A 57,147-nucleotide genomic window follows, 5' to 3' on the forward strand; every position below is an offset into this window, starting at 1 on the left:
ACCCACTACATCGGACGCTTCGCCCCCAGCCCCACCGGCCTGCTGCACATCGGCTCGCTGCTCACCGCTCTGGCCTCCTACGCCGATGCCAAAGCACACGGCGGGCGCTGGCTGGTGCGCATCGAAGATCTCGATCCGCCGCGCGAAATGGCCGGCGCGGCAAGCCATATTCTGCGCACGCTCGAAACCTTCGGTTTCGAGTGGGACGGCGAAGTGGTGTATCAGAGCCGCCGCCACGCGCTTTACCGCGAAGCCTTAGGCCGTCTGAAAGCGGCCGGCTTGGCCTACCCCTGCTATTGCAGCCGCAAAAGCTGGCAGAATAACGCGGCAGCAGGGGTGGACGGTTTCGTGTATAACGGCAGATGCGGCCGCGCAGGCTTCAGGCCGTCTGAAAACGATTCGGCAAAAAACCCGGCGTGGCGGCTGCGGGTGCCCGATGAAACCATTGTTTTTCATGATGCCGTGGTCGGCCGCTGCGCCCAAAACCCCGCCCGCGACATCGGCGATTTCGTGCTGCTGCGTGCAGACGGCTGCTGGGCCTACCAGCTGGCGGTGGTTGCCGATGATGCCGAACAGGGCATCACCCATATTGTGCGCGGGCAGGATTTGCTGGTTTCCACACCCCGCCAAATTTGGCTGCAACGCTGCTTGGGATACCCCGTCCCGCACTATGCCCACCTGCCGCTGCTGACCAACCGCCACGGCCAGAAATGGTCGAAACAAACCCTTGCCCCCGCGCTCGATCGGGCGCAACGCCTACCCCTGCTGCGGCAGGTGATGGGCTATCTGAACCTGCCCCCCGCGCCCGATACGCAAAGGCCGTCTGAATTATTGGCCTGGGCAGTGGAACATTGGAATCTGGCCGAAGTGGGCAAAACAGCGGTGTGTACGGAAAATGATAATCCCGCTTAATCTTCGTTGCGGCCTTGCCGCGTCCTGCCCGAAGAAGCCGTGGCTGAAACAGTCCGAGCCGGCCGTCTGAAAGGCAGCCGGACGGTTTTTCAGACGGCCGAATTCAAACGGTCGAATGTAGAACAGCAATATCCGTTGTAAAAAGACGGTGCAGCCCAACCCGGCCTCAGCCCGAAAGGGCGGTTTCGCAAACCGCTGGAGCCGCAGCAGAACCGGTTGTGCGCCGGCACGGCCTGCGGCGTGCTGCACGGCTCCGAAGATGTGTATGCACTGCCGCTATTCCCCAAAAAACCTGCGCCGGCAACGGCAGCCGCGCCCGCACAACGGCGGGGCGGCAACCGGTATGGTGCAACAGAATAAAAAGCCTGAAACCCGGCTCGAAAAAAGCCGTGGCTGAAACAGCCCGAGCCGGCCGTCTGAAAGGGCAGCTGTGGTTTTTCAGACGGCCGGTTGTGAAGCAGCAACGGCCGTGATTGAAAATCGGGAGTTGTGATGGTTGGAGATAGCCGGTATCTGCACGGTTATTTTTGCCGCATCCATGCAGAAGGCCGTCTGAAACAACCGTTCAGACGGCCTTTGTCGGCTTCGGGCAAAGGTCAAACCACGATATTCACCAGGCGTTTGGGTACGACAATGATTTTTTTCGCCGGCTTGCCTTCCATAAATTTTACTGCACCCTCGGCAGCCAGCGCGGCGGCTTCAATGTCGCTGCCTGGCGCATCGGCGGCAACGGTGATTTTGCCGCGCAGCTTGCCGTTTACCTGCACCATCATTTCAATTTCCTCCTTCTCCAGCGCGGCAGCATCTGCCTGCGGCCAGCCCGCCGCCCATAAGGTTTCAGACGGCCTCAGCCCGCTCCACAGGGCTTCGCAGATATGCGGCACAATCGGCCACAGCAGGCGCACAACGGCTTCGAGCACTTCCTGCGCCACGGCGCGGCCTTGTTCGCCCGAGGTATCGGTTTTATCGAATTGGTTGAGCAGTTCCATCACGGCGGCGATGGCGGTGTTGAACTGCAGGCGGCGCTCGTAATCATCGCTCACTTTGGCAATGGTGCTGTGCAGCTTATGGCGCAGGTCTTTCAATTCTTTGCTTAAAGCGTCTTGGCTGCCGCTGAATGCCGCCGCTGTGCCGCCGCTGTTTGTAAACTCATACACGGTGCGCCACAGGCGGCGCAGGAAGCGGTGTGCACCTTCCACGCCGGCATCGCTCCATTCGAGCGATTGTTCGGGCGGGCTGGCAAACATCATAAACAGGCGGGCGGTGTCGGCGCCGTAGGCTTCGATGATTTGCTGCGGATCCACGCCGTTGTTTTTCGATTTCGACATTTTTTCCACGCCGCCGATGGTAACGGGCAGGCCGTCTGCACGCAAAACGGCGGCAGTGGGGCGGCCTTTTTCATCGGTTTGCACATCGACTTCGGCGGGGTTGAACCATTGCTTTTTGCCGCCTTCCGGCTCGCGGTAATAAGTGGCCTGCAGCACCATGCCCTGCGTGAGCAGGCTTTGGAACGGCTCTTTCACGTTTACCATGCCTTCTTCGTGCATCAGCTTGGTGAAGAAGCGGGCGTAGAGCAGGTGCAGAATGGCGTGTTCGATGCCGCCGATGTATTGGTCGGCCTGCTGCCAGTAGGCCTGCGCTTGGGGCGCCACCATGCCGTCTGAAAATCGGGGCGACATATAGCGGAACTGATACCAGCTCGATTCCATAAAGGTGTCCATGGTGTCGGTTTCGCGGCGTGCCGGGCTGCCGCAGCAGGGGCAGACGGTTTGGTAAAATTCGGGCATCTTCGCCAGCGGCGAACCGGTGCCGTCCGGCACCACGTTTTCAGGCAGCACCACGGGCAAATCCTGCTCGGGCACGGGCACATCGCCGCAGTTTTCGCAGTGGATAATCGGAATCGGGCAGCCCCAGTAGCGTTGGCGCGATACGCCCCAATCGCGCAGGCGGTATTGTGTTTTCGGCTCGCCCGCGTTCAGGCTTTGCAGTTTTTCGCCGATGGTGTCGAAGGCCGTCTGAAAGTCCAGCCCGTCAAACCCGCCGCTGTTGATTAAACGGGTATTTTCTTTGCTGCCATACCATGGCTGCCACTGTTGCGGGTCGAATACGCTGCCTTCCTGCTCAATCACCTGTTTGACGGGCAGGCCGTATTTGCCGGCAAACTCGAAATCGCGCTCGTCGTGTGCAGGCACCGCCATCACCGCGCCGTCGCCGTAACCCCACAGCACATAGTTGGCCACCCACACTTCCAAACGCCCGCCGTTGAGCGGGTTTACCACATAGCGGCCGGTGGGCAGGCCTTTTTTCTCCATCACCGCCATATCGGCTTCGGCCACGCTGCCGGCCTTGCATTCGGCAATAAAGGCCTGCAATTCGGGGTTGCCGGCAGCCGCAACGGTTGCCAGCGGGTGCTCGGCGGCCACGGCCACATAGGTGGCGCCCATCAGCGTGTCGGGGCGGGTGGTGTACACCTGCAAAAACTCGGCATCGCTGCCGCTCAGGCCGGCTTTGCTGTCTTCTGCCACAGCAAAGCGCACCTGCATGCCGCGCGATTTGCCAATCCAGTTGCGCTGCATGGTTTTCACCTGCTCTGGCCAGTCCAAACCTTCCAAGTCGTTCAAGAGTTGCTCGGCGTAATCGGTGATTTTGAAGTAATACATCGGGATTTCGCGCTTTTCCACCAGCGCGCCGGAGCGCCAGCCGCGACCGTCAATCACTTGCTCGTTGGCCAATACCGTTTGATCGACCGGATCCCAGTTGACCGTGCCGTTTTTGCGGTAAACCACGCCTTTTTTAAACAGTTTGGTGAAGAATAATTGCTCCCAGCGGTAGTATTCGGGGGAGCAGGTGGCCAGCTCGCGCGCCCAGTCGATCGCGAAACCGAGGCTTTTGAGCTGGTTGCGCATATAGGCGATGTTTTCATACGTCCACTTGGCAGGCGCAACTTCGCGGTCGATGGCGGCGTTTTCGGCCGGCATACCGAATGCGTCCCAGCCCATCGGCTGCAATACGTTGAATCCGTTTAAGAATTTAAAACGGCTGCGCACATCGCCGATGGTGTAGTTGCGCACATGCCCCATATGCAGCTTGCCGCTGGGATAGGGAAACATAGAAAGGCAGTAGTATTTGGGTTTGGAGGTGTTTTCGGCCACGTTGAAAATATGGGCTTCATCCCACTTGGCTTGCGCCGCCGGCTCAACGGCAGACGGTTGGTAGTGTTCTTGCATGATGATGGCTTCGATATTACGTTTGAAGAGAGTTTTAAAGAGAATAAAGATAAGGAGAAATTATAACAGCTTGGCTGTGAAACTTTGCGGAAATGTATGGTACAGGCCGTCTGAAAGGCGGGCGCTGCTTTCTTCAGACGGCCCGGGTGTGCGAAAACGCCGGATTATTCCGAGCGCACATAATGTACAAATGCATAATTTATGCCGTTTGCCGCCGTATGTGTTTCACGGCTTTTTTCCTGCCACCGGCTGCTGCTGATTTTGGGGAAAAACGCATCACCCGCCACTTTCAAACCCACTTCGGTGATACGCAAATCGGTGGCCGCCGGCATAGCTTCGGTATAAATCTGTGCGCCGCCCATGATGATGATTTCGGCATCTGCGGCGCACGCCGACAATGCGGTTTGCAGGCCGGGCATGGTTTGCGCGCCCTCTGCCTGATAATCCGCACGGCGGGTAATCACGATATTGCGGCGGCCCGGCAGCGGTTTTTTCGGCAGCGACTCCCATGTTTTCCGCCCCATAACCACGGGTTTGCCTGTGGTATAACTGCGGAAAAAAGCAAAATCTTCAGGCAGATGCCACGGCATGGTGTTGTCGATACCGATGCAGCCGTTTTCCGCACAAGCGGCAATCAGGGTAATTTTCTGCATAAAATTCTTTCCAATCTTGACTTTATTTAAATTTATCAGCATTCATGGCTGCCTGCTTTCAAACCATAACGGCATCAGCCTGCCCGAGTCGGACTATCGTGAGTCCGCTTGATTTGCGGTGCCGGCCGGCCACAAACACTACAGATAATACGGGGCCTTTTCCATTGCCGCCTGGGCGGGGCGGGGCAAGCCTCTCTTCTTTGAACCGGGCGCAGCCACACTGCAGTGCAAATGAGGAACCCGGCAATATCTGCGGCCTGCCGCCTTAAACTGTTTTGAAACCGGATTCACTACCGCTCTGCCGGATTTTGTTTTTGATAAATTTTCAGACGGCCCGAATACGCATCAAGGCCGTCTGAAAATTGAGAGCGATACTGCAAAGCCTATCTTGTTATTAATCGAAAATATCGCGCACTTTGTCAAAAAACGATTTTTGTCTCGGGGTTTGCGAACGCTCCATACCGGTGGAAATTTTTTCAAATTCTTCCAACAACTCTTTCTGGCGTTCCGTTAAATTAACCGGCGTTTCCACCACAACATGACAATACAAATCCCCTACTGCGCTGGAACGCAACGACTTGATACCTTTGCCTTTTACACGCATACGGCGGCCGGTTTGGGTTTCTTTGGGGATATTCAGCTTCACTTTGCCCTCCAGTGTCGGCACTTCAACCTCGCCGCCCAATGCAGCAATGGCAAAACTGATCGGCATTTCGCAATGCAGATCCAAGCCGTTGCGCTCGAATGTTTTGTGTTCTTTAACGTGTACCACAACATACAAATCACCGCTCGGCGCGCCGTGCACACCCGGCTCGCCCTCGCCGCTCAAACGGATACGTTGGCCGTTGTCTATGCCTGCCGGAATATTGACTTCAACGGTTTTGCTGGCTTTCACCCTGCCTTCGCCGCGGCATTTCACGCACGGGTCTTTGATTTCTTTACCCGTTCCGTGGCAGGTCGGGCAGGTTTGCTGCATCTGGAAAATGGCCTGCCGCACATGAATAATGCCGCTGCCGCGGCAGGTGGAGCAGGTGCCGGCCGATGTGCCCGGCTTCGCGCCGCTACCGTGACACACATCGCATTCTTCGTAAGTGGGGATGGTAATACGCTTTTTAATACCTTTGGCGGCCTCTTCCAGCGTGATTTCTACTGCATATTGCAAATCGGCACCCTGATAGTTCTGCTGGCGGCTGCCTCCTGCCCCGCCGCCGAACATTTGGCTGAAAATATCGCCGAAATCAAAACCCTGTGCCCCGCCGAAGCCGCCAAAACCGCCGCCGCCCATATTGGGGTCTACCCCGGCATGGCCGAATTGGTCGTAAGAAGCCCGCTTTTGTTTGTCGGCCAAAATATCATAGGCTTTCTGCACTTCTTTAAACTTTTCTTCGGCCCCTGCATCGCCCGGGTTACGGTCGGGATGGTATTTCATGGCAAGTTTTCGATAGGCTTTTTTAATTTCATCGTCACTTGCACTGCGGGCTACGCCCAGTATTTCATAAAAATCTTTATTGCTCATGATGAATATTCGGTAATGGTATAAAAATCGGCTTTTAAAATAAGGGCAGAAAATCGAAACTCAAGAGAAAGCCGGCATTTCGGCTGCGGTATATAAAAAGCACAGCCTGAAGCTGTGCTTTTCGGATTTGCCGTAAACCTGTTATTTATTTTTTTGAGACCGAAGATAATCTAAGGTTTTGAGCTGTGCAATGGCAGCCGCCAAGGCTGCTTGCGCTTTAGCCAGAGATTCATCATCCTGAGCTTGGGAGATGCGCGCTTCAGCAGCTTTTTTAGCTTCTTCGGCCCGCGCCTGATCCATCTCTTCACTGCGCACGACCACATCGGCCAATACAGTCAGTTTGTCGGGCTGAACCTCCAGCAGGCCGCCTGAAACAGCCACCAAAAATTCCTCAGACTCACCCGGCACGGTCAAACGCAGAACTCCTGGGCGAACCAAACTCATAATCGGCTCGTGTCGCGGATAAATACCGAGTTCACCTGTCAGGGTCGGCACAACCACAAAGCTGGCCTCGCCTGAAAAAATATGCTCCTCGTTACTTACCACTTCAACTTGCATGATGTTCATGCCGACCTCCTTAGTTTAGGGCTTTCGCTTTCTCTACGGCCTCTTCTATGCCTCCCACCATATAGAAAGCCTGCTCGGGCAAGTGGTCGTATTCACCGCTCAGAATAGCCTTAAAGCCGGCAATGGTATCCCGCAGGGAAACATATTTACCGGGAGAACCCGTAAACACCTCTGCCACATGGAAAGGCTGCGACAGGAAGCGTTGGATTTTACGCGCACGCATCACGGTCAGTTTGTCTTCTTCAGACAATTCATCCATACCTAAAATGGCGATAATATCGCGTAATTCTTTGTATTTTTGCAGGGTCGACTGCACGCCGCGTGCCACATCATAGTGCTCCTGACCCAAAACCATCGGATCAAGCTGTCGCGAAGTGGAATCCAGCGGATCTACTGCAGGGTAAATACCCAAAGAAGCGATATCACGGCTCAATACCACGGTTGCATCCAAGTGGGCGAAAGTGGTTGCCGGAGACGGGTCGGTCAAGTCATCTGCAGGTACATATACGGCTTGGATGGAAGTAATCGAACCGGTTTGTGTGGAAGTGATGCGCTCTTGCAGACGACCCATTTCTTCTGCCAATGTCGGCTGGTAGCCTACTGCCGAAGGCATACGGCCTAACAATGCGGATACTTCCGTACCGGCCAAAGTGTAACGATAAATATTGTCTACGAAAAACAATACATCGCGGCCTTTACCGTTTTCGTCTTTTTCATCGCGGAAATATTCGGCCATGGTCAAACCGGTCAGGGCTACACGCAAGCGGTTGCCCGGGGGCTCGTTCATTTGACCGTAAACCATCGCCACTTTATCCAATACGTTGGAATCTTTCATTTCATGATAGAAGTCGTTGCCTTCGCGGGTACGCTCGCCCACACCGGCAAACACAGACAAACCGCTGTGTGCCTTGGCAATATTATTAATCAATTCCATCATGTTTACGGTTTTTCCTACGCCCGCGCCGCCAAACAAGCCCACTTTGCCGCCTTTTGCAAACGGACACAGCAAGTCGATTACTTTGATGCCGGTTTCAAGCAGTTCGGTCGCGCTTGACAGCTCGTCAAACTTCGGAGCCACTTGGTGAATGGAACGCTTTTCGGCGGCTTCTACCGGACCTGCTTCATCAACAGGATTGCCGAGTACATCCATAATGCGGCCCAATGTGGCTTTACCTACAGGTACTGCAATAGGCGAACCGGTATTGTTTACAGCCATACCGCGTTTGAGGCCGTCTGAACTGCCCATGGCGATGGTACGCACCACACCATCCCCCAGAAGCTGTTGAACTTCCAAAGTCAAATCGGTATCGACCAATTTGAGGGCATCGTAAACGCGCGGGATAGCTTCGCGGGGAAATTCCACATCAACTACCGCACCGATAATTTGTACGATTTTGCCTTGGCTCATTATCGTATCCTATTTTAAATGCACGGCACCGCAGCCTCAAACAGCCGCAGCACCTGCAACAATTTCTGACAACTCTGTGGTAATCGCGGCTTGGCGGGATTTGTTATACACCAAACGCAACTCTTTAATGGCGTTACCGGCATTATCGGTGGCAGCTTTCATCGCCACCATACGCGCTGCTTGTTCCGATGCCATATTGTCACTCAACGCTTGATAAACCACAGACTCCAAATAGCGGCGAACCAGATATTCCAAAACAGCAACCGGACTGGGTTCATAACGGTAATCCCAGTTAAAATCACTGTTTTCGCTGACACTTTCAATTGTGTTTTGACCGATGGGCAATAAAGTTTCAATACGCGGCTCTTGACGCATTGTATTCACAAAACCCGAATACACCAAATGAACGGCATCCAGCTGCTTTTTGCCGTAACGTTGGAAAATCTCGGTTAATGCACCCAGCAATTTTTCCATACGGGGTGTGTCCCCTAGATTGATGACACTGGCAATCACATTCAAACCGATGCGCTGGCAAGCCGCCAAACCTTTACTGCCTAAACAGACCACATCAACTTCAATACCCTGTTGTTGGTACTCTTGAACTTGCGCCAAAAACTTTTTCAACACGTTGGCATTTAACCCCCCACACAAGCCTTTATCGGTGGTGATCAAAATGAAACCTGCATGTTTTACTTCTTTATGCGGTTCCAAAAACCTGATACCGTGATCCGAATGGGTTTGTGCCAAATGGCTCATTACCAAACGCACTTTTTCAGCGTACGGACGCGCCAAGCGCATCCGTTCTTGAGTCTTCCGCATTTTAGAGGTTGACACCATCTGCATCGCCTTAGTGATCTTTTGGGTATTCTGAACACTGCGAATTTTGGTGAGAATCTCTTTTCCTACTGCCATTTCAGACTCCTTTCATCTTTCTTTGGGAATGCTTACGCGTAACTGTAAGAAGATTTAAAGGATTTCATCGCCTGAGTCAGCACCTGTTCATTTTCATCAGACATGGCACCCGAGTGGTTAATAGCATCTAAAACATCGGGATGCTGGGTTCTCACATAGCTCAAAAAGTCCACTTCGAAAGCCAATGCTTTAGAAACAGGGACATCTGAGTAGGAACCGTTGTTAATCGCCCACAGAGTCAAAGCCATTTCGGCAGTATTAAGGGTGCTGAATTGTTTCTGTTTCATCAATTCAGTTACCACCTCACCGTGTTGCAGTTGTTTGCGGGTTGCCTCATCCAAATCAGAAGCAAACTGTGAGAATGCCGCCAATTCACGGTACTGAGCCAACGCCAAACGAATACCGCCACCCAGTTTCTTAATGACTTTGGTTTGTGCAGCACCGCCTACCCGTGATACAGAAATACCTGCGTTAATTGCAGGACGGATACCTGAGTTGAACAAATCGGTTTCCAAGAAGATTTGGCCGTCTGTAATGGAAATAACATTGGTCGGAACAAATGCAGATACATCCCCTGCCTGAGTTTCAATAATCGGTAACGCAGTTAATGAACCGGTTTTACCTTTTACCTCTCCATCGGTCAGGCGTTCGACTTCATCGGCATTTATACGGGCTGCACGCTCCAGCAATCGGCTGTGCAGGTAGAATACATCGCCCGGATAAGCTTCACGGCCGGGAGGGCGGCGCAACAGCAGAGAGATCTGACGATAGGCAACTGCCTGTTTAGACAAATCGTCATATACAATCAGCGCATCTTCACCACGGTCGCGGAAAAACTCACCCATCGTGCAACCGGCATACGGCGCAATAAATTGCAATGCCGCCGCTTCTGATGCAGTGGCTGCAACAACAATCGTGTGTTCCAGCGCACCATATTCTTCCAATTTTCGTACTACATTGGCAATGGAAGACGCTTTTTGACCCACTGCAACATAAATACAGATAACGCCTGTGCCTTTTTGATTAACGATAGCATCTAACGCAACGGCTGTTTTACCGGTTTGACGGTCACCAATAATCAATTCGCGCTGACCCCTGCCAATAGGTACCATTGAGTCAATGGATTTCAAACCTGTTTGCATGGGCTGGTCTACCGATTGGCGTGCAATTACACCGGGCGCAATTTTTTCAATCGGAGCGGTTAACGCTGTATTAATCGGACCTTTGCCATCAATGGGTTGGCCCAACGCATTCACAACACGGCCTACCAACTCACGACCGATAGGCACCTCCAAAATACGACCGGTGCATTTAACTTCATCACCTTCTTTAATATGCCCATATTCACCCAACACCACAGCACCAACGGAGTCGCGCTCCAAGTTCATTGCCAAGCCGAAAGTGTTATCGGGAAACTCAAGCATTTCACCTTGCATAACGTCCGATAAGCCGTGAATGCGGACAATACCATCGGTTACGGAAATAACGGTTCCGCGGGTGCGGATCTCTGCGTTTACCGATAGATTTTCGATTTTGGCTTTAATCAAATCGCTAATTTCAGCAGGATTAAGCTGCATGAAAACTCTCCTAATTTGTCATAGCCGCATACAAGGCATTTAATTTACCTTGCAACGACAAATCCAGTACTTGGTCACCAATTTCCACTTTGACTCCGCCAATCAACTCAGGATCCACTTCGGTAATTGTTTTTAAATTAATACCGAAACGTTTTTGCAAGTCGGCTGTCAAATCTTCCAACTGGGCATTATTCAGCGGGTAAGCGCTATAAATAACAGCCTGTTTGGTGTGATTCAGTGCCAAGGTTAAGTCTTGAAATTGTGCATAAACTTCAGGGAGAATCTGTAAGCGCTTTTGTTCGGCAAGCACCGATACAAAATTTTTCAGATTGGGGTTGCTCAAACCTACCAAATCAACCAGCATTTCCACTTTCTCGGAAGCACTTTTGCCAGATTGTCCGATAAATGCCGCAACTTTTTCCTGTTGCACAACAGATGCCAATGCTTTCAGCCCGCCCAACCAAGACTCTATTTGGTTATTCTCTTTAGCCAAACCAAACAATGCTTTTGTATAAGGTCTAGCAATTGTTGCGAACTCAGCCATAAGATTACAGCTCCTGTTTCAGGGCACCGAGCATTTGTGCGTGCTTGTCTGCATTAACTTCGCTACGCAAAATGGATTCGGCACCTTTAACGGCCAATGCAGCAACCTGCTCGCGCAAAACTTCGCGTGCACGGTTGGCTTCCTGCTCCACATCAGCCTTTGCCTGAGCTGCAATACGGGCAGCTTCGTGAGCAGCCTGCTCCTTGGCTTCTTCTACGATTTTGGCTGCACGTTTTTCGGCGTTGGCCACTATTTCGGCAACCTGGCTACGCCCATCGGCCAAGAGTTCTGCAACTTTCTTTTCTGCCTGCTCAAAATCGCTTTTACCACGCTCGGCAGCCGCCAAGCCCTCGGCAATTTTGTCGGCGCGCTCGTCTAACGCTTTTGCGATTGGCGGCCACACAAATTTCATGGTAAACCATACCAAACCGAAAAAGACGATTAGCTGCGCGAATAAGGTTGCATTGATATTCACTTTACTTAACCTTCGTATTAGGGTTAATCAAACAAACGGGGGTCATCTGCATAAAAGCAGTTTGCCGTTAGGATTAGCCTGCAAACGGGTTAACGAAAGCAAACAGCAAGGCAATGGCCACACCGATCAAGAATGCAGCATCAATCAAACCGGCAATCAGGAACAACTTGGTTTGCAGCGGGCCGATCAACTCAGGCTGGCGTGCAGAAGATTCCAAATATTTAGAGCCCACCATGGCGATGCCGATGGATGCACCCAACGCACCCAAAGCAACAATCAGACCACATGCAATAGCAATCAAACCCATTTTAAAACTCCTTAATAAAAACAAAGGTTAAAAACCACGTTGAAAAACTACTTATTTACTTGCTTAAAAAGCAACAAGCTATTTCGAATCAGTGTGCGTCATGCGCCTGGCCGATATACACAAAAGCCAAAGCCATAAAGATAAACGCTTGAAGAGTAATAACCAAAATATGGAAAATAGCCCATACCATACCGGCGAGTATATGAAATACGAACATAACCGGATCCATCACGCCGATGCTGCCCGCCGACACAGCCCAAGCACCACCCAGCAGCGCAATCAGCAGAAACACCAGTTCGCCTGCATACATATTGCCGAACAACCGCATACCGTGCGATACAGTTTTAGACAAAAATTCCACGATATTCAAAATAAAGTTGGCAGGAGCCAGCCACGGGCCGAAAGGGGCAGTAAACATTTCGTGCATCCAACCGCCAAAACCCTTGATTTTGATATTGTAATAAAGGCAAATCAGCAACACGCCAACAGCCAACGCCAAAGTCGTGTTCAAATCCGCAGTAGGCACAACGCGCAACAGAGCATGATGTTCTCCAGTTGCCATCTGCCAGCCCAGGGGCAGTAAATCTACCGGCAACAAATCCATCGCATTCATCAGGAAAATCCACACAAACAGCGTCAACCCCAACGGGGCTACAAATTTGCGTGATTGCTCGTTGTGGACGATGCTTTTACACATATCGTCTACAAACTCGAAAAGTATTTCTACAGCCGCCTGAAAACGTCCGGGAACACCGGCGGTTGCCTTTCGGGCACCGCGCCACAGAAAAAAGCTGCCAACCGCCCCCAACACCACGGCAAAGAATATTGCATCCAAGTTGACAAATGAAAAATCGGCGATATTTTTCAGACCTTGCCCCTGGGTTACATCCTGCAGGCTTGTCAAGCTCTGTAAGTGGTGCTTGATGTAGTCTGCAGCAGTCATTGATTCACCTGCCATAATTTCCAACTCTCAATAATGCTAAAAAAACCAAATGGCTGACCACAAACAATCCCGCAATAAAAGGCAGGAATTGCAGCGTTTCATGCCAAATTGTAAAAACAATCAGCATCAACACCAAAGCCAGCATTACTTTTAAACCTTCTCCCAGCAGGAATATCTTACCCGCCCATTGCGGATACAGCCTGAAAATTTTTAGAAGTAATACCGCAACTGCCGAGGGCAGCAAATAACTCAACCCGCCAGCCAAAGCAGACCAAAAGCCGCCACTGCCGCCGATAAGGGCGCACAACACGGCAACCGCTGCCAACGCCGACAATTGCGCATACACAATCTGATTCATATTGAGGTTGAGCCAAAGGCAGATTAAGCCAAGCTACTATAATCAAGATGTGTTTAAGCGTCAAGACAATTGCCAACCTTGATGAATCAAATATCCGACTCGGTTTTGCTTTTATTGCCGCATCTCTCCGCGCACCACCGCAAAGCCACTACATAATACTACAGCACAGCAAAAATTAAACAGCGCAATCTCTGCTGATTTCTGCATAATCTGCTTCTTTTTCCTGTTTTCATAAGTGGTTTATACCCAAGCAAAGGCCGTCTGAAAAAATAAACCACCCTCCCCGATTGCAACGGTCTGTCGGCCGGCTTCAAATGACCGAACCCTTATAGCAAACGGGGTTCGGCTTTTCCACTCCAACATAATACCTATCTTGATACCTATCTTGGCTGCAACGGCCGATCCACGCTGAAATCAGCACAGCATTGCCCTTGGCTCAAAAACAACCATTTTGAAGCGGCACCATACATACTTTCAACCGTCTGCAGCCTTGCCGCACAACCAGGGCAACCCATCTCAGCCCTCCGCTCCGAACCTGCCTTGTAGGCACCATTGCCCCCCAACCCGTCTGTGTAACCATAAAAAACCATATCCCACATAAAAACTATCTCATAAGCAGGGTGAACTACCCGGCTTATTGGCTTATTTTTAGATGCCGTTCATTGTTTGAAACGGCTGCTCTGCTCGGGTTAAATTCAGCCTGTATTTTGTGGGCACCACACTGTTACGCCAAGGCCGTCTGAAATTTTCAGACGGCCTTAAACCTTAGCACCACACAAAAAACATCCCCCCGCATTGCCCTGCTGCTGCCCGGGTTAAATCCGGCGCAGGCAGACAAAACCGCCACGCCCATCAACATCAACTCTGCCGCCTTGCCGCGCGCCTGCCACCTGCACCGCTATGCCCGGTTCGGGCCGGGTTGAAACCGCCATAAAAAGTTTATAGCGTGGATAAAGATATCCGGTTGGGCAAAGGCCGTCTGAAAATTTCAGACGGCCTTTCGAATACTCAGATTGCTTTTTAAGCGTTATATTCCACACCCAGCTGTTGCAACAGGTTTTCCAGCGTTTCAGGGGTATCGAAATACAACACGATTTTGCCTTTTTTCTGGTTTCGGGTCTGCACTTCGGCATTCACGCCCAATTTATCGGTAATCGCATCATTCAAACGGCGGATATCGGGATTGATTTTTTTGACGGTTTCTGTTTTTTTACCCTGGTGCAGCAGTTGGCTGCGGCGTTCGACTTCGCGCACCGACCAGCCGTTTTTCACAGCCTTCTGCGCCAGCAACAGTTGCTCCACCACCGGCAAGGTCAGCAAAGCGCGGGCGTGGCCCATTTCCAAACGGCGCTGATAAAGCATATCCTGCACCGGCTCGGGCAATGCCAACAGACGCAGGCTGTTGGAAATGGCGCTGCGGCTTTTGCCCACGGCTTTGGCGATGGTTTCGTGCGTTAAACTGAATTCATCGGCCAGGCGTTTCAATCCGCGCGCTTCTTCGATAGGATTAAGGTTTTCGCGTTGCAGGTTTTCAATCAGACCCATCGCCAAGGCGGCTTCATCGCTGATGCTTTTCACCACCACGGGGATTTCCGTCAGGCCGGCCAGCCGACTGGCACGCCAGCGGCGCTCACCGGCAATCAGCTCGTATTGCGACAGGCCGCGCTCGCGCACGATAACGGGCTGGATAACGCCTTGCGCTTTGATGGATTCAGCAAGCTCGTGCAGGGCTTCATCGTCTATCTGCACACGCGGCTGGTAACGGCCGGGCTGGATATCGGTCACCGCTACCGTGGTCAGGCGCTCGTTGCTGCCGTCATCGATATTGTTGGAAATCAGTGAATCTAAGCCGCGGCCTAAGCCGCCTTTGGGTTTTGCCATGTGGGTGGCTCCTTTTTTCAGACGGCCTTAATTGTATCGGATATTGTGTTAGGGCGCACAGGCAGGGAAACTTGCGGGGCTTCCTGCCCGCATTCGGGGCGAAGTTGGAAAATTCGCTGCTGCCATATGGTTTTCACGGTTATCTGGAAAACCATATGCGATATTTGCCTGAATGGTGTAGATATTAAGATTGCCGCAGAGTTTGGAAAGGAAACGTTGTTATCGGTGCAGAATCTCCGCCGGATCTGAAAACAGTTTCACGGCAGCCGGGCGGCGCGGATAAAATGGTGCGCCGTTTCAGGAGAATGGGAAAACAGTTTATGCTAAAAATCAGCCGGAGACAAACCATGCAGATCCTGAATTTGCATGATCTCGGCGTGCATATCTGGGCGGCAATACGGTAGAAATCATTGTCGAAAAGCATCTGCCCAAACAAACAGAACACGCGCTAAGCATAGATGAAAAAATATTATTTCTTCGGACGACGGATGGCCCTGCCATCACGCATGCTTAAAGCCATTAAAGTGAAATTTACCGCGCCTGCCAATAACTCTATCGCCTGTACGGTATAAAATATTGTGTCAAACCGGCCGGCAGCGGCACGCATATTCAGAAATAAGGCGCACGGTATCAATATCAACAATCCGTTTGCGGCGATAACTGGCATTCGTTTACGTTTGGCTGCAATTCTGGCATGTTTGCTTTTGCCGCCCATTTTCATGCCCGTTGCCCCGGTTGCCGCCATGCTTATCACGAGTAAAATCATGCCATAGGCGATGCTTTGTTTTAACAAAGCAACTGCGTGATGCGGTAAAAACAGTTCGCTGATAACGGTACTGCTCCAAAATGCGGCGATTAGTGCCGTGGCTGTGCAGACGGCAGTGAAATGAATGGCACGCAGAATATTTCTGTTCATGGTGTATATTCCTATCAGGCTGACTTAATAGTAAGCTATAGTTTAAATATAGCAGACTATAAAAAACAACAGCAAGCTATATTTCAAGAAGATTTAATATTGATTTGTTTTTAAAGGTAAATAAATGGAAGCAGAACAATCCGCAGGGTATCTTATCAATCATCTTGCCCGCCAATTTGCCATTTTGCTGAGCGAACGGTTAAAGCCTTTAGACTTGGCACCCGCACAATTTCCCATTTTGCTGCATTTATGGAAACAAGACGGCTTAAGCCAGCACGAGTTGGTTGAAAAAGCCGAGCTGCGCCAAGCAACGATTGCCAATACTTTGGCACGCATGGAAAGAGACAATTTGATTGTGCGTGTCGCCCATCCAAATGATGCGCGTGTCCGTCTGATCAAATTAACAGAGAAATCCAAAACTTTAGAACAAGCAGCAACCGAAATTGCGCAAACCATCAATCAGCAGGCTTTATCCGTATTAGATGAAAACGAACGGCAGCAATTTCTCTTGATGATGCAAAAAATTATCGCGCAACAAAAAAAGATGATGGGAAACCATTCTGAACGCTGAGCCGCGTATCCGGCACCGGTGGCCGGCCTGTTTACCGCCATCGGTTGGTGCTTTACCCCTCAGAATGCTGCCCATCTCTCAAGAATGCGGAGAGTCGGCAGCACACGGCAGAGCCCGCCCTATGCGCCATCGGTTTGCCGAACCTGCCCAACCTTATCCGCACATGATGATCCCCGCAACAGAGATGTGGGTTGCCAAAACTGAAACGGCGTTACAGAGCAGCCCTAACGGCATTCAGACGGCCTTAAGCCCCGGCTGTTTCGGCTAGTGAACCTTGAACGGCAGAAACGATAAATCCACAACACAGGCTTTGTCGTTCAACCCATCCGCCTTCACCCTAACGCTTCTGCCTAAATAAAGTTTGAGATTCTGAGCCATCGGCGGGCCGGCAAATGTTTGGATGTTGCCATGATGCGGGTTTGCCGCAACAACGATGATTTCATATTGGTCGATATAGCCGCCGTTTCCCGTTTTACGGCTCCGTTTCCACGTCTCCCAAACTGCTGCCTGAATCGCCACTCCGTTTTCCACAGCCCTGCTTCCCCGATATTTCGGCAATAAAATCAAGAAAACAGGCCGCACGGCAACAGCGTTATCAGCCGCCCCACACACAGAAACAATCAGCGCGGCACCGGCAACACACCCGCTATGATTAATATGGTGAATCTGCCCCTGCACAGAAATGTCCGGGAGCAGATTTTTCAGATTGGAACCGGCACCAGCAAAAGTTTGGTTTCAGACGGCCTGTATGCCGGCCTATCTGCCCGATTCAGCGGTGCAACGCCATATTGTCGCGGTGTATCAGCTCTTCTTCGTTGATATAACCCAGTTTGGCGGCAATCTGCTCAGACGGCGTTTTCAGGATTTTGCCGATTTCAGCACTGCCGTAATTCACCAAACCACGGGCAATCTCCCTGCCTTCGGCATTCAACACGGCTACCAATTCTCCACGGTGAAAACAGCCCTTAACCTGCACACAGCCCACCGGCAGCAGGCTGCGGTGGTTACGAACCAGTGCGGCCTCTGCGCCGCTGTCTATTTCCAGGCTGCCTGCCGTCTGCACATGGCCGAGCAGCCACTGTTTGCGGGCGGCCACCCGGCTGTGGCTGCTGGTAAACAGCGTACCCAGGCTTTCGCCGCCGTGCAGGCGCAGCAGCACGTCCGGTTCGCGCCCCGACACCACTACGGTGGCCGCACCGCTCAGCGCGGCACGCTTGGCCGCCAACACTTTCGTATACATACCGCCGGTGCCGACACCGCTGCCTACGCCGCCCGCCATGCTTTCCAAATCAGGGTGATCGGCGGCAATGCGGCTGATAAACCGCGCCTGCAGATTTTTGCGCGGGTCGCTGTCATACAGGCCTTGCTGGTCGGTGAGGATAACCAGGGCATCGGCATCGACCAGATTCGTCACCAGCGCGCCCAGCGTATCGTTGTCGCCGAGTTTGATTTCATCAGTGGTAACGGTGTCGTTTTCATTGATAATCGGCACGATGCCTTTTTCGAGCAGGGTCAGCAGGGTGCTTCGGGCATTGAGATAACGGGTGCGGTTGCTCAAATCTTCGTGGGTGAGCAGAATCTGGGCGGTGTGTATGTTATGCGGGCAGAACGCGGATTCGTATGCCTGCGCGATGCCCATCTGCCCCACTGCGGCAGCGGCCTGCAGCTCGTTGAGCGCTTTCGGCCGCCCCGGCCAGCCCAACCGCTTGATGCCTTCGGCAATGGCGCCGCTGGATACCAACACCACTTTTACGCCGCTTTGTTTCAAAGCCGCAATCTGTGCAGCCCACAGGTTGAGTGCGGCCTGGTCTATGCCGCGGCCTTCGGCGGTAACGAGGCTGGAGCCGACCTTCACTACCACTAATCCGGCTTGGGATAAGTTTTCGATCTGCATAAGGGTTTCTTTCAACGGTGTTTCAGACGGCCGCTTGTCTGGCCGTCTGAAAAGCATAACGGATAAAATCACTTCGACACAAGGCAGCAAACCTCAGACAGTACAACCAGTAGCAGCAACGCCGTAGCGGAGTCAGTTTATCCACTATAAAGTTGCGGTTATTCGCGGTTGCGGCCGTGCCAGAAATACCGCCGCACAAAGGCGGGAAAGGCAAAAATAAGATACAGGCAGACCGCCACGGCATAAAATTCCCAACCCTGCGGATGCACACTGCCCGCCCGCGATTCGAGCAGATACGCCAAACCGGCGGTGATGCCGAAACCGGTAAACAATTCGAGCAGATGATGGCCGAAATGCTTATGCTTGAGCGCAAAAATCCCAAGCAGGCGCGGGGTGAGAAACGGAGCGTTGGCAAAAATAAACGCCAGCAGCAGCAGAATATACATAGATACGGTCATACGGAAACCTTGTGTTGGTTCAGACGGCCTGAGAAGCCTTTGCAAAAATCAAAAAAACATCACCAAAAGTTTCTTTTTCACCATCCCTCGCAGGCGGGAACCCGGTCTTCTAACATTAACCCATGTTTGATTTCGGTGATGTATAAAAATAGCGCCGGTTTCCCGCCTGCGCGGAAATAATATAACGGCGGTGAGTATTTCAGACGGCCTAAACCGATGTTGCAACAGTCCCGTCCTTTATTCTTTGGCTTTGATTAACAGCAGCGCGCAACCCGGCAATATCCTGCCGCCCTTAAGGCCGTCTGAAAAATTTTCGACCCGGCCGCCATATTAGCAAAAACGGCAACACCCGTGGGGTTGCCGTTTGACTTGCAAAAAGCTGCAAGGCTTACAGGGTGTTTTCCAACGCTTTCAAACACCAATCCATCACGCTTTGCGGCATCACGCCCCAAACCAGCAGCAACGCGGCGTTAACCGATAAAAACACTTTCGCTGCCGCATTGCCGCCGACCGGCCGCTCACCGGCAGCAGAGTCGAAATACATCACTTTCACCACACGCAGGTAGTAAAACGCGCCAATCAGGCTCATCACCACGGCAAACACCGACAGCCAGATATAGCCTTGCGACAACAACGCCTTAATCACGGCAAATTTGGCATAAAAACCCATCAGCGGCGGTATGCCGGCCATTGAAAACATTGCCAGCAGCATCAGAAAGGCATACCAGGCATTGCGCTGGTTCAAACCGGCCAAATCGTTGATTTCTTCGCATTCTACGGCTTCGTCAGACAACAGCATCAACACGCCGAAACCCACCAGCCCCATCACCACATAAGCAATGGCGTAATACAGGCCGGCGGTAAAACCCACCGCGCCCGCCATAAACGCCAGCAGGATAAAACCCATATGGGAAATGGTGGAGTAGGCAAACATACGTTTGATATTGGTCTGCATAATTGCCGCCAGATTGCCGACCAACAGCGAGGCCACGGCAAGAATGGCCAGCATCTGCGTCCAATCGTGGTGAACCGTTCCCAAGCCTGTAACCAAAATCCTGAACGCAAACACCACGGCGGCGATTTTCGGCACACTGCCCACCAAAGCGGCCACCGAAGTGGGCGCACCCTGATACACATCGGGCACCCACATATGAAACGGCACTGCACCCAGCTTGAACGCCACCGCCACCACAATAAATACTACGCCGAGTTTCAGCAGCCATTCCTGCGCCTGACCATCGTAGGCCGTTGCCAGCACGGTGGCAAACTCCAGCGAGCCGGTGGCACCATACACCATAGAAATGCCATAGAGCAGCAGACCGGAAGCCAGCGCGCCCAACACGAAATACTTCAATGCGGCCTCGGCGGCTTTGGCCGAATCGCGGCGCAGGGCAATCATGGCATAAAGCGACAGCGACAGCAGCTCCAAACCGATATAGGCGGTTAGGAAATGCCCCGCGCTCACCATCACGCTCATACCGATAAGGGCAAACAGCGACAAGGTGTAAAATTCACCTTTAAAAATGCCGCGCACCCGGTTATACGGCTTGCTGTACGCAAACAAAACAAACAAGCCGGCATACATCACCATTTTCGACAGGCGCGACATACCGTCTGCGATATACATACCGCCAAACGTATATACACTGTCGGGTGTCCACACCAGCCATTGCGTTGCCGCCACCACCGCCAAAGAAAGCAGGCTCAGAATATGGGTAACGAAACGGTTTTCGTCTTTCACCCATAAATCCGCCAACAACACTGCACACAACGCCGCAAGCAGCACGATTTCAGGCATGGCGGGGATTAAATTCAAATCGGTCCAGTTCATTCACACACCTCAAATCTTGCTTTGCGCCACTTGGCTGATTAAATCGTTGGCAGCCTGGTGGATAACTTCGATAAATGCTGCGGGATACAGACCCATGCCCAACACCGCCACCGCCAAAACCGCCAAAACCGCAAACTCGCGACAGTTGATGTCTTTCATCTCTTTCACTTCGGGATTGGTAATTTCACCGAAAATAACGCGCTTATACATCCATAAGGTATAAGAAGCACCGTAAATCAGCGTCAGCGCGGCCAGCGCGGCCACCCAGAAATTCACTTCCACCGCACCCATAATCACCATAAACTCGCCCACAAAACCCGAGGTTGCGGGCAAACCGGCATTGGCCATACCGAACAGCATCATAAAGGCGGCGAATTTCGGCATCACATTCACCACACCGCCGTAATCGGCGATATTGCGGCTGTGCAGACGGTCATACATCACGCCGATGCACATAAACATTGCGGCAGAAACAAAACCGTGCGAAATCATTTGGATAACTGCACCTTTCAACGCCCAATCGTTCAGACGGCCGTCAACAAACAAGAACATACCCAAAGTAACGAAACCCATATGGCTGATAGAAGAATACGCCACCAGTTTTTTCATATCGGTCTGAACCAATGCCACCATGCCGATATAAATCACCGCAATCAGGCTCAACACCACAATTGCAGGCGCGAAATAACGCGATGCATCAGGCAGAATCGGCAGAATAAAGCGCAAAAAGCCGTAGGCACCCACTTTCAGCGTAATCGCAGCCAGCACCATCGAGCCGCCTGTCGGCGCTTCAACGTGGGCATCGGGCAGCCAGGTATGCACCGGCCACATCGGCACTTTCACCGCAAACGACAGGAAAAATGCGATAAACAGCAACTGCTGCACGCCCAGCGGAATCTGCTTCAGGTTTTGAAAATCCGCAATCGAAAAGCTGCCGCCGGCCTGATAAGACAGATAAACCAAGCCCACCAGCATCAACAGCGACCCCATCAGCGTATAAAGAAACAACTTTACCGAAGCATACACGCGGCGCGGGCCGCCCCACATGCCGATAATCAGGTAGAGCGGAATCAGCATACCCTCAAAAAACACATAAAACAAAATCGCATCTTGGGCAGCAAACGCGCCGTTAATCAAGCCGCTCATGATCAGAAAAGCCGCCATATACTGCGCAGGGCGTTTCTGAACCACTTCCCATCCTGCCAGCACCACCATCAACGTGATAAAGGCGTTCAGAATGATGAACGGCACCGAAATACCGTCCACACCCAGCGCATAATGGATATTCAGCAGGGGAATCCATTGATGGAACTCGGCAAACTGGTAGCCGCCGCTCAAACGGTCAAACTGCACAAACAGCGGCAGCGTGACCAAAAAGCCTGCCAGCGAACCGATAAAGGCAAGAATGCGCGCCAACGGCGCACGGCGGTCTGAGCCTGTGGCCAGAACCAGCACGCCGGCAATCATCGGCACCCATATTGCCAAGCTGAGTAGATGGTTGGAAAACATGGTTTTTTCCTGTGGGTTTGTAAATCAAAAGTTGTTATATTGTTGGAGGTTTCAGATAGCCTTAATGCCGTCTGAAACAGTCTTTTCATCAAAGTTTTCTGTTTTCAAGCTGCCTGAAACCGTTTCAGACGGCCTCTTGACAGTTTATTTCCAATATATTTATTTTAAGCTATCGGGTTTAGACTTATCACGCTTATTTTTCACATAAAGTTGCGAATACCCCCATCGGAAGTTTGGTTTCAAAAATATCAATTGCTCTAACTAAGTCTCCAAGTTTGGAGTACCCATAATTTTTACTGTCAAATGAGGATTGGTTTCTGATAATCTGCCCAACCCGATTTAATGGGGCCCAACCCTCATGATCACGACAATGTGCAATTGCATCACACAATAAATTCATCAATGCAGTATCACACTTCAACTCCGTACCCGTCATCTTGCGCTATCTAAAAATAAAAATCTGCTGCACGCTTCCACCAATGATTTTGGTGTCTTCTGCTCCCCGAAGCCTATGACCTGTCTGCTTTTTTCATAAATTAATAAATTACTTAATTATTCCGTTTTTTGAATTTTTCTTTTCTAAACAACCTCGATTTACCTCTATTTTTCAAACTACTTTAAGGTTCCTTCTGAAATATTTTTCAGTATTTACCAACCTATACTGTTACTTCAGCAACCGGGTTTTCATAGCCGTTTCCTGCAATATTCTTGCAGCCTGTTTGTCGAAAGTAGCAAACTGATCCGCACCGAGCATAGCACCGCAGAATGCATTAACACCATCGGCGAAATTGCCGTTGTGCGCCATCACGGAGAAACCTGCTTCGATTTCGTTTTCCTGCGCCACCAACTTAGGCACGGACGAGACGAAATCGCGCAACAGCGCCAAGATGCACGTTGGTATCAATGACAAGCTTACGCTCCATACCCGCGCCCGCCACGGCGGCTTCGGCAACGGCCTGATTTATCTCTTCCACACTCAAATGTACGCCCGCCTCGTTTTTCAGACGGCCTGCGAATTCGCGGATACTTTTGGTTTGTGCAAGCTTGGCTTTGGCCCTAATCCGTAACTCACCGTTTGGCAGTTTGTACACTTCCATTTCGTCGCCCGCACTGATGCCCAAATGGTGAAGAAATTCCTGCTTGAAAGTTACTTGGCTTTTGCTGTTCAGCCGTAAGGTGGTTGCCATGTCGTTACTCCTTTGAGAATCTATTGGTAAGGTTTAGTTTGCCTTACCAAATAGACGGCAAACAAGACAGAGGCCATCTGAACTTCTATAACGGTGGCTTGCCACCCTGCCCTCTTACAAGCCTTTTCAGACGGCCTTATTGGAACCAAAGCCCCCGGAAAAATGCTGCAATCAGCACCAGCACGCCGAACACCATAGCGGCGGCATAGGTGTAGATAAAGCCGGTTTGCATTTTGCGCACTTGTGCGGCCAGCGCGCCGACAACTTTGGCCGAACCGTTTACGATGCCGTTGTCGATAATGGCGGTATCGCCCACTTTCCAGAAGAAACTGCCCAATGCGCGGCTGCCTTTGGCAAACACGTTGAAGTAAATCACGTCCAAGTAGTATTTGTTGTCGAGCAGGGTGTAAACCGGCTTGAAGGCGGCAGCAATCTTGGCCGGCAGGTGCGGGGCTTTCACATACAGCAGCCAGGCCGCTGCCACGCCGGCAATGGCGAGATAGAGCACGGGCGTGTGCAGGCTGTGGGAAATCATGGCCAGCGGGCCGTGGAAGGCTTCGGCCATTTGCGCCATTACGGGATGGGCTTCATGGTTTACATAAATCACGTCTTTAAAGAAATTGCCGTAGAGCATGGGTTCGACAGCAATATAGCCGATAACCACTGATGGAACGGCCAGTAAAACCAGCGGCAGGGTAACCACCCACGGGCTTTCGTGTGGGTTGTCGTTTCTACCCAAGCCGTGATGGTGTTCATCGTGGCCGTCTGAATGGTGTCCATACTCGGTTTCGCGCCATTTTTCTTTGCCGTGAAACACCATAAAGTATTGGCGGAAGGCATAAAAAGCGGTTACAAACACGCTGGCGAGCACGGCAAAATAGGCAAAACCGCTGCCGGGCAGACTGCTGAAATGCACGGCTTCGATAATGGAATCTTTCGAGTAAAAGCCTGAGAAAAACGGTGTGCCGATTAGTGCCAAATTACCGATCAGCATGGTAAGCCAGGTAACCGGCATATATTTTTTCAGGTTGCCCATATGGCGCATATCTTGGTCATGGTGCATACCGATAATGGCGCTGCCCGCAGCCAAAAACAGCAGCGCTTTAAAGAAAGCATGGGTCATCACATGAAACATTGCGATCGAATAGGCCGATACGCCCAGTGCTACGGTCATATAACCCAGTTGCGACAGGGTGGAATAAGCCACCACGCGTTTGATGTCGTTTTGAATGGTACCCAAAAAGCCCATAAACAGTGCGGTAATCGCGCCCACCACCATAATCACGCTCAAGGCGGTGGTGGAAAGCTCGTAAATCGGCGACATACGCGACACCATAAACAGGCCGGCCGTTACCATGGTAGCCGCGTGAATCAGAGCCGAAATCGGCGTTGGGCCTTCCATAGAGTCGGGCAGCCAAACGTGCAGCGGAAACTGCGCCGATTTACCCATCGCGCCCACAAACAGCAACAGGCAGGTAACGGTTATCAGGCTCCATTGCACGCCGGGAAAAAGCTCGATGGTGGCCGTCTGAATATTGGGCAGATAGGCGAACACATCGGCATAACGCAGGCTGCCGCCGAAATAGGCCAACACCAGGCCGATACCCAAAATAAAGCCAAAGTCGCCCACGCGGTTCACCAAAAAGGCTTTCAAATTGGCAAAAATCGCGCTTTCGCGTTTGAAATAGAAACCGATCAGCAGATACGACACCAAGCCCACGGCTTCCCAACCGAAGAAGAGCTGGATAAAGTTGTTGCTCATCACCAGCATCAGCATCGAAAAAGTAAACAGCGAGATGTAGCTGAAAAAACGCTGGTAGCCCACTTTTTCATCGTGCATATAGCCGATGGTATAGATATGCACCATCAGCGACACAAACGTTACCACCACCATCATCATGGCGGTCAGGCTGTCAACCAAAAAACCGACCGAGAAATCCAAGCCGCCCATGGTAAGCCAGGTATAAACGTTTTCGTCAAACTTGGCGCGCGAGCCGTCAATGAAGCCCCACAGCACATAGGCCGACAACACAGTGGAAGCGGCCACCCCCAAAATAGTAGCCGTGTGTGCGCCCGCGCGGCCGATTTGTTTGCCGAACAGCCCCGCCAGCAGGCAGCCTGCCAGCGGCATGAGTGCAATGATGAGATATAAAGTCATATCGGTCATGGAAATGAACCTTTTTCAGTTTTGATTTTTCAGACGGCATCAAAAGCGGATACCGCCGTGTCGTTATCTTTTTCTGTTTGCAGATTCGGTTTCGAGAGTTTTCTCTTGCCTGCTTTCAAGCAGTTTATTCATTCTGCTGCTCTCCCTTTTTATTTTATGTTATCTGTTTTTAACAACTCACCGGCCATACGGCCGCAACCATCGGCAACAGCAAAAACGGCAGCACCCCGCCGGCTGCATACACCGCCAGCCATAACACCGGCGGTCGGAAAGCTTCCTGAGCAAAACAAAATAACCCCAAGCATACAGCCCTGAAATTACAGAACCGGCAATCAATATTCCCACATTTCCGCTCATGCTCCATAAAGCAGAAAACAAGGCGAATACCACTGCCCAACACCATGCCGGAAAACGGTTTTGGAAGCTGTCCTGCAACTTTCCCAGCAGTAGCAGAAATACCGTCTGCAATATTTAGCTCTCCAAGTCCGTCTTTTGAAATGTTTTCAGACGGCCTGTATGATTTTTCCCCGACCGGATACCAACCCGTTACCAACCGCAAAAAATGCACCTTTCAAGCCACAGCGTGCCGCCGCATTGACAACAACCAGATTAACGGAACCGGGTATCAGCAGAAAAAACGATACCGTTAAGATATATGCCGCCAATACTTCGGTCATGCTTTTCTCCCCGTTATTTTCAAAGGGCAGGCAGCAGGCATTAGGCGCGCACCTATCCTTTCAACGTATCCAAATCGGCCACGTTAATCGTGTTGCGGTTGCGGAACACCAGCACCATAATCGCCAAGCCGATGGCGGATTCTGCCGCAGCCACGGTTAAGATGAAAAACACGAAAATCTGCCCGGCAGTGTCGCCCAGGTATTGCGAAAACGCGATAAAGTTAAAGTTTACCGCCAACAGCATCAATTCGATGCTCATCAATAAAATCAGCACGTTTTTGCGGTTCATAAAAATGCCCATCGCGCTGATGCCGAATAAAAGCGCGGCCAAAACCAAATAATGCGTTAAGGTAATCATGCTTTCCCCTCCTCTTTGCCGCCTGAATCCGTTTCACCTGCCGTTTCAGACGGCCTGACGGCTTCCATTTTCACTATGCGCAAACGGCCTTCTTTGGCACTCACTTTCACTTGGTCGGCAGGATTGACGGCTTTGGGGTTAAACGTTTTGCGGTGCACCAGCGCAATCGCCGCCACCATGCCCAACACCAGCAGCACGCCTGCCAGCTCGAACGGCAGCAGATAGGTAGTGTAGAGCTGGCTGCCCAAATCGCGCACGTTGCTGTAATCGGCGGGAATCTCTTTCATCACACCGAATGCAGCCAGATTGGTTTTCGGGTTTACCAAAATCAGAATCAGCGCCACCGACATCAACACGCCCACCAAGCCGGCCGCCGGCGCATGCCGCCAAAAGCCCGCGCGCATTTCTTCGATGTCGATGTTCAGCATCATCACCACAAACAGAAACAGCACCATCACCGCACCCACATACACCAACACCAGCGTGATGCCTAAAAATTCGGCCTGCATCAGCATCCAAATCAGCGCACTCACGCAGAAAGTGAGCACCAAATACAGTGCCGCGTGCACGGGGTTTTTCACGGTTACGGTTTTCAGTGCGCCAAACAACACGATGGCCGCCAAAATATAAAACAGGATTGCAGTAAAAGTCATCGCTCTTATCCTTTATCGGTAGGGCGCATCGGCCGCTTTGCGTTTGGCGATTTCGCTTTCGTATTTATCGCCGATGGCCAGCAGCATCGGTTTGGTGTAATACAGATCGCCGCGCTTTTCGCCGTGGTATTCGAGAATATGGGTTTCCACGATTGCGTCCACCGGGCAAGCCTCTTCGCAGAAGCCGCAGAAAATGCATTTGGTTAAGTCGATATCGTAGCGCGTGGTGCGGCGGGTGCCGTCTTCGCACTGCTCCGATTCGATATTGATGGCCATCGCGGGGCAAACCGCTTCGCACAGCTTGCAGGCGATGCAGCGTTCTTCGCCGTTGGGATAGCGCCGCTGCGCGTGCAGCCCGCGGAAACGCACCGACTGCGGCGTTTTCTCTTCAGGAAACATAATCGTTTCTTTGCGGGCGAAGAAGTTTTTGAGCGTTACGCCCATGCCCTTTACCAGTTCGCCGAGCAGAAAGGTTTTAACTAGGTTTGCCATTGGTGTCCCTTTGAAGCGGGTTTTCGTTTTTGAAATCAGGGTGTTCAGACGGCCTTTTTAGCGGCAGGAAACCTTGCCTTTTTCAGCAACTTTTCCGTCTTCCGAATAAATCTCATACTGCCTTGCTTTGCCGTTTTGGTAGAAAAAGCGGGTACGCAGCTTGCCCGAAGGATAATAGCCCTCAGACCAACCTTGTGCTCTGCCGTCTGCAAAGCGGGTATGTGTTTCGGTTTTGCCGCTAGGATACAGCACCTTCAATTCAGGCACCGTGCCGTTGATTATGCGGTAGTGCAGCTTCAGGCCGTTGGGCAGCGTGGTTTCGATTGTACCGCTGCGCTTGCCCTGTGCCGGCGGCGCAGTGATGTCGGCACGGCACAAAAGCTCCATGTTCAATAAAGACTGAGGTTGCGCGGGCTTCGCTTTCCAACCGCATTTTCCCGCCAAGCGCTGGCGCTCCTGCTGCGGCAGCCTTTGGATACTGTCGGGATGGATGGCGCAGTCTTCGTAAATTTTGTCGTGAATCTGGCCGGCTATGAAACAGCCGTTGAGCAACGACAAAACCGTACTCATCAGCAATATCGTTTTTACAAGCTTTTTCACGGCTCTGTTCCTTTCATTTTCGCCGCATGGCAGCGCAGGCAGGCATCAATCCGCCTTTGGCTTCCCCGTCTGTCCAAACAGCAGATTCGTAACCGCCTCAATATTTTCAGACGGCCTTTAAGTCAATTCCACAAACTCAGCGGTGAAATCATCCACAAGCCGAGCACCACGATGCCGATAAAGCCGATGGGAATCAACACTTTCCAGCCCAAGCGCATGATTTGGTCGTAGCGGTAACGCGGGAAGGTGGCGCGTATCCACAAATAGCCGTACAGGATAAAGGCCATTTTCACAAACATCCAAAATGCACCGGATGTGCCGACAAAGCCCCAGCTTTGCGGAAAAGGCGAAAGCCAGCCGCCCAAAAACATCAGCGAAGTAAGCGCGGCAATCAGTATCATAAAAATATATTCGGCCAGGAAAAACAGTGCAAATGCAAAACCTGAATATTCAACGTGGAAGCCGGCTACGATTTCCGACTCGCCCTCGGCCACATCAAACGGAGCGCGGTTGGTTTCGGCCACGGCAGAAATCAGATAAACGATAAACAGCGGAAACAGCGGCAGCCAGTTCCACGAGAAAACCGAACCGCCGGCCATGCCTTTGCTCTGCCCTTCTACGATGTCGGTAAAGTTCAGGCTGCCAGAAACCATCACCACCGCCACCAAAGCCGCACCCATGGCGATTTCGTAGGAAATGGTTTGCGCCGAAGAGCGCATCGCGCCCAAAAACGAATATTTCGAGTTGGAGGCCCAGCCCGCGATAATCACACCATATACCGACAGCGAGGTAATCATCAGGATAAACAGCAGCCCGGCATCAACGTTGGTGAGCCACCATTCACTGCTGAACGGAATCACCGCCCACGCGGCAAACGCAGGGGCAAGCGAGAGCATGGGGCCGATATAAAACAAGGCTTTGTTCGACAGCTTGGGGCGGGTAACTTCTTTAAACAGCAGTTTGAACACATCGGCAAACGGCTGGATCAGGCCGAACGGCCCGGTAACGTTGGGGCCGACACGCAGCTGCATATAGCCGATAACCTTACGCTCGAAATAAGTGAGGTAGGCCACGGTGAGAATCAGCGGAATCAGGATAATCACGATTTTGACGATAACCGACACCACCAGGCCGACATCGTTGCCCGCCGCACCCATTCCGAGCTGTGTGGCAAACAAGGCTTGAAACCACTCCTGCATGATTATGCCCTTTCCAATTCAATGCGGTTCATCAGTGCACCCAGCGCGGCATTTTCGGTATGCAGCGGCAGATACACCACGTTTTCGGGCAGCCCCTTGTCGGCCGCCACGCGCACGGCAACGCGCTCACCGCTTTGCACGGCCTGGGCGCGCGCGCCGTCTTGCAGGCCGAGCGCGGCCAGCGTGTTCGGGTGTACACGGGCGGCGGGAGCCTGCGCATGACCGGTGGCCTGCAAAGGCGCAGAGCGGCGCACCAGCGCATCGCTGTGGTAAATACCGACACCGCCTACACGCATCAGCGCAGAGGCCGTCTGAATACCGGCCCCACCCCGCCAAGTGCTCCGGTTGTTTAATTTTGCAGGCAGGTTTTCTTGACCGACCGCTTCTTTCAACACCTGCCCGCTGCTGTCGTATTCAAAACCGGCCAAGCCGAACACATTGCCCAACACGCGTAATACTTTCCACAAGGGGCGGGAATCGCCCCAGCCTTTCACCACGCCGTGAAACGATTGCAGACGGCCTTCCATATTGATAAAACTGCCCGAAGTTTCGGTAAACGGCGCAACGGGCAGCATCACATCGCACACTTCGCGCAAGGTTTCGCTTTCAAACGGGGTAAAAGCCATCACGCTTTGTGCCTGTGTCAGCGCAGCCACGGCTTTGGCGCCGTCTGCCACATCTATTTCGGGCTCCACGTTTAAAAGCAGCACCGCTTTTTTCGGCTGCGCCAGCATCTGCTGCACGGTTTGGCCGCCGTTTACGCCCAATACGTCTGCGCCCACGCTGTTGGCAGCCTGCGGCAGAATGCCCAAAACGGCGCCGGCAGCATCGGCCAGTTGTTGCGCGGCAGCATAAATCGCGGCGTAGTCGGGGTGGTTCTGCACTTCCGCGCCCAATATCACGGCGGCTTTTTCAGCCTGCTTGAGGCCGTCTGAAAGCGGGTTTTGCGTGTCTTGCGCCAGTTTGTTTAGAAAATCTGCCCAATCGTTGGGGTGCAGCACTTCATGGGCAAACAGCGGCATGTGCAGCTCTTCCCTGCTGCTGGCAACCACGCTTAAGGCCATATGGGATTTGGCGGCACGGCGCAGACGGGCGGTGAGCAGCGGCTGCTCTTTGCGCAGGTTGGCCCCCACCACCAATACGGCATCGGCATTACCCAATTCTTCAATGCTCTGCCCCAGCCATTGTGCGCCTTGCAGGCCGTCTGAAAGGCGGTTGTCCTGCTGCATCAGGCGGGTGTCGAAATGTCGGATGCCCAAGCCGTTAGCCAGTTTTTTCGCCAGAAACAGCTCTTCCACGGTGTTTGCCGGGTTGGCCCAGATGCCGATTTGGTCTTGGCCGTCTTCTCTGGCAATGCAGGCCAGCGTTTTTTCCACATATTCCAGCGCGGTTTGCCAGTCTGTTTCGTGCCATTGGCCGCCGTGTTTGATTTTCGGCGTTTTCAGACGGCTTTCGTGATACAGGCCGGCGTAGGAGAAACGGTCGCGATCCGCAATCCAGCATTCGTTGACGGCTTCGTTTTCCAAAGGCAGCACGCGGCGTACGGTGTGGTCTTTGGTTTGCACAATCAGGTTGCTGCCCAGCGCATCGTGTGCGGAAATAGTTTTGCGGCGGCTCAATTCCCACGAGCGGGCATCGTAACGGAACGGTTTGCTGGTGAGCGCGCCGACAGGACACAAATCAATCACATTGCCCGACAATTCGGTTTCTACCGCTTTGCCGATAAACGGCATGATTTCGGAAAACTCGCCGCGGTTGGCCATGGCGATTTCCTGCATACCGGCGATTTCTTCGGTAAAACGCACGCAGCGGGTGCAGTGGATGCAGCGGCTCATTTCTGCGGCAGAAACCAGCGGCCCCATGTCTTTGCCGGTTACCGAGCGTTTTGCTTCGGTGTAGCGGCTGGCGGAATTACCGTAACCCACCGCCAAATCCTGCAACTGGCATTCGCCGCCCTGGTCGCAAATCGGGCAGTCGAGCGGGTGGTTGATCAGCAGAAACTCCATCACGCCGGCCTGCGCCTGCTTGGCTTTGGCCGAATGGGTGTGCACCACCATGCCGTCCGTTACCGGCGTGGCGCAGGCAGGCAGCGGCTTGGGGGATTTTTCCACTTCCACCAGACACATACGGCAGTTGGCGGCAATAGACAGTTTTTTGTGGTAGCAGAAGTGCGGGATATAAGTGCCCAATTCGTGCGCCGCCTCCATCACTGTCGCGCCCTGCTTGACTGCAATCTGTTTGCCGTCTATTTCGATTTGTAACATGGTGTGTTTCCTAGTTACCGATTTTTTAAAGGTTTTGGTTTGAGGCCGTCTGAAAAAATTTTTCAGGCGGGCATTATCATGGTGATGCTGCTTTCAGACGGCCTGATGTTTGCCGTACCGTTTCCGTTGCTTCATTTGAAGAACAGGCCGGGTGGTTCGGCCCGATATTTCAGACGGCCTGTATGCCTGCTTATTTTTCCGCACAGCTTCCTGTTTTCAACCCGCTTTGTACCGAATAAATATCGCAATCCTCTGCAAATGCCAGTCTGCCGCTGTAGTGTGCGCCAACGGCCTCGGCTGTTTGCGGTTTAACGTTTTCGGTGCGCCGCATAAAGTGCGACAATACCGCGCTTTTTACTCCGGCACCGGCGGCAATGCGGCCGATTTCAGACGGCGGCATATGCAGCTTCAGCGCGATACGGTCGGCGCTGCCCTCGGGAACGGCATTATGGGCGACAAACAAATCGGCGTTGCCTGCTATTTTGTCTAACGTGCGCCCCATATTGCCGGTGTCGCCGGAAAACACCACCGAGCAGCCGTCTTTTTCAATACGCCACCCCAGCGCAGGAATGATGCCGTGCGCAACCGGCACGGCGCGGAGGGTAAAGCCGCCCGCTTTGGCCGAAAACACCTGAGGCCGCTTCATATCAAACGGCACGGTAACCGGCTTGAAGCGGAATGCCTCGCTGCCGTCTAAAAAACCCGACAAATAAGCATACGCGCCATTTTCACCGAACAGCCGCTGCAAATATTGCGGCAACGGGGGTACCGCATGATTGCCTGCAGGGCCGTAAACGGGTAAATCACGCCCGCGTTCGGAGAAAAACGCGCCTTTTACCAACGCGGGAAAATCATTCACATGATCGGCGTGTAAATGGCTCAGCAATACTGCCTGCAAGTCTTCGATCTGTGCACCGGCACGCTCGAAATTCAGCGAAGCGCCCGAACCGAAATCAACCAGAATTCTGGCTTTTTTGTTTTCGCGCAGAATATAGCCGGACGATGCGCGCTTATCGCTCAATTCAGGCCCGCCCGAGCCCAACACCACCACATCGAGATTGGGGTTGGCGCACACAGCCTGCGCCGTGGCAGAAATACCCGCCGCCAACACCAGGGCCACTGTTTTAATCATTTTTCTCAAATAAATCGAGTTCATATTTTGTTTCCCGCACATCTTGTGCATATCATTGTTAAATGGAACGAGTCATATTATTTTCAGACGGCCTCAACACCGCTTATGCGCCTTCATCGGCTTGCCATGCCCGAGATACCGTGCTCAAACTCATGGCAGCAATGCTGGGTAAATCTGCCATCCATTCCGATCGGTAACATGGTGTGTTTCCCGGTTGCGGTTTTTAAAGGCTTTTGCTTGAGCCGTCTGAAACTTTTTCAGGCAGGCATTTTATGTTGCGTTCAGACGGCCCGGTTTATGGTTTGGGTGTTTGCCCGACAGGGTTAAAACCCTGTTCCGCTGCCGCCCTTTACTTCGGGCGGGCGTGTTTCTTCTGTGCAGACAATAAGGCCCGCTTAACCGGTGCCGCCACAACAACCGACTGCTCCCACACGGTTTCTCTGCCTTTCACATCGCGCACGGTAAAGCGGTAAACCTGCCGGGTATCTCCGGCAGCATAAAGCCAGGGGGCATCTTTTTCGTTCAAGCCCAATACAGCACTCTGCCCCATCCAAGTAAACCCGTTCGCAGTGCGTGCCAAAGAAGTGCGCGCACCTTTGGGCTGCTGCGGCTGCCATGAAAAGCGGGTGGTCGGATTGGCACTGTCGTCAATAATCGTTTCAGACGGCCCGCCTGCAACGCGCTCGACACGCACCGAAGCAACTTTGGGTGCTGTTTTCAACAAAACAGTAAAACCGTAACGGTAATTGCTTTGCGCAAGATTGGCCGCAACCCCTGCCAACTCCATTTTATATTCTGCGTTGCTCCAAGGCCGTGCCGGACTTTCTTTCGGCACCGAGCTGCAGGCAGCCAAAACAACCGCTGTTATCAGGCTGAAAAACACTGTTTTCATCAGTTTCATGATAGCTCCCGGGATGTAGGATTGTTTGCAAGCCCCCCCGCATTGCCCTGCCTTTATATTTTTCAGACGGCCTCAACACCACTTATGCGCCTTCATCGGCTTGCCATGCTCGATATAGTGCTCGAACTCGTGGCGGAAGTGTTTGGTAAAGCTGCGCACGGGAAACACGGCGGCATCAGCCAGGGCGCAGATGGTGCGGCCGGCCATGTTGTTGCCGATAGAATCGAGCAGTGCCAAATCTTCGGGTTTGCCTTTGCCGCCGGCGATGCGGTGTACGATGCGGTAGAGCCAGCCTGTGCCTTCGCGGCAGGGGGTGCATTGGCCGCAGGATTCTTCGTGGTAGAAATAGCTTAAGCGTTCCAGTGCCTTCACCATGCACACATCTTCATCCATCACGATTACCGCGCCGGAGCCGAGCATGGAGCCGGCTTTGGCAATGGAATCGTAATCCATATTCAAGCCCATCATGATATCGGCGGGCAGCACGGGGGCGGACGAGCCGCCGGGAATCACGGCTTTGAGTTTTTTACCGTCTTTCATGCCGCCGGCCATTTCCAGCAGCTTGGCAAACGGCGTGCCCAGCGGCACTTCGTAGTTACCGGGGCGGTTTATGTGGCCGGAAATGGAAAACAGTTTGGTGCCGCCGGCGTTTTCGATGCCCTGTCCGGCAAAGGTTTTGCCGCCATCACGGATAATAAACGGCACGGAGGCAAGGGTTTCGGTGTTGTTGATGGTGGTGGGTTTGCCGTAGAGGCCGTATGAAGCGGGAAACGGCGGCTTGAAGCGCGGCTGGCCTTTTTTACCTTCCAAACTTTCCAACAGCGCGGTTTCTTCGCCGCAGATGTAGGCACCGTAGCCGTGGGCGGCAAACAACTCGAAATCGAAACCCAATCCCATGATGTTTCTGCCCAAAAAACCGGCTTGGCGCGCTTCGGCCAGCGCGGCTTCAAAACGTTGGTAGCCTTCGAAGATTTCGCCGTGGATATAGTTGTAGCCTGCTTCGGCACCCATGGCGTAACCGGCGATAACCATGCCTTCGATCAGGGCGTGTGGGTTGAACATGATGATATCGCGGTCTTTAAACGTACCCGGTTCGCCTTCATCGGTATTGCAGACAACGTATTTGGAGCCGGGGAACGAGCGGGGCATAAAGCTCCATTTCAGGCCGGTGGGAAAACCTGCGCCGCCGCGGCCGCGCAAGCCTGAAGTTTTGACTTCGGCAATCACGTCGTCTTGCGACATGTTTTCAGTCAGGATTTTACGCAGCGCTTGGTAGCCGCTGCGCGCTTGGTATGCTTCCAAGTGCCAACAGTCGGGATTACGGGTATCGACGTTTTCAAAAATCACGCCTGATTGGAAAATAGCCATTTGCTTAGCCCTAATCGGTTAATCTTCTTCAATCTTTTGTTTTGCCGCCCAACCGCCTGATGCGGTTATGCGCTGATATTTTGTTTACATGCCTGTCTGAAAGGTTTTCAGACGGCTTTTCAGGTAGCCTTGTTGAGGCCGTCTGAAAAGGGATTTTTTAAAGTGTTTAAACTGTTTGGCCGTATCGGATTCAAATGCCTTCAATGTTGTGTAGGTCGGATTCTTGAATCCGACAGTTTGTCCGAGTTAAAACCTTGCTAATGTCGGATTCAAGAATCCGACCTACGGCTTGCTGCCCGTTATTTCTCCGCGCCAATCATGGCTAAAAACTCATGCTCGGTCAGTTTCGGCGTATCGTTGGCCAAATCGTAATACGGTGCTTTGCAGTCGATAAAAATTTGGCTTTCCAGCTCAAAATCGGCGTTATCGGCAAATAATCCCGCATTGATGTAATAATCGTCGCCCACCTGAACAAACAGGTGCGTGCCGCATTGTTTGCAGAAACAGCGTTGCGCCCATTCGGACGAGCGGTAGCGGCCGATATGTTCGCTGCCACTGATTTCAGGTTTTTTGGCCGTCAAGGTAAAACTTGCCCCACTACCCCAAGTACGGCATTTACCGCAATGGCAAGCGTGCAGTTTATTATTAGCTGCAACTTTTATTGATACAGCACCGCACAAACATTTGGCTTCCATTTTTGCTTCCTTTCTTTGTTTTCAGACGGCCTTTCAGGTAGCCCTTACTGCAATTCCGCCAATTTTTGCTCAATCGCTTCTTCAGTCATAAAACTGCACATTTTGTGGTTGTTTACCAGCATCACGGGGGCATCGCCGCATGCGCCCATGCACTCGCCTTCCATTAAGGTATAGAGGCCGTCTGAAGTGGTTTCGCCAAAGCCGATGCCGAGTTTCTGTTTCAGGTATTCGGCTGCATTCACACCGCCGCGCAGGGCGCAAGGCAGGTTGGTGCAGACGGTGAGTTTGTATTTGCCTACGGGGGCGAGGTCGTACATATTGTAGAAAGTGGCGACTTCGTAAGCGGCTGCCGGTGCGATGCCGACATAATCGGCCACAAACTCTATGGTTTCGGCGCTGAGCCAGCCTTTTTCGGTTTGGGCGATGCGCAATGCGCCCATAATGGCTGAGCGACGCTGGTCGGCGGGGTATTTGGCCAACTCGTTATCAATGAGTTTCAAAGATTCTGCGGATAGCATGGTTCGTACCTGATTGATGTTGGTTTTGCGCATGGCGGCTTCATTCTGTTTATTTTCCGATCCAAGCCGCGAAACGCTGTTTTTAACGCTCTATAAATTCATGGCTTTTGAGTACGCCGTTGTTGTCAAAAAAGAATACTGCCCCTTTATTGCCGCCCGTGCAGACATATCCGTCATCCCCGGAAGGATTGGTAATTTTTTCGGTGCATCCCATATTTGAGGTAAACACACGGATTTGGCATTTTAGTGTTTGGCCGTTTTTAATTTCCAGCATACCGTTACCGTCTGTTGCGGGTTTCGGGCAATGCCCGCCCCAAGAAGGCGTGGTTTGAACAGCCCCGCAGGCGGCCAAACCGACTGCTGAGGCCGCACACATAACCAAAAGGATCTTGCTACTCATGGCATACTGCCTTTTATTTATCTATCTACTTCGCCGAATACAATATCCTGCGTTCCGATAATGGCCACCACATCGGCGAGCATATGGCCGCGCGCCATTTCATCCATGCCTTGCAGGTGGGCAAAGCCGGGAGCACGGATTTTCAGACGGTAGGGTTTGTTGGCGCCGTCTGAAATCATATAGATGCCGAACTCGCCTTTGGGGTGTTCTACTGCGGTGTAGGTTTCGCCTTCGGGCACATGCATACCTTCGGTAAACAGTTTGAAGTGGTGGATAAGGTCTTCCATGCCCATTTTCATTTCGGTGCGCTTGGGCGGGGCGATTTTGTGATTATCGACAATCACCGGACCGGGATTGGCTTTGAGCCATTGCACGCACTGTTTGATGATGCGGTTGGATTCGCGCATCTCGTTGATTCGGCATAAATAGCGGTCGTAACAGTCGCCGTTCACGCCGACCGGGATATCGAAATCTACTTCGGCATAAGCATCATACGGGGCTTTTTTGCGGATATCCCACTCCACGCCGGAACCGCGCAGCATCACACCGGTAAAGCCTTTTTGCAGGGCACGCTCGGGAGAAACCACACCGATGCCGACAGTACGCTGTTTCCAGATGCGGTTGTCGGTGAGCAGGCTTTCGTATTCATCCACGCAGCCGGGAAAACGCTCGGTAAAGGCTTCGATAAAGTCGAGCATGGAGCCTTCACGCGATTCATTCAGTTTTTTCAATACTTTGGCATTGCGGAATTTGCTCGATTCGTATTTGGGCATAAAGTCGGGCAAATCACGGTACACGCCGCCGGGGCGGAAATAGGCCGCGTGCATACGTGCGCCGGATACGGCCTCGTATAAATCCATCAGCTCTTCGCGCTCGCGGAAGGCATACAGGAACACGGTCATCGCGCCGATATCAAGCGCGTGCGAACCGATGCCCATCAGGTGATTCAGGATGCGGGTAACTTCGGCAAACATCACACGGATGTATTGGGCGCGGATGGGCACTTCGATGCCGGTAAGTTTTTCCACTGCCAGGCAATAGGCCTGCTCGTTCACCATCATGGAGACATAGTCCAAGCGATCCATATAAGGCAGCGCTTGCAGATAGGTGCGGGTTTCGGCCAGCTTTTCGGTGCCGCGGTGCAAGAGGCCGATGTGGGGGTCGGCGCGGACGATGGTTTCACCGTCCAATTCCAAAATCATGCGCAATACACCGTGGGCGGCAGGGTGCTGCGGACCGAAGTTGATGGTGTAGTTTCTTAGTTTATTAGCCACCGTAGTGCTCCTCGCGGACGATGCGCGGGGTAATTTCGCGCGGCTCGATGGTTACGGGTTGGTAAATCACGCGTTTTTCGGCTTCATCGTAACGCATTTCGACATAGCCGGAAATCGGGAAGTCTTTGCGGAAAGGGTGGCCGACAAAACCGTAATCGGTGAGAATGCGGCGCAGGTCGGGATGGTTGTTGAACAGAATGCCGTAAAGATCGAAGGCTTCGCGCTCATACCAATCGGCGCTGTTGTAGATTTCGGTTACGGAATCCACCACGGGAAAGTTATCGTCCTGACACCACACGCGCACACGGATACGCTGGTTGTTTTTCACGGAAACCAGCTGGCTCACCACGGCGAAGCGTTTGCCGTGCCACGGTTCGTTTTTATAGGTGCTGTAATCCACGCCGCACAAATCCACCAGCGATTCGAAATGCAGATTGGCATGATCGCGCAGAGCCGCCATGATTTCCAAATAGTTTTCAGACGGGCATTCAACGGTGATTTCGCCCAATGCCTCAATGATTTTGCTTACTTTGCCGCCCAACACGCGGGCAACGGTTTCATGCAGGGTTTTCACATCAGCCATCACGCCCTCCTAATCCCGCGCAATCGTTGAAGTACGTTTGATTTTCTGTTGAAGCTGAATCAAACCGTAAATCAGCGCTTCAGCGGTGGGCGGACAGCCGGGAACATAAACATCCACCGGCACAATTCGGTCGCAACCGCGCACCACCGAATAAGAATAATGGTAATAGCCGCCGCCGTTGGCGCACGAACCCATAGAAAGCACCCAGCGGGGCTCTGCCATTTGGTCATATACGCGGCGCAGCGCGGGCGCCATTTTGTTGCATAACGTGCCGGCTACAATCATCAAATCCGACTGGCGCGGCGACGGGCGGAAAATGATACCGAAGCGGTCCAAGTCATAACGTGCCGCACCGGCCTGCATCATTTCAACCGCACAACATGCCAAACCGAACGTTACCGGCCACAATGAGCCGGTACGCATATAGTTGAGTACAGTGTCTGCACTGGTGGTTACGAAACCTTTTTTCAAAACGCCATCTATTCCCATTCCAGCGCACCTTTTTTCCATTCGTAGATAAAGCCTACCGTGAGTACCACGATAAACACGAACATCGACCAGAAAGCATACTGCCCGTGTGCAGCGGCCAAATCTTTAAACACCACCGCCCACGGGATCATAAACGCCACTTCCAAATCAAACAGAATAAACAGAATCGCCACCAGATAATAACGCACGTCGAACTTCATGCGTGCGTTTTCAAAGGCTTCGAAGCCGCACTCAAACGGCGCGTCTTTCTCAGCATAGTGGCGCTTGGGGCCGAGCAGGTTGCCCAACGCCAAGAATACGATGCCTGCTATCAGGCCGACAAGAATGAACACCAATACGGGGAAGTAGTTTGCCAACATGAGCTACGCCTGGTTTCGTTAACATAAAATACCGCTAAATATCCGATAATTGTATCCAATTTAAGACACGTTTTAAAGTTAGCCTGCTAAAAAAATGCTAGAAAAAACCAATAATTTCAATCATTTTTAGATAACGATTCTCATTGATTTATATTCTTACGAAAATACTGTTTTATTAATTATAGATAATTAATAAATTTTCTACGCGGCAATTTATTCCTTATATTCAAATATTACATTAGACTACATTTTCTGCCGCCCCAGTTTTTCAGACGGCTGATTCGTGCTAAGCCGTCAGGCTTCGCTGTTTAAAAAGCCGCCGCTCTGATGCGTCCACAGCTTGGCATACAAACCGTTTTTCTCCAACAATTCGGCATGGCTGCCCTCTTCGACAATGCGGCCTTTATCGAGCACAATCAGCCTGTCCATCGCGGCGATAGTGGAAAGACGGTGGGCAATGGCGATGACGGTTTTGTTTTCCATCATTTTGTCGAGGCTTTCCTGAATCGCGGCTTCCACTTCCGAATCCAGCGCACTGGTGGCCTCGTCAAGCAGCAGAATCGGGGCATCTTTCAACATCACGCGGGCAATGGCGATGCGCTGGCGCTGGCCGCCTGAAAGTTTCACACCGCGCTCGCCCACATGGGCATCGTAGCCGCGGCGGCCTTTGGCATCGTAGAGGTCGGGAATAAATCCCGCAGCTTCGGCGCGTTCGGCGGCATTCGTCATGTCTTCTTCGGTGGCGTCGGGACGGCCGTAAACAATGTTGTCGCGCACCGAGCGGTGCAGCAGGCCGGTATCCTGCGTAACCAACCCGATTTGGGCACGCAGGCTTTCTTGGGACACATCGTTGATATTTTGACCGTCAATGAAAATACTGCCGCTTTGAGGTTCGTAAAAACGCAGCAGCAAATTAACGATAGTGGATTTGCCTGCGCCGCTGCGCCCTATCAAACCGACTTTTTCACCGGGTTTGATATACAGATTAAAACCATTAAGCAGCGGTTTGCCGGTTTCGTAGGAAAAGTCAATGTATTCAAAACGTATTGCGCCTTCCGAAACCTTTAACGGCAGGGCATGCTGTTTATCGGTAATGGTGTGCGGCTTCGACAATGTGGCCATGCCGTCATTTACCGTGCCGATATTTTCAAACAAGCGCGCCGATTCCCACATAATATATTGGGACAAGCCGTTTACGCGCAATGCCATAGCGGTGGCGGTGGCCACGGCGCCCACGCCCACCTGGCCGTTGTGCCACAACCAGATGCCCAAAGCGGCGGTGGAAACGGTGAGCGAAGTGTTTACCAGAAAACTGCCCGTGTGGAGCAGGGTGGCAAGCCGCATTTGTGCGTGTACCGTTACCATAAACTCCTGCATCGACTGCTTGGCATAGCGGGCTTCGCGCGCGCCGTGCGAAAACAGTTTCACCGTAGTGATGTTGGAATAGGCATCGGTGATGCGCCCCGTCATAAGGCTGCGGGCATCGGCCTGGTGCTGGGCAGTTTTGCCCAGCTTGGGAATCAGCAGCGCCATCACCGTGCCGAATCCGATCATCCACCCTGCGAAAGGCAGCAGCAGCCAAGAATCCAGCGAAACCAAAATCACGCCCGAAGTGATGAAATACACCACCACATACACCGCCATATCGGCGAGAGTCATCACCACATCGCGCACCGCCAGCGCGGTCTGCATCACTTTGGCCGACACACGCCCGGCGAATTCATCCTGATAAAAACCCAAGCTCTGCCCGAGCATCAAGCGGTGGAAATTCCAGCGCAAACGCATGGGGAACACGCCCTGCAGGGTTTGCAGGCGCAAATTTGAAGCGGCAAACTGCCAAAACACCGCAAACAGCATCATCGCCAGCATGGCCGCAAGCGCCCAACCCTTTTCGGCCAGCAGCGTTTCATGGGAATATCTGCCCAGCCAATCGATGATTTTGCCCATAAACTGAAACACCATTGCTTCCATGATGCCGATGCCGGCGGTGGACACGGCCAGCACCGCAATCCAACCGCGCATACCGCTGAGATTGCTCCAAATAAAGCGCAACAGCCCTTTATCGGGCGTTTTCGGGGCATCATCGGGATACGGCTCGATGCGCGATTCAAACCAATTGAAAATTTTGTTAACCATAGTTTAAATTATTTTAAGAAAATATAAATTGCATAATATTTTTCGTATATCGGACAATTATACTGTATTAATTGGCATGATAGAGTGGATATGATATTGGCGCTGTATAAAAATATATACAGCGCCAATATTCAAAACAACCAACATTAAATTTTATTTTTTATTACTATCCATCCTAATTTTTCTATATACTACATAAATCAATTCTGCAACCAGCAACCCTGACACCATTATTATGGTAAAACATGGTTCTTTAATACTGTAATATTTTATTATATATGAAAAGCTTATTATAAGAATGGCGTAAATAATAATAGAATCCAAACCGCGCCTTATCTTTTTTTCTTCCACGCTGCCTCCTTATCTTAAATCCCATCCTAAAAACGGAGCTGCTTCATGATATGAAACAGCTCCATACTATAGCTTAATCAGCCACATACTCTCCATTTCTCACTCGATTCTGGATATCATTTACTCTATCGTTTAATTCTTGCCGTGTCATATTAACCTGATTTTCAATATGACGGTCGAACAAATATCCACCCAATGCACCAGGAACACCAAATCTAGATCCTAAAATACCTCATAAATCTGCAATTGTTCCAGCACCGGAAACTTTTTTCATCATTCAATGTTCTCATAAACTCCTTAAATATGTTTTTAATAAAAATAAAACACAAGCATCGCTTGTGTTTTTCACATTACCCCAGATGATAAAAACCGGTCAATGTTATTGCTACAAGACGCTTAAAAACATCAACTCAAACAACATAAATGTTTGCGGTAAAGCTCATGAATGAAAAACGGGTTAACAGGCATATCCTTATTAAAATAAATATAATTTACTGTATTTACAAAAATATTTAGCATAACAATAAACGACACAGCAAGCTCTTTGTTAACTTTAAATGAATAAAGAAAAGTTTTTCAAGAATTTCAAAAAACACCATCAAATGAAAGAAATTTACTATGCCCAAATTTTTCAAACTATTTCAACAAATTCTTCAATGCCAAACGCACGCCCTCGCCTACATCGGTGCCGGCGGGAATATTTTTCACCGCCGCTTTGGCTTCGCGTTCGTTATAGCCCAGCGCCAGCAGCGTGCTCACAATATCATCGGTTTCATCGGCTGCGGCAACGGGAGCCGGCAGGCCGGCAGCGGCATTTTCCGGCACCAGTTTGCCGCGCAGCTCCAACACCATGCGCTCGGCGGTTTTTTTGCCGATGCCGGGGACGGACGAGAGGCGTTTGACATCTTCCTGCGCCACCGCCTGCGCCAATTCGTCAACACTCATGGCCGACAAAATACCCAGTGCGGTTTTGGCACCGATGCCGCCCACTTTCACCAACTGTCGGAACGCGGCGCGCTCGGCCGCGCCGGCGAAGCCGAACAGCAGATGCGCGTCTTCGCGCACCACCAGTTGCGTGTAAAGCTGAACAGTTTCGCCAAGCGGCGGCAGCAGATAGAATGTCTGCATCGACACTTCCACTTCATAACCCACACCGTTTACATCCATCACGATTTGCGGTGGATTTTTTTCAAGCAGCTTGCCGCTGAGCCTGCTGATCATGGCACTCTTTCATTATTTTTTCAGACGGCCTGCATTATAACCTTTCGCCACGCTTTCCGCCCAAAACAAAACGGCCGCACACCGGCAGGCCGTCTGAACAAGCGCAACGGTTTAAATGGCAGCCAGCACATGCCCTTTTGCCGTGTCGGCGTGTTCCTGCTGCCTAAACGGGCCCATTCTCACCACATAGCTGCCGTTTTCTTTCACCACAGATACTTTTTGACCGATGTCGGACGATTTCAAATGGTTGCCGGTGTGTTTCAGATACTGCTGCGCTTCGGCCTTGGTATCGAAACTTTTCAGGTTCACATAAATATTGCGGGCTTCGTTTTGCGCCATGCCTTCAGCGGATTGGCTGCCTGGCACAATCTGCTCCACGCGCACTTTGGCCGTACCTTTATTGATGAAGCCGAGCTTGGCAGCAGCGGCTTTCGACACATCCATCACACGGCCGGAATGAAAGGGGCCGCGGTCGTTGATGCGCACCACCACGCTTTTGCCGTTGGCAAGATTGGTTACGCGGGCATAGCTGGGAATCGGCAGGGTTTTATGGGCGGCGGTCATCGCGTGCATATTGTAACGCTCGCCGCTGGAAGTTTTTTTGCCGTGAAACCGGCTGCCATACCAAGATGCGCTGCCGGTTTGGCTGAACGATGATACTTTTTTCAGAGGGGTGTAGCGTTTGCCGGCCACTTTGTAGCTCAGGTTGGCAGAAGGGCTGAGTTTTTCGGCTTTCACAACGGCATCGGCCTGAGCCGGCGCAGCAGCAGCAGCCAGCGCAAGGGCAGCAAAAGCGGTGGTAAAGAAGTTTCGTTTGGTCGGTATCAAAACAGATTTCCGTTCTTGAGTGAATAAAATGCTTTCAGACGGCCGAACCATTTCATCAATATAAACTCAAACATACATCCAATATTGGTGGAATGGTCAAACACCGCCTGTATAACCGTTTTGCCGCCACGCTTCAAACAGCATCACGGCAACGGTGTTGGAGAGGTTCATGCTTCTGCTCTCCGGCAGCATGGGCAGGCGCAGTTTCCGCTCTGACGGCAGGCCTTGCAAAATCTCCGCAGGCAGCCCGCGGGTTTCAGGGCCGAACAAAAACACGTCTCCTGCCCGAAACGCCGCCTTATCCGGACGGCCGCTGCCTTTGGTGGTCAGCGCGAATATGCGCCGGCCTGCCAGGGCGTTGAGGCAGTCTTCAAAATTTTCATGCACGGCCAGTTTGGCAAATTCGTGGTAATCCAGCCCCGCCCGTTTCATTTTGCTCGAATCCAGCGGAAAGCCGAGCGGCTTCACCAAATGCAGATCGGCACCGGTGTTGGCGCAAAGGCGGATAATATTGCCCGTGTTCGGAGGGATTTCGGGCTGGTATAACACAACGGTAAACATGGTAATTGTTTGCCCCAGCGTGCGCACTATGCCGTAAGCGGCGGCGCGCGTCAAAGAAATTTCGTTATTTTTTCAATTGCGTATGCGCGAGCGCCCAGCAGAAAACCGCTGAAGTGCCCGCCCGTTTTAGTGTTCGCGCCAATTCTTCAAACGTTGCTCCGGTTGTGGCAACATCGTCAACCAATAATATCTTACGATTTTTAACATATTGATTATTTAACACAAAAGCATTTTTTACGTTTTTACGCCGCTCGTTTTGTTTCAACGTACTCTGCGGCGCATGGTGCCGTCTGAAAACCGCCGTGTGCGGCAGCACGGGCAAACCGTAGCTTTTCCCCACCGCCCCGGCCAAACCGTCGCTCTGATTGAAACCACGAAACAGTCTCCGCTGCTTGCTCAGAGGCACGGCCAACACACAATCGACTCCTGCACTTTCCAACCACGGCGGCGGATGGCTCAACATCATGTAACACAGCGGCCGCAACATACTCCTGTCGGCACGGTGTTTGAAGGCATACAGCATATTGCTGGCAGGCGCTTCGTAATACACCGAAGCCCACAGCCGCTCAAACGGCAGCGGCGTTTGTTGGCAGCGGCCGCACACTGCGCCGTTGGTGCTGCTGCGGCCGCAATGCGGGCAGACGGCGGCGGCATCGGTGCGCAGTGCCGACAAATCTTGTGCACAGCCTGCACACAGGCCGTCTGAAACCGCAGCGCCGTGGCATAATAAGCAATCTTTGTTGCCCAAGCATCTCCGCCACCACGAAAGTACTTTCATGACGCATTCCCCGAAAAACGTTTATCTGATACACGGCTGGGCGGCCAACCGCCATATTTTTGATGACTTAATCCCGCGCCTGCCGGCAAGCTGGAATATCCATGCCCCCAACCTGCCCGGCCACGGCGGTGCGCCGTTTGACGGCAGTTTCGATGTGGCCGGCACAGCCGATGCCCTCGCCGGGCAAATCAATGGGCCCGCTTATTTGGCCGGCTGGTCGCTCGGCGGATTGGTGGCGCTGTATCTCGCACACCGCCACCCTGAAAAAGTGCGCGCACTCTGCCTGACCGCCGGTTTCGCCCGCTTTCATGCCGCCCCGGGCTACCCCGAAGGTTTGAGCAGCCCCGCGCTGGCGAAAATGGTTGCTTTGTTTGAGCAAGATTATCACAAATATATGAAACAGTTTCTCCAGTTGCAGTTTGTGTATGCCAAAGACCAACAACCAATTCTAGAAAAAGTGCTGCCCGACATCGTGAAACATGGTGCGCCCACCGCCCTGCTGGCCGCGCTCGATGCCGTTGCCGATGCCGATGCCCGCCCCTTTCTGCCGCACATCCACGCCCCCTCCCTGCTGGTTTTCGGTGCCAAAGACGCCATCACCCCGCCCCGTATGGGCGAATATCTCCACCGCCACCTGCCGCAAAGCGAGCTGCACATCATCGAAAAAGCCGCCCATGCGCCGTTTCTCACGCAGGCAGACCGGTTTGCACAACTGTTGGCAGATTTTGTGGAAGCGCATTAACCATCGGGCGGCCCAATGGAGCGCAACTGCCGGTAACAGGTGGGAAATTTCCGGCAGATTTTGCACAGATGCATCAATTTTGGCGGTTTATCCCGCCAAGCCGCGCCGAATCTTTGCAAATCTGTGCAGGCCGTCTGAAAATATCCTGCATGGTTGTTATTGGGTTAGCATGTTTTGCGGATTTTATAAAAATCCCAACCTGCTATTGTGAATCTGCTTCTTTTTTGCTGCCGGGCCGCAAGCCGCAGCCGTGCAGTCAAACCGATTCTGTCGGCTGTCTTTCAGGCGGTTTGCCAAACGCTCTCTTTGGGTTAAAGCGCAGAAACACCGCAGCAGAAACCAAGCAGGTTCGCCGCAAACCATACCGCCGTATTGCAACTTTATATTTTAAAACAGGAGTTTTTATGAAAATCTATGCCGTGTTACTCACCCCTTTGCTGCTTGGTGCCTGCGTGGTGCCGATTATACTTCCTGTCGGGCTGGACAAGCCCTTGTCCGGCTCGTGGCAGATAACCGAAGCAGCAGGAGCAGACAAAATTGCGCCCCAAACGGTGATTGCATTCAATGACGACAAACTGCAATTCGGCATTGCCACCAACTGTAACAGGCTGTTCGGCGGCTATCAAAGCACTGTGAAAAACAAAATCCTGAAATTCAGTGCCGTTGCTTCCACCCGTAAAGCCTGCCCCGATATGGAAACCGAGCAACGCCTAAGCCGCGCGCTGCCGCAGGTGAGCACATACCGTTTGCGCGGCAACACACTGGAAATGCTGGACGGGCAAGGCCAAACGCTTATCCGCAGCGAGCGGGTTGCCGATAAATAACATCTGCTTTCTGCAAAAATTTAAGGCCGTCTGAAACCGCGCGGCACCGGTTTTCAGACGGCCTTAAACATTGAAACACATACTCCTCCGGGCATTGCCCCATACTATGGTAAAAGTAAAACCGCCTGCTCCGTTACGGCGCGGCCGTACCCTAACCCAAAAACGGTTTGGAAGCCACCCAAGCGGCAACAGAACCGGCTCTGCCCTACCTGCACGGTTGCGGCCTGCCCTGTAACAATAATCTGTGGCGTTGCCTGATATTTTCTGCGGGCTGCCTGTTGGAATGCACCAATCCGCTATCAGACAATGCAGCAAGTCATGCCGGATTCGATTGATGCACACGGGCAGATTACCTTTCAAAACACGGCCATAAGGGCATAGGTGGTGGCACAAAGCAGTTGTCGGGAGCTACTTTTCGGCATTGGAGCGGCAAAAGCAGCGTAACCGGCCAACATACCCATCAAACCTTGTTTTGCCATACCCGTGCGCGTTCCAAGTATGGCAAAAATGTTTGAAAACCGATAAGGGGCTGCGCAACGGTTTTGATGCGCAAGTGTTTTTCTCTGTTTAGCAATGCACCAGCGTGCCTTCGTCTTCGCCGGCTATCACGCGCTTGAGGGCGCCGTCTTTAGCGATGCCGAACACAACGATGTTCAGTTTCTGTTCGCGGCAGAGGGCGAAGGCGGTGGCATCCATCACGCGCAGGTTTTTGCTGATGGCTTCATCGAAAGTGATGGTTTGGTAACGGGTGGCGGAAGGGTCTTTTTTCGGGTCGGCGGTATACACGCCATCGACATTGGTGGCTTTGAGCATAATGTCGCAGTTCATCTCCGCGCCGCGCAGCGAGGCGGCGGTGTCGGTGGTGAAGAAGGGATTGCCGGTGCCGGCGGCGAAAATCACCACTTTGCCTTCTTCGAGATATTGGATGGCTTTGGGGCGGGCATAGGTTTCGGCAATCTGCTGCATGGAGAGGGCGGATTGTACGCGGGCTTTGAGGCCGAGCGATTCGAAAGCGTCTTTCAGAGCCAGCGCGTTCATCACAGTGGCCATCATGCCCATATAGTCGGCGGTGGCGCGGTCCATGCCCTGCGCCTGGGTGGCCACGCCCCTGAAGATGTTGCCGCCGCCGATCACCACCGCCACCTGCACGCCCATATCGGCCACTTCTTTCACTTGGCCGACAATCTGCATGATGGTATCGCGGTTGATGCCGAAAGCGTCTTTGCCCATCAGGGCTTCGCCGGAAAGTTTCAATAAAACGCGTTTGTATTTGGTTTGCTGTGTCATGGGATACCTTGCTTTCTTCGGGTTGGGTGGACGGCCGTCTGAACGGGCTTCAGACGGCCTTTGGGTTTATAGCAAACCCACTTTGTTTCCGTTGCGGCATTGCTGTGTCTCAGGTCAAAGAAAACGATTGGATAAGCCGTCAAAGCGGCACCAAAATCGGTTCCACACTGTCTGCGGCTTACTTCCCTGCGCTGAAAACAAAGTGAATCCGCCATATCGGCAGCGGCATTTGCCGAAATAAAGTAATTTTAGTGTGTTCTTATTGGTTTTCAAAGCGTTGTGTAAAACGGATTTCAAAAAAAAGCACCCTGATTCTGTATGAATCGGAGTGCTTTTTTGTTGTGCTGCGGTTTACACCTTGGCTGCAGCGGCCACTTCGGCGGCGTAATCGACTTCTTTTTTCTCAATGCCGTCGCCTACTTTATAACGCACGAAACGCACAACTTCCGTGCCGTTTTCTTTCAGATACCGGGCAACGGTCTGATCGGGGTTCATCACAAATGCCTGGCCGTTGAGCGTAATTTCGGCCAGGAATTTTTTGATGCGGCCTTCGACCATTTTAGCGGCAATATCGGCAGGCTTGCCGGATTCGATGGCCTGTTGGGTGTAGATATGGCGTTCTTTTTCAACGGTTTCGGCATCAACTTCGGCTTCGCTCACGCATTGCGGTTTGGCCGCCACGATGTGCATGCCCACTTTGCGGGCGATGTCTTCCGCGCCTTTGTATTCGACCAAAACGCCTTCGGTGGCCAGCGCGCCGTGGATATAGGCGGTGAGGCTGTTTGCGGTTTCGATTACTTCAAAACGGCGCACCGACATATTTTCGCCCAGCTTGGCGATGATGGCTTTGCGCTCTTCTTCCACCAGCGCGCCCAATTCTTCCAGGGTGGCCGGTTTTTTGGCGGCGGCGGTTTGGGCTACGGAATTGGCGAAAGCCACGAAGCCGGCATCTTTGGCAACGAAGTCGGTTTCGCAGTTCACTTCCACCAGCGCGCCGGTATTGCCTTCGATGGCAAACGCCAACACGCCTTCGGCGGCGGTGCGGCCTGCCAGTTTGCCGGCTTTGGCGCCGGATTTGATGCGCAGGATTTCTTCGGCTTTTTCCATATTGCCTTCAGCTTCAACCAGCGCTTTTTTGCATTCCATCATACCTAAACCGGTGGCGGCGCGCAGGTCGGCGACCATTTTTGCAGTAATTTCTGCCATTTTTCATCTCCTAGAATTTTTGGGGCGCGGCAATATTCAGGCCGCGCTTGGGAATGATGCTTGAGAACTATTTAGAGCCGTCTGAAAAGGTTTGCGGTGTTTTCAGACGGCCTGTTTTGGAAAAAGGGGCATACCGCCCCTTTTTCAACAAGCCTTATTCGGCTGCGGCTTGGGCGGCAGCGACCATTTCCTGCAAGGCCTGGTTTTTGCCTTCCAAAACGGCATCGGCAATGCCCCTGCAGTATAAGCGGATGGCTTTGGCGGAATCATCGTTGCCGGGGATCACGTATTTCACACCGTCCGGGCTGTTGTTGGTGTCCACCACGGCAATCACGGGGATGCCCAGCTTTTCGGCTTCGACCAGCGTGCCTTTCTGGTAGCCGGTGTCGATCACAAAAATGGCATCGGGCAGGCCCTTCATGTTTTTGATGCCGCCCAAAGAGCGTTCCAGTTTTTCAACATCGCGCTGCATTTCGAGGATTTCTTTTTTGCTGTAACCGCTTTCGGCAGCTTTTTCCAAAGCTGCGGTTTTTTCTTCCAGGCGTTTGATGGACTGTTTTACGGTTTTGTAGTTGGTGAGCATGCCGCCCAGCCAGCGGTAATCGACAAAAGGCATATCGGCGCGGGTGGCTTCTTCGCGCACGATTTCGCGGGCTTGGCGTTTGGTGCCGACAAACAGCACGGTGCCTTTGTTGGCAACCAAGCGGCGCACGGCTTCTTGAGCCTCTTGGAACAGCGGCAGGGTTTTTTCCAGATTGACGATGTGGATTTTATTGCGCGCGCCGAAAATGTATTGCTCCATTTTCGGGTTCCAGTAGCGGGTTTGGTGGCCGAAGTGAACGCCTGCTTCGAGCATTTGGCGCATGGTAACTTGAGACATGTTTTTCCTTTAAAGGGTTAAGGCATACACTTTCACGCATAGAACCGGCCCGGCAGCGGCACCCTTTCGCGTAAAGTGCGGGCGTTGTATCGATAAAAATGATAAAAAAGTTTTCATGAATGAAAACTGGCGGATTATATAAGATCAGAGGCCGTCTGAAAAGGGGGTTGCCGGATTGCGGATTAGGATTGGCAGAAACCCGATACCGCGTTGGTTTGCGCTGCCGCACTGTATTTGTACGGCCTGCCGTCCGGTTTCTGTTTGGGTTAATCCGCTCCGTTTTCCGCCTTATCTTCCTGCATTTTCATTGATTTGTTGCGCCGCCGCGTTTTCGCCGTCCAAAAGGCAAACAAACAGGGCATTACCGACCAAAACAGCAGGTAAATCAGGGCGCGTGCAATGCTTGGCTGGGCGGCGGCAAACAGCACGGTAACGAATAAATAGCCGATGGCAATGATGTGCCACATGTGTCGGTTCCTTGAAATCGGCGGTCTTGCGGGTTTCAGACGGCCTGATGCCGTTATCTCGGGCAGGGCAGCGGTGGTTTTTACGCTGTTTGGCGTTACAATGCATCGGGCACTTGATTATACGCCGAAGCATTTGGGCCGTCTGAACGGCTTTTACCGCCATTCACCATAAAAAATACAGCACTGCCCCGCTCAAACCCGAAGAGCGCGGTTTTGTCTGCCGCCGAAGCGGCGGCAACCCGTTTCCGTATTTTGGCAAACCCGCTTCATTTCCGGCGCAAGGCAGCCGGCCGCAGACAGTATGGACAGTACGGCAAAACCAAACCGTGCCGTAACCGAAATGGCAGGGGCGATATTGATACTGCCGGCCGTCTTGTTTTTTATTTTGAACCACTCCGCCCAATTTTTGCACACCACTTTTTTACACACCACCTTGAGGAGAACACCATGACCAACATCCGCCCTTATTTGGCGCATTATCCGAAAATCGACCCAAGCTGCTATATCGACCCGGCCGCTGCCGTTATCGGCGAAGTTTCGCTGGCCGAAAATGTGTCGGTGTGGCCGTTTGCGGTGTTGCGCGGCGATGTGAACCGCATCACCATCGGCGCGCGCAGCAATGTGCAGGATTTGAGTATGCTGCACGTTTCGCACAAAACGCCGGCCAAGCCCGCAGGCTCGCCGCTGGTTGTCGGCGAAGACGTTACCATCGGCCATAAAGCCATGCTGCACGGCTGCACCATCGGCAACCGTGTGCTGGTGGGCATGGGCACGGTTATTCTTGACGATGCGGTGGTTGAGGACGATGTGATGATAGGCGCAGGCAGCCTGGTTGCGCCGCGCAAACGGCTCGAGAGCGGTTATCTTTATGTGGGCTCGCCGGTGAAGCAGGTGCGCGCGCTCACCGATGAGGAAAAGGCGTTTTTGGTGTATTCGGCCGAACATTATATGCGGGTGTCGGCCAACTATAAAAACGCCGAATCCGGCCGATAACGGGCTGCCGGAATGGGCGTGATTGAGATTGAGGCCGTCTGAAAACAGTTTCCGCACTTTGATGCTTTCAGACGGCCTGAAAGGCAGCAAACCCCGGCGTTGTTACCCTTTCCGTTTTTTGCTGAAACAATGGCTTTGGATTTTTGAGGGTTGCCGAGAATGCCGGAAGCCACGGCACGGCCGCATCGTTTTTGGGCATATGCAAATTGCGAAACCCTTGTTTCAGCAAAAAACACAAGCTGTTTGGTATTTTGGTATTGGGTATTAAAAATCAAACAACCCGGCCTTATCCGACACCCCAACATTCAAAAACACCGCAAGAACTTTATTTGCCCGCACCGGCTCCGCAAGCCCGCTGCGCCGTCCCTCGCAGTCGCGAACCCCGGTGTTATCATTGGGATATTTGTTTCATCCCTGCTTCACTATTTTTTCATCACCAAGCCCCGCTTGGGCGGGAATAGCGGTATTGACGGCTTTCAGACGGCCTGAAAGTATCTGCACAACCCATGCCTCTGCCGGGATATGCCATGCCCGGGCGGAAAACCGGTATGTTTATGTTCAAGCTTCGATTTTTTAACCGGTTTTCCGGCAGCACCGGGGCTGTTTATCTGCGGGCTGTTGATATAGGGCTTTCATTTTCAAAAGATTAATCAAAATCCTGCGTAAAATTTTCGCTATTTCCGCAAAGGCTATATTAGAATGCGCCTTGCTTTCAGACGGCCTCTTGCCGTTTGGGAAAACATCAAAAGAAAGAAGAGCTTTTATGAATATTCAATCGTTTCATGATTTGGTCAATGCCGTCAGCGGCCCTTTGTGGGAAGGGTTGATTTTTCTGTTGGTCGGCACCGGCCTGTTTTTCACGCTGGCTACGGGTTTTGTGCAGTTTCGGCTGTTCGGCCACAGCATCAGGGAAATGCTGGGCGGCCGCAAAAAAGATACGCCGGACGGCATCACGCCGTTTCAGGCCTTTGTTACCGGCCTGGCCAGCCGCGTGGGGGTGGGCAATATTGCCGGTGTGGCGATTGCGATTTCGCTGGGCGGCCCCGGCGCGGTATTTTGGATGTGGGTAACCGCGCTGATCGGCATGAGCTCGGCTTTTGCCGAGTCTTCGCTGGCGCAGCTGTTTAAAATCCGCGACCATAAAAGCGGCCATTTCCGCGGCGGCCCGGCATATTACATCTCGCAGGGCATGGGGCAGAAGTGGCTGGGCGTTTTGTTTGCCTTGAGCCTGATTTTCTGTTTCGGTTTGGTTTATGAAGCGGTTCAGGCCAATTCTATTGTGGCGGCAGCCGAAGTGGCCTGGGGTTGGAACAAACACGCCGTGGGTGTGGGGCTGGTGATTCTGACCGCGCCGATTATTTTCGGCGGCATCCGCCGCGTAGCGCATGTTGCCGAGGCAGTGGTGCCCATTATGGCAGTGCTTTATCTGTTGATGGCGCTTTATATCATGGCGGTGAATATCAGCGAAGTGCCGCGCGTGTTCGGCCTGATTTTCAGCACCGCGTTTGATTTCAAAGCGGCCGGCGGCGGCCTGCTCGGCTCGATGATTTCTGCGGCCATGATGAACGGCATCAAACGCGGCCTGTATTCCAACGAGGCCGGCCAGGGTTCCGCCCCGAATGCGGCGGCGGCGGCTGATGTGAAACACCCGGTGTCGCAGGGTATGATTCAGATGCTGGGCGTGTTTATCGACACATTAATCGTGTGTTCGTGCACGGCGTTTATCCTGCTGCTCTCCGATGTGCATACCGCCGGCTCCACGCTCACCGGCGTGCAGCTCACCCAGGCCGCGCTGGTTTACCACGTTGGCGCATGGGGTGCGGATTTTCTGGCGGTTGTGCTGTTTCTGTTTGCGTTTTCAACCATTATCGGCAACTACGCCTATGCCGAGTCGAATATCCAATATCTCAACAACCATTGGCTGCTGATGGCGGTATTCCGTATGGCGGTGTTGGGCATGGTGTATTTCGGCGCGGTAAACAGCGTGCCGCTGGTGTGGGATATGGCCGACCTGACAATGGGCACGATGGCATTAATCAACCTGATTGCGATTCTGGCACTCAGCCCGCTGGTGTTCCTGCTGTTGAAAGATTATTCGGCCAAGCTGAAACTGGGCAGAGAACCGGAATTCAAGCTCTCCGAACACCCCGGCCTGAAACGCCGCATTAAATCCGATATTTGGTAAGCGGCATCTGCCTGCAAAAACCGCCCGCAATACACTGCGTTTGAAGGCAGTTGGTTGCGGGCGGTTTTCTTGCCGAATCTGCTGTCAAGCACTCAAGCGGGTTCAAACCCAGGCAGAGTCTGTGAGGCCGTCTGAAATATCCGGATACCGTGATGCCCTCTCAAAAGCCACGGAAAGAATGCTTTGGAAAGCAACGCCTTGCGGATTTTGTAAGCTGTTGCGCATCCACTTGATTGACGTTAGGCATGGCTGCGGCCTGCGCCTTGCGGCGGAGCTGGAGCGGATTCGCTATAGGCCGTCTGAAACATTCGGACGGCCGTGGTTCCCGCTCTCTAAAAACCACAGAAACACTTTCAAAACAGATAATTATAATCTTTGCAGACAGCTTGGTTATTGGCTTTCACGAAGATTCCGACCCGCCGCTGCCGGCGGGATTGAGCAGGCGGTATTGCACGCGGATAAATTCGTCCAACACCGACTGCTGTATTTCCAGCCGCCGCTGCACCGGCGAGGCAAAGCGCACCACAATATTGTAAACCTTGTCATCGCGCGGCACGCGGGTGATGCGCGGCTCGGCGGCGGGCGTGATAAACAGCTTTTGCGTCTGCACCGCCTCCAAATGCCGGTCGATTGCCTTGATATAAGGCGCGCACAGGCGTTCGAGCTGCTTCTCGAGCGCGGGAACAATGGCATCGGAATCCAAATGAATCGGCACCGGGATTTCAAACGTGTGAATCACATAAATATCCAGCACGTTGTCGCGCTGCACCGAATACGACAGCAGCAGGCTGTTGGGAAACGACACGGTTTTGCCGCTCAACTGCCCCACCAGCGGATTGGGACCTATCTGCATCATCAGCGTGTTGAGCAGGTTGATATCGACCACCCGCCCGCGCAGGCCGTTGACTTCGATATAGTCGCCCACCGAATATTGTTTGGTCGATGCCCTCAGCAGGCTGCCCGACAAACACATAATCAGCTCTTTGGTGGCCAGCACGATGGCGGCGGCCACGGCAAACATCGACAACGCCAGCGTTTGAATCTGCGCCGCCCAGATAATCACCAGCCCGAACACCGCCATAATCAGGGTAATGTTGCGGCTGGTTACCACCCAGCGGCGTTTTTCTTCGATTTCCATCGAGGGGTTTCTGCGGAAATGCGCCTGAAGCACCACGCCGCGCAGCAGCAGTATGCCGACAATCATAACGGCCGATTCCAGCACCTCTGCCTTCACCGGGCCGTTTTGAATATATTGGTTGAATGTTTCCCACATTGTTGTTTGGTGCCCCCCAAATGATGTTTTCAAACGGACCGGCGGCCTTTGCAAAACATCTTCAGGCCGTCTGAAAAGCTTAAATACCGTTTGCCCGCGTAAGCAGAATCCGGATAATAAAAAATATCGATTAAACCCACCCCCGCGCCAAACGCCCGGCTGCGCCGAAACGGCAGCAGGTAAAATCCTTACAGCGTTTTTGCATGCTGCAAAAATTCCGGCCTTTATTATAAGGCCGAGACCTTTGCAAAAATACCCTTCATGCCGTCTGAAATGCTCAAGCCCTCATTCCCGCGCCGGCGGGAATCCGGCCTCAAAACCGTTAAGTATTTTATTTCAATAACTTGCAAAAAACAGCCGGGTGCCGCAGGCGGAAATGGCGATAGTGGAAGATTTCAGACGGCCTGAATGGATTTTCAAAGACCCCGGGCCCTCTGAAAAATAATGAAGCGGCAAACCGGCAACCGTTGCAGATTCACCCTGCTTTTGCGGCGGCGGCCTGCCGCCCTGTGTTGAAAATGCGCCAATCCGCTATATAATGCCCGCATTTTACAGGCACCCCGTGCCGCCAAAAATTTCAAAGGAACCGCCATGCTCAGCCCCGAACAAGTAAAAACCATGATTGAAACCGTGGTGCCGTGCGAATATGTGGAGGTGGAAGGCGACGGCCACCATTTTTTCGCCCGCATCGTTTCCTCTGCATTTGAAGGCAAACCCCGCCTCGCCCGCCACCGCCTGATTAAAGACGGCCTGGCGGAACAGCTCGCCAGCAACGAGCTGCACGCGCTCTCGATTGCCGCAGCCGCCACCCCCGCCGAATGGGCGCAAAAGCAGCCCGGTTGAGGCTTGGCATATCGGGCATTGTTTGCACTTTTCATTTTTGCCCGCCCCCCCACTTCCCGAATCCCTGTTTGGAGATTTTTTAGGGCAGCCGCAAATGTCGAAAGCGCGGTAACGCCGCATCATTTCGGGCATAGGCCAAACCGCCGGCGCCGGCAAAACAAAAACCTTGCGGTAGCGCAGGTGAAAGCAGACCGGCCTTTTCCGGCAGGCAAAATGTCCGAAAGCCGTCTGAAAGGGTGCAATGCCGCCACCGTGCCGTCAGATAAATTTCCGTGGTGTTTTTTGATTATTGCAAAAGTTGGGGTTGGATTGTCGAAAGGCCGTCTGAAATATTTTTTCAGACGGCCTTCTGCATGGGTGCGGCAGGTTATTGGGATTCGAAACGTTTGGCGGCTTCGTCCCAGTTTACCACGTTCCAAAATTCTTTGATGTAGTCGGGGCGGCGGTTTTGGAATTTCAGATAGTAGGCGTGTTCCCACACGTCCAAACCGATAATCGGATAACCTTTGCAGCCGGCAACGGCTTCGCCCATCAGCGGGGTGTCTTGGTTGGGGGTGGACACCACTTTCAAGCGGCCTCCGTCTGACACCAGCCATGCCCAGCCCGAGCCGAAACGGCTTGCGGCGGCCTTTTCAAATTCGGCCTTGAATGCATCGACCGAGCCGAAATCGCGCTCGATGGCTGTTTTCAGCGCGCCTTTCAGTTCGGTGCCTTTTTTCAGGTTTTTCCAGAAAAAGGTGTGGTTTACGTGGCCGCCTGCATTGTTGCGCAGCACGGTTTGTTTGTCGGCGGGCAGC

At 52.5% G+C, this 57,147-nt stretch carries 60 protein-coding genes (1 of these 60 only partly in view); 9 read left to right on the plus strand and 51 right to left on the minus strand.

From position 1 onward, the window contains the following. The first annotated feature begins 9 nt into the window (after window positions 1-9). Window positions 10-912 carry a tRNA glutamyl-Q(34) synthetase GluQRS gene (gene gluQRS, locus IR141_RS01725; protein WP_135034039.1) on the plus strand — a complete coding sequence of 301 codons (903 nt, stop codon included), beginning with the start codon at window positions 10-12 and terminating at the stop codon, window positions 910-912. A gap of 596 nt (window positions 913-1,508) precedes the next feature. On the opposite strand, the gene leuS is transcribed toward gluQRS, so the two are convergent. The 14 genes from leuS to IR141_RS01795 all read right to left on the minus strand — a co-directional run bounded on the left by leuS (window position 1,509) and on the right by IR141_RS01795 (window position 16,196). Continuing rightward, window positions 1,509-4,139, minus strand: coding sequence for a leucine--tRNA ligase (gene leuS, locus IR141_RS01730; RefSeq protein WP_135033973.1), 2,631 nt, complete (start codon window positions 4,137-4,139; stop codon window positions 1,509-1,511). Between the two features lie 164 nt (window positions 4,140-4,303). Continuing rightward, window positions 4,304-4,792, minus strand: coding sequence for a dihydrofolate reductase (locus IR141_RS01735; RefSeq protein WP_135033974.1), 489 nt, complete (start codon window positions 4,790-4,792; stop codon window positions 4,304-4,306). 394 nt (window positions 4,793-5,186) lie between these two features. Next, window positions 5,187-6,308, minus strand: coding sequence for a molecular chaperone DnaJ (gene dnaJ, locus IR141_RS01740; protein WP_135033975.1), 1,122 nt, complete (start codon window positions 6,306-6,308; stop codon window positions 5,187-5,189). A gap of 141 nt (window positions 6,309-6,449) precedes the next feature. Continuing rightward, window positions 6,450-6,875: a F0F1 ATP synthase subunit epsilon gene (locus IR141_RS01745; protein WP_135033976.1), complete on the minus strand. Its 426-nt coding sequence runs from the start codon at window positions 6,873-6,875 to the stop codon at window positions 6,450-6,452. A 10-nt stretch (window positions 6,876-6,885) separates the two neighbouring features. After that, complete coding sequence (gene atpD / locus IR141_RS01750) at window positions 6,886-8,283, minus strand: F0F1 ATP synthase subunit beta (RefSeq protein WP_135033977.1); 1,398 nt, start codon at window positions 8,281-8,283, stop codon at window positions 6,886-6,888. A 36-nt stretch (window positions 8,284-8,319) separates the two neighbouring features. Next, a complete protein-coding gene (gene atpG, locus IR141_RS01755) occupies window positions 8,320-9,195 on the minus strand; it encodes a F0F1 ATP synthase subunit gamma (protein WP_135033978.1) in 876 nt (291 codons plus the stop codon). Between the two features lie 32 nt (window positions 9,196-9,227). Next, on the minus strand, window positions 9,228-10,772 hold the full coding sequence (gene atpA, locus IR141_RS01760; protein ID WP_135033979.1) for a F0F1 ATP synthase subunit alpha: 1,545 nt from the start codon (window positions 10,770-10,772) through the stop codon (window positions 9,228-9,230). A gap of 10 nt (window positions 10,773-10,782) precedes the next feature. Continuing rightward, a complete protein-coding gene (locus tag IR141_RS01765; RefSeq protein WP_135033980.1) occupies window positions 10,783-11,316 on the minus strand; it encodes a F0F1 ATP synthase subunit delta in 534 nt (177 codons plus the stop codon). A gap of 4 nt (window positions 11,317-11,320) precedes the next feature. Next, window positions 11,321-11,791 (minus strand): F0F1 ATP synthase subunit B, encoded by a 471-nt coding sequence (locus IR141_RS01770; RefSeq protein WP_135033981.1) that lies wholly within the window; start codon window positions 11,789-11,791, stop codon window positions 11,321-11,323. A gap of 73 nt (window positions 11,792-11,864) precedes the next feature. Beyond that, the gene (gene atpE / locus IR141_RS01775; RefSeq protein WP_004284425.1) at window positions 11,865-12,098 is read right to left on the minus strand and encodes a F0F1 ATP synthase subunit C; all 234 of its coding nucleotides are present in this window, start codon (window positions 12,096-12,098) and stop codon (window positions 11,865-11,867) included. Between the two features lie 88 nt (window positions 12,099-12,186). Continuing rightward, complete coding sequence (gene atpB / locus IR141_RS01780; RefSeq protein WP_135033982.1) at window positions 12,187-13,056, minus strand: F0F1 ATP synthase subunit A; 870 nt, start codon at window positions 13,054-13,056, stop codon at window positions 12,187-12,189. After that, window positions 13,046-13,399: an ATP synthase subunit I gene (locus IR141_RS01785; RefSeq protein WP_135033983.1), complete on the minus strand. Its 354-nt coding sequence runs from the start codon at window positions 13,397-13,399 to the stop codon at window positions 13,046-13,048. The genes atpB and IR141_RS01785 overlap by 11 nt, the downstream gene beginning before the upstream one ends. Before the next feature lie 1,020 nt (window positions 13,400-14,419). Continuing rightward, the gene (locus IR141_RS01790; protein ID WP_135033984.1) at window positions 14,420-15,280 is read right to left on the minus strand and encodes a ParB/RepB/Spo0J family partition protein; all 861 of its coding nucleotides are present in this window, start codon (window positions 15,278-15,280) and stop codon (window positions 14,420-14,422) included. A gap of 469 nt (window positions 15,281-15,749) precedes the next feature. After that, window positions 15,750-16,196: a hypothetical protein gene (locus IR141_RS01795; protein WP_135033985.1), complete on the minus strand. Its 447-nt coding sequence runs from the start codon at window positions 16,194-16,196 to the stop codon at window positions 15,750-15,752. A 124-nt stretch (window positions 16,197-16,320) separates the two neighbouring features. On the opposite strand from IR141_RS01795, the gene IR141_RS01800 reads away from it, so the two are divergent. Continuing rightward, the gene (locus IR141_RS01800) at window positions 16,321-16,767 is read left to right on the plus strand and encodes a MarR family winged helix-turn-helix transcriptional regulator (protein WP_135033986.1); all 447 of its coding nucleotides are present in this window, start codon (window positions 16,321-16,323) and stop codon (window positions 16,765-16,767) included. A 64-nt stretch (window positions 16,768-16,831) separates the two neighbouring features. Next, window positions 16,832-17,035 (plus strand): hypothetical protein, encoded by a 204-nt coding sequence (locus IR141_RS01805; RefSeq protein WP_194198360.1) that lies wholly within the window; start codon window positions 16,832-16,834, stop codon window positions 17,033-17,035. Here the strand turns inward: IR141_RS01805 and IR141_RS01810 are convergent. The 17 genes from IR141_RS01810 to IR141_RS01890 all read right to left on the minus strand — a co-directional run bounded on the left by IR141_RS01810 (window position 17,032) and on the right by IR141_RS01890 (window position 33,212). After that, entirely contained in the window at window positions 17,032-17,445 is a 414-nt protein-coding gene (locus IR141_RS01810) for a hypothetical protein (protein WP_135033987.1), read from the minus strand. The genes IR141_RS01805 and IR141_RS01810 overlap by 4 nt on opposite strands. Before the next feature lie 91 nt (window positions 17,446-17,536). Then, the gene (gene proB / locus IR141_RS01815) at window positions 17,537-18,661 is read right to left on the minus strand and encodes a glutamate 5-kinase (RefSeq protein ID WP_135033988.1); all 1,125 of its coding nucleotides are present in this window, start codon (window positions 18,659-18,661) and stop codon (window positions 17,537-17,539) included. Between the two features lie 158 nt (window positions 18,662-18,819). Further along, on the minus strand, window positions 18,820-19,119 hold the full coding sequence (locus tag IR141_RS01820; RefSeq protein ID WP_135033989.1) for a DUF2818 family protein: 300 nt from the start codon (window positions 19,117-19,119) through the stop codon (window positions 18,820-18,822). A gap of 388 nt (window positions 19,120-19,507) precedes the next feature. Beyond that, the gene (nuoN, locus tag IR141_RS01825) at window positions 19,508-20,950 is read right to left on the minus strand and encodes an NADH-quinone oxidoreductase subunit NuoN (RefSeq protein ID WP_135033990.1); all 1,443 of its coding nucleotides are present in this window, start codon (window positions 20,948-20,950) and stop codon (window positions 19,508-19,510) included. Window positions 20,951-20,959: 9 nt separating this feature from the next. Next, a complete protein-coding gene (locus IR141_RS01830; protein WP_135033991.1) occupies window positions 20,960-22,459 on the minus strand; it encodes an NADH-quinone oxidoreductase subunit M in 1,500 nt (499 codons plus the stop codon). A 193-nt stretch (window positions 22,460-22,652) separates the two neighbouring features. After that, window positions 22,653-22,895 (minus strand): OST-HTH/LOTUS domain-containing protein, encoded by a 243-nt coding sequence (locus IR141_RS13300; RefSeq protein WP_228068121.1) that lies wholly within the window; start codon window positions 22,893-22,895, stop codon window positions 22,653-22,655. A 228-nt stretch (window positions 22,896-23,123) separates the two neighbouring features. Then, window positions 23,124-23,315: a hypothetical protein gene (locus IR141_RS01840; RefSeq protein ID WP_228068122.1), complete on the minus strand. Its 192-nt coding sequence runs from the start codon at window positions 23,313-23,315 to the stop codon at window positions 23,124-23,126. After that, window positions 23,308-23,646, minus strand: a complete 339-nt coding sequence (locus IR141_RS01845) for an AbrB/MazE/SpoVT family DNA-binding domain-containing protein (RefSeq protein ID WP_228068123.1) — start codon at window positions 23,644-23,646, stop codon at window positions 23,308-23,310. Before IR141_RS01845 ends, IR141_RS01840 begins: the two co-directional genes overlap by 8 nt. A gap of 136 nt (window positions 23,647-23,782) precedes the next feature. Further along, window positions 23,783-25,813 carry an NADH-quinone oxidoreductase subunit L gene (gene nuoL / locus IR141_RS01850; protein WP_135033993.1) on the minus strand — a complete coding sequence of 677 codons (2,031 nt, stop codon included), beginning with the start codon at window positions 25,811-25,813 and terminating at the stop codon, window positions 23,783-23,785. A 169-nt stretch (window positions 25,814-25,982) separates the two neighbouring features. Further along, complete coding sequence (locus IR141_RS01855; protein ID WP_135033994.1) at window positions 25,983-26,372, minus strand: hypothetical protein; 390 nt, start codon at window positions 26,370-26,372, stop codon at window positions 25,983-25,985. Between the two features lie 170 nt (window positions 26,373-26,542). After that, on the minus strand, window positions 26,543-26,848 hold the full coding sequence (gene nuoK / locus IR141_RS01860; RefSeq protein WP_085365830.1) for an NADH-quinone oxidoreductase subunit NuoK: 306 nt from the start codon (window positions 26,846-26,848) through the stop codon (window positions 26,543-26,545). Then, window positions 26,845-27,501 (minus strand): NADH-quinone oxidoreductase subunit J, encoded by a 657-nt coding sequence (locus IR141_RS01865; RefSeq protein ID WP_135033995.1) that lies wholly within the window; start codon window positions 27,499-27,501, stop codon window positions 26,845-26,847. The genes nuoK and IR141_RS01865 overlap by 4 nt, the downstream gene beginning before the upstream one ends. A gap of 12 nt (window positions 27,502-27,513) precedes the next feature. Further along, window positions 27,514-27,993 (minus strand): NADH-quinone oxidoreductase subunit NuoI, encoded by a 480-nt coding sequence (gene nuoI / locus IR141_RS01870; protein ID WP_135033996.1) that lies wholly within the window; start codon window positions 27,991-27,993, stop codon window positions 27,514-27,516. Between the two features lie 57 nt (window positions 27,994-28,050). Further along, window positions 28,051-28,593: a toxin-antitoxin system YwqK family antitoxin gene (locus IR141_RS01875; RefSeq protein ID WP_135033997.1), complete on the minus strand. Its 543-nt coding sequence runs from the start codon at window positions 28,591-28,593 to the stop codon at window positions 28,051-28,053. A 122-nt stretch (window positions 28,594-28,715) separates the two neighbouring features. Continuing rightward, window positions 28,716-29,792, minus strand: coding sequence for an NADH-quinone oxidoreductase subunit NuoH (nuoH, locus tag IR141_RS01880; RefSeq protein WP_135033998.1), 1,077 nt, complete (start codon window positions 29,790-29,792; stop codon window positions 28,716-28,718). A gap of 2 nt (window positions 29,793-29,794) precedes the next feature. Next, entirely contained in the window at window positions 29,795-32,056 is a 2,262-nt protein-coding gene (gene nuoG, locus IR141_RS01885) for an NADH-quinone oxidoreductase subunit NuoG (protein ID WP_135033999.1), read from the minus strand. Between the two features lie 190 nt (window positions 32,057-32,246). Beyond that, window positions 32,247-33,212, minus strand: a complete 966-nt coding sequence (locus IR141_RS01890; protein ID WP_228068124.1) for an MBL fold metallo-hydrolase — start codon at window positions 33,210-33,212, stop codon at window positions 32,247-32,249. Window positions 33,213-33,250: 38 nt separating this feature from the next. Between IR141_RS01890 and IR141_RS13755 the strand changes: the two genes are divergently transcribed. Further along, window positions 33,251-33,385 carry a hypothetical protein gene (locus IR141_RS13755; protein ID WP_255518784.1) on the plus strand — a complete coding sequence of 45 codons (135 nt, stop codon included), beginning with the start codon at window positions 33,251-33,253 and terminating at the stop codon, window positions 33,383-33,385. A gap of 152 nt (window positions 33,386-33,537) precedes the next feature. Here IR141_RS13755 and IR141_RS01895 read toward each other — a convergent pair whose 3' ends face one another. The 14 genes from IR141_RS01895 to IR141_RS01960 form a co-directional block, all read right to left on the minus strand. After that, window positions 33,538-34,089 carry a hypothetical protein gene (locus IR141_RS01895; protein WP_135034000.1) on the minus strand — a complete coding sequence of 184 codons (552 nt, stop codon included), beginning with the start codon at window positions 34,087-34,089 and terminating at the stop codon, window positions 33,538-33,540. A 72-nt stretch (window positions 34,090-34,161) separates the two neighbouring features. Next, window positions 34,162-35,457: an NADH-quinone oxidoreductase subunit NuoF gene (gene nuoF / locus IR141_RS01900; protein WP_135034001.1), complete on the minus strand. Its 1,296-nt coding sequence runs from the start codon at window positions 35,455-35,457 to the stop codon at window positions 34,162-34,164. A 299-nt stretch (window positions 35,458-35,756) separates the two neighbouring features. Continuing rightward, window positions 35,757-36,152 carry a GFA family protein gene (locus IR141_RS01905; RefSeq protein WP_135034002.1) on the minus strand — a complete coding sequence of 132 codons (396 nt, stop codon included), beginning with the start codon at window positions 36,150-36,152 and terminating at the stop codon, window positions 35,757-35,759. Between the two features lie 44 nt (window positions 36,153-36,196). After that, window positions 36,197-36,670 carry an NADH-quinone oxidoreductase subunit NuoE gene (gene nuoE / locus IR141_RS01910; RefSeq protein WP_135034041.1) on the minus strand — a complete coding sequence of 158 codons (474 nt, stop codon included), beginning with the start codon at window positions 36,668-36,670 and terminating at the stop codon, window positions 36,197-36,199. 82 nt (window positions 36,671-36,752) lie between these two features. Further along, window positions 36,753-36,944 (minus strand): hypothetical protein, encoded by a 192-nt coding sequence (locus IR141_RS13305; RefSeq protein WP_228068125.1) that lies wholly within the window; start codon window positions 36,942-36,944, stop codon window positions 36,753-36,755. A gap of 143 nt (window positions 36,945-37,087) precedes the next feature. Next, the gene (gene nuoD / locus IR141_RS01920; protein WP_135034003.1) at window positions 37,088-38,344 is read right to left on the minus strand and encodes an NADH dehydrogenase (quinone) subunit D; all 1,257 of its coding nucleotides are present in this window, start codon (window positions 38,342-38,344) and stop codon (window positions 37,088-37,090) included. Continuing rightward, window positions 38,337-38,927, minus strand: a complete 591-nt coding sequence (locus tag IR141_RS01925; RefSeq protein WP_135034004.1) for an NADH-quinone oxidoreductase subunit C — start codon at window positions 38,925-38,927, stop codon at window positions 38,337-38,339. Before IR141_RS01925 ends, nuoD begins: the two co-directional genes overlap by 8 nt. A gap of 9 nt (window positions 38,928-38,936) precedes the next feature. Further along, on the minus strand, window positions 38,937-39,416 hold the full coding sequence (locus IR141_RS01930; protein ID WP_085365816.1) for an NADH-quinone oxidoreductase subunit B family protein: 480 nt from the start codon (window positions 39,414-39,416) through the stop codon (window positions 38,937-38,939). Then, window positions 39,407-39,775: an NADH-quinone oxidoreductase subunit A gene (gene ndhC / locus IR141_RS01935; RefSeq protein ID WP_135034005.1), complete on the minus strand. Its 369-nt coding sequence runs from the start codon at window positions 39,773-39,775 to the stop codon at window positions 39,407-39,409. The genes IR141_RS01930 and ndhC overlap by 10 nt, the downstream gene beginning before the upstream one ends. A 294-nt stretch (window positions 39,776-40,069) precedes the next feature. Continuing rightward, on the minus strand, window positions 40,070-41,911 hold the full coding sequence (locus tag IR141_RS01940) for an ABC transporter ATP-binding protein (RefSeq protein WP_135034006.1): 1,842 nt from the start codon (window positions 41,909-41,911) through the stop codon (window positions 40,070-40,072). Between the two features lie 987 nt (window positions 41,912-42,898). Continuing rightward, entirely contained in the window at window positions 42,899-43,483 is a 585-nt protein-coding gene (gene ruvA / locus IR141_RS01945; RefSeq protein ID WP_135034007.1) for a Holliday junction branch migration protein RuvA, read from the minus strand. 111 nt (window positions 43,484-43,594) lie between these two features. Further along, a complete protein-coding gene (locus IR141_RS01950) occupies window positions 43,595-44,260 on the minus strand; it encodes a septal ring lytic transglycosylase RlpA family protein (RefSeq protein ID WP_368665546.1) in 666 nt (221 codons plus the stop codon). Between the two features lie 147 nt (window positions 44,261-44,407). Beyond that, complete coding sequence (gene trmL / locus IR141_RS01955) at window positions 44,408-44,872, minus strand: tRNA (uridine(34)/cytosine(34)/5-carboxymethylaminomethyluridine(34)-2'-O)-methyltransferase TrmL (RefSeq protein WP_135034042.1); 465 nt, start codon at window positions 44,870-44,872, stop codon at window positions 44,408-44,410. Between the two features lie 64 nt (window positions 44,873-44,936). Then, window positions 44,937-45,650 (minus strand): ComF family protein, encoded by a 714-nt coding sequence (locus IR141_RS01960; RefSeq protein ID WP_135034009.1) that lies wholly within the window; start codon window positions 45,648-45,650, stop codon window positions 44,937-44,939. Between IR141_RS01960 and bioH the strand changes: the two genes are divergently transcribed. Then, a complete protein-coding gene (bioH, locus tag IR141_RS01965; protein ID WP_135034010.1) occupies window positions 45,649-46,392 on the plus strand; it encodes a pimeloyl-ACP methyl ester esterase BioH in 744 nt (247 codons plus the stop codon). The two genes, IR141_RS01960 and bioH, sit on opposite strands and share 2 nt — an antisense overlap. A 404-nt stretch (window positions 46,393-46,796) precedes the next feature. Further along, window positions 46,797-47,216 (plus strand): META domain-containing protein, encoded by a 420-nt coding sequence (locus tag IR141_RS01970; RefSeq protein ID WP_135034011.1) that lies wholly within the window; start codon window positions 46,797-46,799, stop codon window positions 47,214-47,216. Window positions 47,217-47,783: 567 nt separating this feature from the next. Here IR141_RS01970 and pyrH read toward each other — a convergent pair. The 4 genes from pyrH to IR141_RS01990 all read right to left on the minus strand — a co-directional run bounded on the left by pyrH (window position 47,784) and on the right by IR141_RS01990 (window position 51,056). Then, the gene (pyrH, locus tag IR141_RS01975) at window positions 47,784-48,503 is read right to left on the minus strand and encodes a UMP kinase (RefSeq protein WP_135034012.1); all 720 of its coding nucleotides are present in this window, start codon (window positions 48,501-48,503) and stop codon (window positions 47,784-47,786) included. A gap of 351 nt (window positions 48,504-48,854) precedes the next feature. Beyond that, on the minus strand, window positions 48,855-49,709 hold the full coding sequence (gene tsf / locus IR141_RS01980) for a translation elongation factor Ts (RefSeq protein WP_135034013.1): 855 nt from the start codon (window positions 49,707-49,709) through the stop codon (window positions 48,855-48,857). 154 nt (window positions 49,710-49,863) lie between these two features. Beyond that, on the minus strand, window positions 49,864-50,589 hold the full coding sequence (gene rpsB / locus IR141_RS01985) for a 30S ribosomal protein S2 (protein ID WP_135034014.1): 726 nt from the start codon (window positions 50,587-50,589) through the stop codon (window positions 49,864-49,866). 266 nt (window positions 50,590-50,855) lie between these two features. Beyond that, entirely contained in the window at window positions 50,856-51,056 is a 201-nt protein-coding gene (locus IR141_RS01990; protein ID WP_135034015.1) for a hypothetical protein, read from the minus strand. Between the two features lie 447 nt (window positions 51,057-51,503). Here IR141_RS01990 and IR141_RS01995 point away from each other — a divergent pair, with 447 nt between their 5' ends. After that, complete coding sequence (locus IR141_RS01995; RefSeq protein ID WP_135034016.1) at window positions 51,504-52,049, plus strand: gamma carbonic anhydrase family protein; 546 nt, start codon at window positions 51,504-51,506, stop codon at window positions 52,047-52,049. A gap of 763 nt (window positions 52,050-52,812) precedes the next feature. Then, entirely contained in the window at window positions 52,813-54,234 is a 1,422-nt protein-coding gene (locus IR141_RS02000) for a sodium:alanine symporter family protein (protein ID WP_135034017.1), read from the plus strand. Window positions 54,235-54,634: 400 nt separating this feature from the next. Here IR141_RS02000 and IR141_RS02005 read toward each other — a convergent pair whose 3' ends face one another. Further along, window positions 54,635-55,507: a mechanosensitive ion channel family protein gene (locus IR141_RS02005; protein WP_135034018.1), complete on the minus strand. Its 873-nt coding sequence runs from the start codon at window positions 55,505-55,507 to the stop codon at window positions 54,635-54,637. Window positions 55,508-56,098: 591 nt separating this feature from the next. On the opposite strand from IR141_RS02005, the gene IR141_RS02010 reads away from it, so the two are divergent. After that, the gene (locus IR141_RS02010; RefSeq protein ID WP_135034019.1) at window positions 56,099-56,350 is read left to right on the plus strand and encodes a BolA family protein; all 252 of its coding nucleotides are present in this window, start codon (window positions 56,099-56,101) and stop codon (window positions 56,348-56,350) included. A gap of 367 nt (window positions 56,351-56,717) precedes the next feature. Here the strand turns inward: IR141_RS02010 and sodA are convergent, their stop codons facing one another. Further along, window positions 56,718-57,147: the 3' portion of a superoxide dismutase [Mn] gene (gene sodA / locus IR141_RS02015; protein WP_135034020.1), read on the minus strand. It continues 188 nt past the right edge of the window; only the last 430 of its 618 coding nucleotides appear in the window; its start codon lies off the right edge, out of view — the gene reads right to left on this strand; the stop codon is at window positions 56,718-56,720.

The sequence above is a fragment of the Neisseria sp. 19428wB4_WF04 genome (genome assembly GCF_015235335.1).
Lineage (GTDB): Bacteria > Pseudomonadota > Gammaproteobacteria > Burkholderiales > Neisseriaceae > Neisseria > Neisseria musculi.

Bases quoted from the DNA above. Each gene is read 5' to 3' on its own strand.
- leuS (WP_135033973.1), bottom strand. From the start codon at position 4,139: ATGCAAGAACACTACCAACCGTCTGCCGTTGAGCCGGCGGCGCAAGCC.
- IR141_RS01735 (WP_135033974.1), bottom strand. From the start codon at position 4,792: ATGCAGAAAATTACCCTGATTGCCGCTTGTGCGGAAAACGGCTGCATC.
- dnaJ (WP_135033975.1), bottom strand. From the start codon at position 6,308: ATGAGCAATAAAGATTTTTATGAAATACTGGGCGTAGCCCGCAGTGCA.
- IR141_RS01745 (WP_135033976.1), bottom strand. From the start codon at position 6,875: ATGAACATCATGCAAGTTGAAGTGGTAAGTAACGAGGAGCATATTTTT.
- atpD (WP_135033977.1), bottom strand. From the start codon at position 8,283: ATGAGCCAAGGCAAAATCGTACAAATTATCGGTGCGGTAGTTGATGTG.
- atpG (WP_135033978.1), bottom strand. From the start codon at position 9,195: ATGGCAGTAGGAAAAGAGATTCTCACCAAAATTCGCAGTGTTCAGAAT.
- atpA (WP_135033979.1), bottom strand. From the start codon at position 10,772: ATGCAGCTTAATCCTGCTGAAATTAGCGATTTGATTAAAGCCAAAATC.
- IR141_RS01765 (WP_135033980.1), bottom strand. From the start codon at position 11,316: ATGGCTGAGTTCGCAACAATTGCTAGACCTTATACAAAAGCATTGTTT.
- atpE (WP_004284425.1), bottom strand. From the start codon at position 12,098: ATGGGTTTGATTGCTATTGCATGTGGTCTGATTGTTGCTTTGGGTGCG.
- atpB (WP_135033982.1), bottom strand. From the start codon at position 13,056: ATGGCAGGTGAATCAATGACTGCTGCAGACTACATCAAGCACCACTTA.
- IR141_RS01785 (WP_135033983.1), bottom strand. From the start codon at position 13,399: ATGAATCAGATTGTGTATGCGCAATTGTCGGCGTTGGCAGCGGTTGCC.
- IR141_RS01790 (WP_135033984.1), bottom strand. From the start codon at position 15,280: ATGGCAAAACCCAAAGGCGGCTTAGGCCGCGGCTTAGATTCACTGATT.
- IR141_RS01795 (WP_135033985.1), bottom strand. From the start codon at position 16,196: ATGAACAGAAATATTCTGCGTGCCATTCATTTCACTGCCGTCTGCACA.
- IR141_RS01800 (WP_135033986.1), top strand. From the start codon at position 16,321: ATGGAAGCAGAACAATCCGCAGGGTATCTTATCAATCATCTTGCCCGC.
- IR141_RS01805 (WP_194198360.1), top strand. From the start codon at position 16,832: ATGCTGCCCATCTCTCAAGAATGCGGAGAGTCGGCAGCACACGGCAGA.
- proB (WP_135033988.1), bottom strand. From the start codon at position 18,661: ATGCAGATCGAAAACTTATCCCAAGCCGGATTAGTGGTAGTGAAGGTC.
- IR141_RS01820 (WP_135033989.1), bottom strand. From the start codon at position 19,119: ATGACCGTATCTATGTATATTCTGCTGCTGCTGGCGTTTATTTTTGCC.
- nuoN (WP_135033990.1), bottom strand. From the start codon at position 20,950: ATGAACTGGACCGATTTGAATTTAATCCCCGCCATGCCTGAAATCGTG.
- IR141_RS01830 (WP_135033991.1), bottom strand. From the start codon at position 22,459: ATGTTTTCCAACCATCTACTCAGCTTGGCAATATGGGTGCCGATGATT.
- IR141_RS13300 (WP_228068121.1), bottom strand. From the start codon at position 22,895: ATGACGGGTACGGAGTTGAAGTGTGATACTGCATTGATGAATTTATTG.
- IR141_RS01845 (WP_228068123.1), bottom strand. From the start codon at position 23,646: ATGGCAACCACCTTACGGCTGAACAGCAAAAGCCAAGTAACTTTCAAG.
- nuoL (WP_135033993.1), bottom strand. From the start codon at position 25,813: ATGACCGATATGACTTTATATCTCATCATTGCACTCATGCCGCTGGCA.
- nuoK (WP_085365830.1), bottom strand. From the start codon at position 26,848: ATGATTACCTTAACGCATTATTTGGTTTTGGCCGCGCTTTTATTCGGC.
- IR141_RS01865 (WP_135033995.1), bottom strand. From the start codon at position 27,501: ATGACTTTTACTGCAATCCTGTTTTATATTTTGGCGGCCATCGTGTTG.
- nuoI (WP_135033996.1), bottom strand. From the start codon at position 27,993: ATGGCAAACCTAGTTAAAACCTTTCTGCTCGGCGAACTGGTAAAGGGC.
- nuoH (WP_135033998.1), bottom strand. From the start codon at position 29,792: ATGCAGGAGTGGTTTCAAGCCTTGTTTGCCACACAGCTCGGAATGGGT.
- nuoG (WP_135033999.1), bottom strand. From the start codon at position 32,056: ATGTTACAAATCGAAATAGACGGCAAACAGATTGCAGTCAAGCAGGGC.
- IR141_RS01890 (WP_228068124.1), bottom strand. From the start codon at position 33,212: ATGAACTCGATTTATTTGAGAAAAATGATTAAAACAGTGGCCCTGGTG.
- IR141_RS13755 (WP_255518784.1), top strand. From the start codon at position 33,251: ATGGAACGAGTCATATTATTTTCAGACGGCCTCAACACCGCTTATGCG.
- IR141_RS01895 (WP_135034000.1), bottom strand. From the start codon at position 34,089: ATGAAACTGATGAAAACAGTGTTTTTCAGCCTGATAACAGCGGTTGTT.
- nuoF (WP_135034001.1), bottom strand. From the start codon at position 35,457: ATGGCTATTTTCCAATCAGGCGTGATTTTTGAAAACGTCGATACCCGT.
- IR141_RS01905 (WP_135034002.1), bottom strand. From the start codon at position 36,152: ATGGAAGCCAAATGTTTGTGCGGTGCTGTATCAATAAAAGTTGCAGCT.
- nuoE (WP_135034041.1), bottom strand. From the start codon at position 36,670: ATGCTATCCGCAGAATCTTTGAAACTCATTGATAACGAGTTGGCCAAA.
- IR141_RS13305 (WP_228068125.1), bottom strand. From the start codon at position 36,944: ATGCTGGAAATTAAAAACGGCCAAACACTAAAATGCCAAATCCGTGTG.
- IR141_RS01925 (WP_135034004.1), bottom strand. From the start codon at position 38,927: ATGGCTGATGTGAAAACCCTGCATGAAACCGTTGCCCGCGTGTTGGGC.
- IR141_RS01930 (WP_085365816.1), bottom strand. From the start codon at position 39,416: ATGGGAATAGATGGCGTTTTGAAAAAAGGTTTCGTAACCACCAGTGCA.
- ndhC (WP_135034005.1), bottom strand. From the start codon at position 39,775: ATGTTGGCAAACTACTTCCCCGTATTGGTGTTCATTCTTGTCGGCCTG.
- IR141_RS01940 (WP_135034006.1), bottom strand. From the start codon at position 41,911: ATGGTTAACAAAATTTTCAATTGGTTTGAATCGCGCATCGAGCCGTAT.
- ruvA (WP_135034007.1), bottom strand. From the start codon at position 43,483: ATGATCAGCAGGCTCAGCGGCAAGCTGCTTGAAAAAAATCCACCGCAA.
- trmL (WP_135034042.1), bottom strand. From the start codon at position 44,872: ATGTTTACCGTTGTGTTATACCAGCCCGAAATCCCTCCGAACACGGGC.
- bioH (WP_135034010.1), top strand. From the start codon at position 45,649: ATGACGCATTCCCCGAAAAACGTTTATCTGATACACGGCTGGGCGGCC.
- IR141_RS01960 (WP_135034009.1), bottom strand. From the start codon at position 45,650: ATGAAAGTACTTTCGTGGTGGCGGAGATGCTTGGGCAACAAAGATTGC.
- IR141_RS01970 (WP_135034011.1), top strand. From the start codon at position 46,797: ATGAAAATCTATGCCGTGTTACTCACCCCTTTGCTGCTTGGTGCCTGC.
- pyrH (WP_135034012.1), bottom strand. From the start codon at position 48,503: ATGACACAGCAAACCAAATACAAACGCGTTTTATTGAAACTTTCCGGC.
- tsf (WP_135034013.1), bottom strand. From the start codon at position 49,709: ATGGCAGAAATTACTGCAAAAATGGTCGCCGACCTGCGCGCCGCCACC.
- rpsB (WP_135034014.1), bottom strand. From the start codon at position 50,589: ATGTCTCAAGTTACCATGCGCCAAATGCTCGAAGCAGGCGTTCACTTC.
- IR141_RS01990 (WP_135034015.1), bottom strand. From the start codon at position 51,056: ATGTGGCACATCATTGCCATCGGCTATTTATTCGTTACCGTGCTGTTT.
- IR141_RS01995 (WP_135034016.1), top strand. From the start codon at position 51,504: ATGACCAACATCCGCCCTTATTTGGCGCATTATCCGAAAATCGACCCA.
- IR141_RS02000 (WP_135034017.1), top strand. From the start codon at position 52,813: ATGAATATTCAATCGTTTCATGATTTGGTCAATGCCGTCAGCGGCCCT.
- IR141_RS02005 (WP_135034018.1), bottom strand. From the start codon at position 55,507: ATGTGGGAAACATTCAACCAATATATTCAAAACGGCCCGGTGAAGGCA.
- IR141_RS02010 (WP_135034019.1), top strand. From the start codon at position 56,099: ATGCTCAGCCCCGAACAAGTAAAAACCATGATTGAAACCGTGGTGCCG.